The organism is Peribacillus sp. FSL H8-0477 (assembly GCF_038002765.1).
Lineage (GTDB): Bacteria > Bacillota > Bacilli > Bacillales > DSM-1321 > Peribacillus.
The window spans coordinates 1670142-1727812 of sequence record NZ_JBBODE010000002.1; the positions used below are offsets into that span (position 1 = coordinate 1670142).

Annotated in this window: 55 protein-coding genes, 1 other RNA gene and 2 riboswitches (2 of these 58 cut by a window edge); of the genes, 46 read left to right on the top strand and 10 right to left on the bottom strand. The window is 39.0% G+C overall.

All coding sequences use genetic code 11. From position 1 onward, the window contains the following. Positions 1-555, bottom strand: partial view of a phosphorylase family protein gene (locus tag MHI18_RS19895; RefSeq protein WP_340849997.1) — the 5' portion only. The gene continues 201 nt to the left of window position 1, outside the view; only the first 555 of its 756 coding nucleotides appear in the window; the start codon lies at positions 553-555; its stop codon lies beyond the left edge, outside the window. Between the two features lie 155 nt (positions 556-710). Between MHI18_RS19895 and MHI18_RS19900 the strand changes: the two genes are divergently transcribed. From MHI18_RS19900 to MHI18_RS19935, 8 genes are all read left to right on the top strand, one after another. Then, complete coding sequence (locus MHI18_RS19900; protein ID WP_340850000.1) at positions 711-1220, top strand: GNAT family N-acetyltransferase; 510 nt, start codon at positions 711-713, stop codon at positions 1218-1220. A gap of 466 nt (positions 1221-1686) precedes the next feature. Beyond that, positions 1687-4401: an aconitate hydratase AcnA gene (gene acnA, locus MHI18_RS19905; protein WP_340850002.1), complete on the top strand. Its 2715-nt coding sequence runs from the start codon at positions 1687-1689 to the stop codon at positions 4399-4401. 231 nt (positions 4402-4632) lie between these two features. Continuing rightward, a complete protein-coding gene (locus tag MHI18_RS19910; RefSeq protein ID WP_340850004.1) occupies positions 4633-5166 on the top strand; it encodes a peroxiredoxin family protein in 534 nt (177 codons plus the stop codon). 146 nt (positions 5167-5312) lie between these two features. Beyond that, positions 5313-5441 carry an FbpB family small basic protein gene (locus MHI18_RS19915; protein WP_152526410.1) on the top strand — a complete coding sequence of 43 codons (129 nt, stop codon included), beginning with the start codon at positions 5313-5315 and terminating at the stop codon, positions 5439-5441. Positions 5442-5498: 57 nt separating this feature from the next. Further along, positions 5499-5642 (top strand): acid-soluble spore protein N, encoded by a 144-nt coding sequence (locus tag MHI18_RS19920; protein WP_040373499.1) that lies wholly within the window; start codon positions 5499-5501, stop codon positions 5640-5642. A 146-nt stretch (positions 5643-5788) separates the two neighbouring features. Next, on the top strand, positions 5789-8113 hold the full coding sequence (locus tag MHI18_RS19925) for an AAA family ATPase (protein WP_340850008.1): 2325 nt from the start codon (positions 5789-5791) through the stop codon (positions 8111-8113). Continuing rightward, entirely contained in the window at positions 8113-8541 is a 429-nt protein-coding gene (locus MHI18_RS19930; RefSeq protein ID WP_340850011.1) for an acyl-CoA thioesterase, read from the top strand. Before MHI18_RS19925 ends, MHI18_RS19930 begins: the two co-directional genes overlap by 1 nt. Before the next feature lie 23 nt (positions 8542-8564). Further along, positions 8565-8858 carry a hypothetical protein gene (locus MHI18_RS19935; protein ID WP_340850013.1) on the top strand — a complete coding sequence of 98 codons (294 nt, stop codon included), beginning with the start codon at positions 8565-8567 and terminating at the stop codon, positions 8856-8858. Between the two features lie 48 nt (positions 8859-8906). On the opposite strand, the gene MHI18_RS19940 is transcribed toward MHI18_RS19935, so the two are convergent. Then, positions 8907-9212 carry a HesB/YadR/YfhF family protein gene (locus tag MHI18_RS19940; protein WP_340850015.1) on the bottom strand — a complete coding sequence of 102 codons (306 nt, stop codon included), beginning with the start codon at positions 9210-9212 and terminating at the stop codon, positions 8907-8909. A 90-nt stretch (positions 9213-9302) separates the two neighbouring features. Here MHI18_RS19940 and MHI18_RS19945 point away from each other — a divergent pair, with 90 nt between their 5' ends. Beyond that, entirely contained in the window at positions 9303-9776 is a 474-nt protein-coding gene (locus MHI18_RS19945) for an NUDIX hydrolase (RefSeq protein WP_340850017.1), read from the top strand. A gap of 172 nt (positions 9777-9948) precedes the next feature. Here the strand turns inward: MHI18_RS19945 and MHI18_RS19950 are convergent, their stop codons facing one another. The 3 genes from MHI18_RS19950 to plsY form a co-directional block, all read right to left on the bottom strand. Then, positions 9949-10089: a YycC family protein gene (locus MHI18_RS19950; protein ID WP_340850019.1), complete on the bottom strand. Its 141-nt coding sequence runs from the start codon at positions 10087-10089 to the stop codon at positions 9949-9951. Between the two features lie 18 nt (positions 10090-10107). Next, positions 10108-10878, bottom strand: coding sequence for a CPBP family intramembrane glutamic endopeptidase (locus MHI18_RS19955; protein WP_340850020.1), 771 nt, complete (start codon positions 10876-10878; stop codon positions 10108-10110). Between the two features lie 68 nt (positions 10879-10946). Next, positions 10947-11537, bottom strand: a complete 591-nt coding sequence (gene plsY / locus MHI18_RS19960; RefSeq protein ID WP_340850022.1) for a glycerol-3-phosphate 1-O-acyltransferase PlsY — start codon at positions 11535-11537, stop codon at positions 10947-10949. Between the two features lie 250 nt (positions 11538-11787). Between plsY and MHI18_RS19965 the strand changes: the two genes are divergently transcribed. From MHI18_RS19965 to nadE, 18 genes are all read left to right on the top strand, one after another. Beyond that, positions 11788-13083, top strand: coding sequence for a purine/pyrimidine permease (locus MHI18_RS19965; protein WP_340850025.1), 1296 nt, complete (start codon positions 11788-11790; stop codon positions 13081-13083). Between the two features lie 212 nt (positions 13084-13295). Then, positions 13296-13709, top strand: a complete 414-nt coding sequence (locus MHI18_RS19970; protein ID WP_340850026.1) for a CoA-binding protein — start codon at positions 13296-13298, stop codon at positions 13707-13709. A 256-nt stretch (positions 13710-13965) separates the two neighbouring features. Further along, on the top strand, positions 13966-15939 hold the full coding sequence (gene parE, locus MHI18_RS19975; protein WP_340850029.1) for a DNA topoisomerase IV subunit B: 1974 nt from the start codon (positions 13966-13968) through the stop codon (positions 15937-15939). Further along, positions 15939-18368: a DNA topoisomerase IV subunit A gene (gene parC / locus MHI18_RS19980; protein WP_340850031.1), complete on the top strand. Its 2430-nt coding sequence runs from the start codon at positions 15939-15941 to the stop codon at positions 18366-18368. Before parE ends, parC begins: the two co-directional genes overlap by 1 nt. 144 nt (positions 18369-18512) lie before the next feature. Further along, on the top strand, positions 18513-19871 hold the full coding sequence (locus MHI18_RS19985; protein WP_340850034.1) for a cytochrome ubiquinol oxidase subunit I: 1359 nt from the start codon (positions 18513-18515) through the stop codon (positions 19869-19871). A 15-nt stretch (positions 19872-19886) separates the two neighbouring features. Then, positions 19887-20936, top strand: a complete 1050-nt coding sequence (locus MHI18_RS19990; protein ID WP_340850036.1) for a cytochrome d ubiquinol oxidase subunit II — start codon at positions 19887-19889, stop codon at positions 20934-20936. Between the two features lie 17 nt (positions 20937-20953). Next, the gene (locus MHI18_RS19995) at positions 20954-21730 is read left to right on the top strand and encodes an FG-GAP repeat protein (RefSeq protein ID WP_340850038.1); all 777 of its coding nucleotides are present in this window, start codon (positions 20954-20956) and stop codon (positions 21728-21730) included. A 64-nt stretch (positions 21731-21794) separates the two neighbouring features. Beyond that, a complete protein-coding gene (locus tag MHI18_RS20000) occupies positions 21795-22247 on the top strand; it encodes a staygreen family protein (RefSeq protein ID WP_340850040.1) in 453 nt (150 codons plus the stop codon). Between the two features lie 125 nt (positions 22248-22372). After that, positions 22373-23035 (top strand): TetR/AcrR family transcriptional regulator, encoded by a 663-nt coding sequence (locus MHI18_RS20005; protein WP_340850042.1) that lies wholly within the window; start codon positions 22373-22375, stop codon positions 23033-23035. 50 nt (positions 23036-23085) lie between these two features. After that, positions 23086-24228, top strand: coding sequence for an acyl-CoA dehydrogenase family protein (locus tag MHI18_RS20010; protein WP_340850044.1), 1143 nt, complete (start codon positions 23086-23088; stop codon positions 24226-24228). A 36-nt stretch (positions 24229-24264) separates the two neighbouring features. After that, positions 24265-25908 carry an AMP-binding protein gene (locus MHI18_RS20015; protein WP_340850045.1) on the top strand — a complete coding sequence of 548 codons (1644 nt, stop codon included), beginning with the start codon at positions 24265-24267 and terminating at the stop codon, positions 25906-25908. Between the two features lie 12 nt (positions 25909-25920). Next, a complete protein-coding gene (locus MHI18_RS20020) occupies positions 25921-27273 on the top strand; it encodes an acetyl-CoA carboxylase biotin carboxylase subunit (RefSeq protein ID WP_340850046.1) in 1353 nt (450 codons plus the stop codon). Between the two features lie 12 nt (positions 27274-27285). Next, positions 27286-27498 carry an acetyl-CoA carboxylase biotin carboxyl carrier protein subunit gene (locus MHI18_RS20025; RefSeq protein ID WP_340850048.1) on the top strand — a complete coding sequence of 71 codons (213 nt, stop codon included), beginning with the start codon at positions 27286-27288 and terminating at the stop codon, positions 27496-27498. 12 nt (positions 27499-27510) lie between these two features. Then, a complete protein-coding gene (locus MHI18_RS20030; RefSeq protein ID WP_340850050.1) occupies positions 27511-28419 on the top strand; it encodes a hydroxymethylglutaryl-CoA lyase in 909 nt (302 codons plus the stop codon). Positions 28420-28440: 21 nt separating this feature from the next. After that, entirely contained in the window at positions 28441-29217 is a 777-nt protein-coding gene (locus MHI18_RS20035) for an enoyl-CoA hydratase-related protein (RefSeq protein ID WP_445670025.1), read from the top strand. 18 nt (positions 29218-29235) lie between these two features. Then, positions 29236-30762, top strand: a complete 1527-nt coding sequence (locus tag MHI18_RS20040; protein ID WP_340850052.1) for an acyl-CoA carboxylase subunit beta — start codon at positions 29236-29238, stop codon at positions 30760-30762. Positions 30763-31005: 243 nt separating this feature from the next. Next, complete coding sequence (locus MHI18_RS20045) at positions 31006-32478, top strand: nicotinate phosphoribosyltransferase (protein WP_340850053.1); 1473 nt, start codon at positions 31006-31008, stop codon at positions 32476-32478. Positions 32479-32510: 32 nt separating this feature from the next. After that, entirely contained in the window at positions 32511-33338 is an 828-nt protein-coding gene (gene nadE / locus MHI18_RS20050; protein ID WP_340850054.1) for an ammonia-dependent NAD(+) synthetase, read from the top strand. 52 nt (positions 33339-33390) lie between these two features. Here the strand turns inward: nadE and MHI18_RS20055 are convergent, their stop codons facing one another. Further along, positions 33391-35346 carry an AMP-binding protein gene (locus MHI18_RS20055; protein ID WP_340850055.1) on the bottom strand — a complete coding sequence of 652 codons (1956 nt, stop codon included), beginning with the start codon at positions 35344-35346 and terminating at the stop codon, positions 33391-33393. 116 nt (positions 35347-35462) lie between these two features. Between MHI18_RS20055 and MHI18_RS20060 the strand changes: the two genes are divergently transcribed. Continuing rightward, a complete protein-coding gene (locus MHI18_RS20060; RefSeq protein WP_340850056.1) occupies positions 35463-36086 on the top strand; it encodes a VC0807 family protein in 624 nt (207 codons plus the stop codon). Between the two features lie 52 nt (positions 36087-36138). Here MHI18_RS20060 and MHI18_RS20065 read toward each other — a convergent pair whose 3' ends face one another. Next, entirely contained in the window at positions 36139-37356 is a 1218-nt protein-coding gene (locus tag MHI18_RS20065; protein WP_340850058.1) for an ATP-binding protein, read from the bottom strand. 351 nt (positions 37357-37707) lie between these two features. On the opposite strand from MHI18_RS20065, the gene MHI18_RS20070 reads away from it, so the two are divergent. Together MHI18_RS20070 and MHI18_RS20075 are read left to right on the top strand one after the other, a co-directional pair. After that, a complete protein-coding gene (locus MHI18_RS20070) occupies positions 37708-38796 on the top strand; it encodes a DUF1611 domain-containing protein (protein ID WP_340850059.1) in 1089 nt (362 codons plus the stop codon). Beyond that, positions 38793-39869, top strand: a complete 1077-nt coding sequence (locus MHI18_RS20075; RefSeq protein ID WP_340850060.1) for an alanine/ornithine racemase family PLP-dependent enzyme — start codon at positions 38793-38795, stop codon at positions 39867-39869. Before MHI18_RS20070 ends, MHI18_RS20075 begins: the two co-directional genes overlap by 4 nt. A gap of 54 nt (positions 39870-39923) precedes the next feature. On the opposite strand, the gene MHI18_RS20080 is transcribed toward MHI18_RS20075, so the two are convergent. Then, complete coding sequence (locus tag MHI18_RS20080; protein WP_340850062.1) at positions 39924-40172, bottom strand: hypothetical protein; 249 nt, start codon at positions 40170-40172, stop codon at positions 39924-39926. A 227-nt stretch (positions 40173-40399) separates the two neighbouring features. On the opposite strand from MHI18_RS20080, the gene MHI18_RS20085 reads away from it, so the two are divergent. After that, positions 40400-41455 (top strand): Ig-like domain-containing protein, encoded by a 1056-nt coding sequence (locus tag MHI18_RS20085; protein ID WP_340850064.1) that lies wholly within the window; start codon positions 40400-40402, stop codon positions 41453-41455. Positions 41456-41904: 449 nt separating this feature from the next. Continuing rightward, complete coding sequence (locus MHI18_RS20090; protein WP_340850066.1) at positions 41905-43152, top strand: TerD family protein; 1248 nt, start codon at positions 41905-41907, stop codon at positions 43150-43152. Between the two features lie 315 nt (positions 43153-43467). Here the strand turns inward: MHI18_RS20090 and MHI18_RS20095 are convergent, their stop codons facing one another. Next, complete coding sequence (locus tag MHI18_RS20095; RefSeq protein WP_340850067.1) at positions 43468-44538, bottom strand: DUF3900 domain-containing protein; 1071 nt, start codon at positions 44536-44538, stop codon at positions 43468-43470. Between the two features lie 106 nt (positions 44539-44644). On the opposite strand from MHI18_RS20095, the gene MHI18_RS20100 reads away from it, so the two are divergent. The 8 genes from MHI18_RS20100 (at position 44645) to MHI18_RS20135 (ending at position 52616) form a co-directional block, all read left to right on the top strand. Then, a complete protein-coding gene (locus MHI18_RS20100; RefSeq protein ID WP_340850069.1) occupies positions 44645-45133 on the top strand; it encodes a metallophosphoesterase family protein in 489 nt (162 codons plus the stop codon). 143 nt (positions 45134-45276) lie between these two features. Continuing rightward, positions 45277-46572 (top strand): globin-coupled sensor protein, encoded by a 1296-nt coding sequence (locus MHI18_RS20105; RefSeq protein WP_340850070.1) that lies wholly within the window; start codon positions 45277-45279, stop codon positions 46570-46572. Between the two features lie 41 nt (positions 46573-46613). Further along, entirely contained in the window at positions 46614-46964 is a 351-nt protein-coding gene (locus MHI18_RS20110) for a potassium channel family protein (RefSeq protein WP_340850072.1), read from the top strand. 806 nt (positions 46965-47770) lie between these two features. Further along, positions 47771-49057: a kynureninase gene (gene kynU, locus MHI18_RS20115; protein WP_445670049.1), complete on the top strand. Its 1287-nt coding sequence runs from the start codon at positions 47771-47773 to the stop codon at positions 49055-49057. 23 nt (positions 49058-49080) lie between these two features. Beyond that, entirely contained in the window at positions 49081-50469 is a 1389-nt protein-coding gene (locus tag MHI18_RS20120) for an amino acid permease (protein WP_340850074.1), read from the top strand. Positions 50470-50485: 16 nt separating this feature from the next. Then, positions 50486-51325: a tryptophan 2,3-dioxygenase gene (gene kynA, locus MHI18_RS20125; RefSeq protein ID WP_340850341.1), complete on the top strand. Its 840-nt coding sequence runs from the start codon at positions 50486-50488 to the stop codon at positions 51323-51325. A gap of 15 nt (positions 51326-51340) precedes the next feature. After that, positions 51341-51970 carry an arylformamidase gene (gene kynB, locus MHI18_RS20130; RefSeq protein WP_340850075.1) on the top strand — a complete coding sequence of 210 codons (630 nt, stop codon included), beginning with the start codon at positions 51341-51343 and terminating at the stop codon, positions 51968-51970. A 460-nt stretch (positions 51971-52430) separates the two neighbouring features. After that, positions 52431-52616 carry a DUF6440 family protein gene (locus MHI18_RS20135; protein WP_340850076.1) on the top strand — a complete coding sequence of 62 codons (186 nt, stop codon included), beginning with the start codon at positions 52431-52433 and terminating at the stop codon, positions 52614-52616. A 74-nt stretch (positions 52617-52690) separates the two neighbouring features. Here MHI18_RS20135 and tatA read toward each other — a convergent pair whose 3' ends face one another. Beyond that, on the bottom strand, positions 52691-52900 hold the full coding sequence (tatA, locus tag MHI18_RS20140) for a twin-arginine translocase TatA/TatE family subunit (protein WP_040373892.1): 210 nt from the start codon (positions 52898-52900) through the stop codon (positions 52691-52693). A gap of 191 nt (positions 52901-53091) precedes the next feature. Here tatA and ssrS point away from each other — a divergent pair. From ssrS to MHI18_RS20170, 6 genes are all read left to right on the top strand, one after another. Then, positions 53092-53288, top strand: a non-coding RNA gene (gene ssrS, locus MHI18_RS20145) — 6S RNA. A 144-nt stretch (positions 53289-53432) separates the two neighbouring features. Then, positions 53433-53514, top strand: a riboswitch (cyclic di-GMP riboswitch). 12 nt (positions 53515-53526) lie between these two features. Beyond that, a complete protein-coding gene (locus MHI18_RS20150) occupies positions 53527-54825 on the top strand; it encodes a globin-coupled sensor protein (protein ID WP_340850077.1) in 1299 nt (432 codons plus the stop codon). 301 nt (positions 54826-55126) lie between these two features. Next, a complete protein-coding gene (wrbA, locus tag MHI18_RS20155; RefSeq protein WP_340850078.1) occupies positions 55127-55735 on the top strand; it encodes an NAD(P)H:quinone oxidoreductase in 609 nt (202 codons plus the stop codon). A gap of 82 nt (positions 55736-55817) precedes the next feature. Next, positions 55818-56552 (top strand): type II toxin-antitoxin system SpoIISA family toxin, encoded by a 735-nt coding sequence (locus MHI18_RS20160; protein WP_340850079.1) that lies wholly within the window; start codon positions 55818-55820, stop codon positions 56550-56552. A gap of 17 nt (positions 56553-56569) precedes the next feature. Further along, positions 56570-56743, top strand: a complete 174-nt coding sequence (locus tag MHI18_RS20165) for a hypothetical protein (protein ID WP_340850080.1) — start codon at positions 56570-56572, stop codon at positions 56741-56743. A 332-nt stretch (positions 56744-57075) separates the two neighbouring features. Then, positions 57076-57191, top strand: a riboswitch (TPP riboswitch). 124 nt (positions 57192-57315) lie between these two features. Continuing rightward, positions 57316-57671, top strand: partial view of a 3-oxoacyl-ACP reductase gene (locus MHI18_RS20170; protein WP_340850081.1) — the 5' end (the start) only. 409 nt of this gene lie beyond the right edge of the window; 356 of the gene's 765 nt are visible here — the first part of the coding sequence; the start codon lies at positions 57316-57318; its stop codon lies beyond the right edge, outside the window.

Here is a 57671-nt window from a genome sequence, read left to right on the forward strand (position 1 = left end):
ATCAATCCCTAAATGACCTTTACGTGCTGAAACAGCTATTTGTTCATTTGTTTCATGTAGTAGTGTATTGGTCGTAACGATGCTTCCGGCTTTGTATGCATAGTTTTTCTTTTCACAATAGTCAATTGCTGCATTTAAAATTCTTTCATCGGACTTTATGGTTTTTGCATCCGGAAAGTACCAATTGGATACTCCGTCTTGCATTTCAGCCTCAGTGACAATTAATAGGTCTCCATAGTTCACTTCCAGGGAAAGCCCGCCGAAGTAACCAGTCTGAACGAATAAATCTGTACCAACAGCTGCAAATGGGTGGGTACTATTAATAGCTGTAGGACTGCCATATGCATTAGCATATCCAATAGTAGTTCCTTGATAGAGTCCAATTAAGGTGTTCCATTTTGGGGATTTAGTTTTACTTAATATAGTCCGCCAATTCTTTAAATTCTCTTCATGTTCCCATTCACCATGAATGATAAAGGCAGAAGGGATGTTTGATTCATTAATAGTTAATGTTCTAAGCCACTCTTCTTTCGAAAAATTACCGTATAAGTTCATAATACAACACCTTCCTTATGTAAATTTATTTCATCATCTGCTCAAGCGCAGTAATGGTATTGTTTCGCTAGAAAGTTACTAGTTCCTTTAATGTCTAACTACATTTCTTGAGATTTTACCGTTACTCAAGCGCTAATAATATTTGGGGGATTAGTATGCTAGGAACTAAGAGTGATGACTTTCAGTTCAAAATACGACCATTACTCATTACTGATTATGAAAGTGTTTTGAATTGGAGCAAAGATGAGTCTTTTTGTTTAGCCAATGGATGGGAGATAAATAAAAGTCCAGAAGAACTATATAAATGGTGGCTCCAGTGTGTAAACAATTCGGCAGTGGATTTTATTCGAATGGGGATAGCGTATAACGAAAAATTAATTGGTTACGTTGATTTATCATATACAAACGAGGCTACTGCAGAATTAGGTATCGCAATTGGTGAAAGCAGGTTGTGGGGAAAAGGGATAGGAGTTAACTCAGCTCTATGGATGATGGATTATGCCTCTACAACCTTAGGCATTACAACGATTAATGCAGAAACATACAAAGGAAATATTCGTTCAAGAAAAATGCTTGAGAAAATAGGGTTCAAAGAAATAAGTAGAGTGGGGTGTGGGGAATACTTTAGAAGGAGTGATCAGCTGATACAGTACCAAAAAAGCTGAAATAATTTTTTATATTATTTCTATATATAAAGGATAAATCTATATGGGAAATTAGAACGGAGTTGCTCAAAGGGATTTTAGTTTTTTATTTATAAAATGTTTAAGTAAACGACACTTTTCTAAAAAAGTCCTTGAATTTATTTTAGGAATTGTTCTTTCACCATAATAAAAGCTTGATCCGCACTCTTTTTTGTTTCCTCCATAATTATGAATTATAAACTTTAATTAGCAACAGTATAAGAAAAACTTATCAGGAACGATAACTTTCTCGTATTTTACTTATCAACGATTCTATATTACTATTGAAATGTAAGAAAAGTGAGATTGGGAGAAAGTTCAAACTTTTCGACAAAACAGGGGAATTTTTATATAGTTAGAAGGAAGCATGGTTTGGCGTCTATTCTCAAACCACGTTTTCGTTTTATGTTCAGATGTAGTCTGACAGTCACACAGGGGGTAATATATGATGTCAAAAAACGATGTATATCAATCGCGTTCTTTCTTTGAAATCGAAGGAAAGCGCTACAACTACTTTAATTTAAACGCTATTGAAAAAGCAGGAGACGGTAACGTTTCTAAATTGCCGTACTCGATCAAAGTTCTTCTTGAAGCTGTTCTTCGTCAAGTGGATGGAAGGGTTATCACAAAAGAACATGTCCAGAATCTCGCTCAGTGGGGGACTAGCGAGCAGAAGGATATCGATGTTCCATTTAAGCCTTCACGTGTTATCCTTCAGGATTTCACAGGGGTTCCAGCTGTCGTAGATTTAGCATCATTACGTAATGCTATGGCTTCTTTAGGCGAAGATCCAGATAAAATCAACCCAGAAATTCCAGTAGACTTAGTTATTGATCACTCTGTTCAAGTTGATAAAGCAGGAACACTTGATTCATTAGAAGTGAACATGGATCTTGAATTCCAGCGTAATACAGAGCGTTACCAATTCTTAAGCTGGGCCCAAAAATCGTTTGATAATTATCGTGCAGTTCCGCCGGCAACAGGAATTGTTCACCAAGTTAACCTTGAGTATCTTGCAAATGTTGTTCAAGCAGTTCCAACACCTACTGGTGAATTTGAAGTATACCCTGACTCTGTATTTGGTACAGATTCACATACAACAATGATCAATGGTATTGGTGTTCTTGGATGGGGTGTTGGTGGTATTGAAGCAGAAGCAGGTATGCTTGGACAGCCTTCATATTTCCCAGTTCCTAAAGTAGTAGGTGTGAAACTTACTGGCCAACTTCCTAAAGGAACAACAGCAACTGACCTTGCCTTAAAAGTTACACAAGTACTTCGTAAACATGGTGTAGTTGGGAAATTCGTTGAATTCTTCGGACCAGGTGTTGCCTATCTTCCGCTTGCAGATCGTGCAACAATCGCAAATATGGCTCCTGAATATGGTGCTACATGTGGATTCTTCCCGGTTGATTCAGAAGCAATCGACTATCTACGTTTAACTGGCCGTGATGAAACACTTATTAAGGTAGTAGAAACATATACGAAAGCAAATGGTTTATACTACACACCGGATAATGAAGATCCAATTTACACGGATGTAGTTGAAATCGATCTTGCTGAAATTGAACCAAACCTTTCTGGTCCTAAACGCCCTCAAGATTTGATTCCACTTTCAGAAATGAAAAAGTCATTCCATGAAGCGATTAATGCTCCAATGGGGAACCAAGGTTTCGGTCTTACGGAAGCTGAATTAGATAAAGAAGTAGTGGTTAAGTTTGCCGATGGCCACGAAACAACGATGAAAACAGGTGCCATTGCAATTGCTGCTATTACAAGCTGTACGAACACTTCCAACCCATATGTTATGCTTGGAGCTGGTCTGATAGCTAAAAAAGCAATTGAAAAAGGTCTTTCTGTACCGGATTATGTTAAAACTTCATTAGCTCCAGGTTCAAAGGTTGTAACAGGTTATCTTCGTGATGCTGGTTTGCAGCCATACTTGGATCAATTAGGATTTAACATTGTTGGTTACGGCTGTACGACATGTATCGGTAACTCAGGTCCGTTAGCAGAAGAAATCGAAGCTGCAGTTTCTCAAGCAGATTTATTAGTGACTTCTGTACTTTCTGGTAACCGTAACTTTGAGGGGCGTATCCATCCATTAGTTAAAGCTAACTATCTTGCATCACCAACGCTTGTCGTAGCTTATGCACTTGCAGGAACAGTTGACTTTGATCTGCAAAACGACTCGCTTGGAAAAGATAAAGATGGTAATGACGTATACTTGGCAGATATCTGGCCTTCACAAGAGGAAGTAAATGCAGCTGTTAAAGCTACAGTTACACCTGAACTATTCCGTAAAGAATATGAAACTGTATTCAGTGATAATAAGCGCTGGAATGAAATTCAAACAAGTAATGAAGCACTCTATTCATTTGATAATACGTCTACGTATATTCAAAATCCGCCTTTCTTTGAAGGGCTGTCAACAGAACCAGGTACAGTTGATGCCTTAAATGGTCTCCGTATTGTCGGTAAATTTGGTGATTCAGTGACAACTGACCATATTTCTCCTGCTGGAGCAATTGGTAAAGACACACCTGCGGGTATCTATCTACGCGAAAATGGTGTTACACCTCGTGACTTTAACTCATATGGTTCACGTCGTGGTAACCATGAAGTCATGATGCGTGGAACATTTGCAAATATCCGTATTCGTAACCAAGTGGCTCCAGGCACAGAAGGCGGTTATACAACATACTGGCCGACTGGCGATGTAATGGCTATCTATGATGCTTGTATGAAATATAAAGCTGATGGTACGGGTCTTGCTGTTCTTGCGGGTAAAGATTACGGCATGGGCAGCTCACGTGACTGGGCAGCTAAAGGAACAAATCTTTTAGGAATCAAAACGGTAATTGCCGAAAGCTTTGAACGTATTCACCGTTCTAACCTTGTTTTAATGGGTGTACTGCCGCTTCAATTTAAAGAAGGCGAAAATGCTGAAGTACTTGGTTTAACAGGTAAAGAAGCAATCGATGTTCAAATTGATGAAACAGTTAGACCACGGGATATCGTGAAAGTAACAGCTACTGATGAAGCTGGAAACAAAAAAGAATTTGAAGTGCTTGTCCGTTTCGACTCTGAAATTGAAATTGATTACTACCGTCACGGCGGCATCCTTCAAATGGTATTACGTAATAAATTGCAAGAAAAATAACATGCTTTTACCAAGGGCGGCAAATCCTTTTTAGGGTCTGCCGCCTTTATTTTGTCCAAAAAGTGAACGTTAACTAAGAGAATTTGCTGTTTCATGTTGAGCTCTTTATTTGGATGTATGTAGCTGGTATGATGAAGGGTGTACAAGTTGTTCTAGCTTCCGGATATAAACAATAATAGTATATATAGGGGTAGCCAAGGGTGTATGGATTGCAAGCTAGGGGGGATACATATGTGGAAGAAAATAATCGGCTCAGCGGTTCTTCTCGTTCTAATTGGAATTGCTATTTTTCAAGCAATGGACAGACAAGGGCCGACATCAGCCAGTAACGAACAATTGGGCGGATTAAAGATAGGGGTCAAAGCTCCAGATTTTGAATTGAAGTCTTTAACAGGGGAAAGTGTTAAGCTTTCTGATTATGAAGGAAAAAAAGTGATTTTAAATTTCTGGGCTACTTGGTGTCCACCGTGTCGGGAAGAAATGCCGGACATGGAGAAATTTTCACAGGTTATGGAAGATGATGTGGTGATTCTTGCAGTAAATATTGATCCAGAAAATGATGTTCAAGCATTTGTAAAAGAATATGGAGTTACTTTTACCATTTTGCTCGATAGTCAGAGTTCAAAGAATCCAGTAAATGATCAGTATCAAGTCCTTAGTATTCCAACCACTTACTTTATTGATTCTAAAGGGATTATTCAGGATGTATACCGAACGGCTATGAGTGAAAGCTATATCAAAGATACCACCAATCAAATGGAGTAACGGACAATAGTCTGTTACTTTTTTTGTTGAAAAATAGTTCGTCTATTATTTACTGCATAGGTCATTATCTAAATTTTTAATAATTTCAGGCTAGGACTAGCAATAATTGGAGATAATAAGAGGAAATCAAGTAGAGGTGGTTCATAATGAAAAAAAGAAAACGTACATTTGAAGAGCTTGTAATGGAAAATCGTTTAGAGTTATTGAAGAACTCAAAACAATTGGAACTTATCGAAGACCGTTTAGAAAAAAGACATTTACAAAAAGCAGAATAAAATATGGCAGGCATTACTTTCTTTCCGTAGTAAACACTATGGAAAGGAGGCGATAACATGAGTAATCCAAAAAAACATCCCCAAGCATTTGTACCCTCTCATCTTGGAACTCAACCGAGAACAGGGCATGGAAATAAAGGAAAGAAAATGGCAGATAAATCGGGTGAGCATGCTCAGGTGATTCAAACAAAGGGCGAGTAACTCAAAAGCGGTAAAGGGAATCAGTATTCCTTTGCCGCTTTTTCTTGGTATAAACACTTTGTTTTTTTGCTTGGGGCGTCAACAGAGGAGATTCACAGCTATTTATGATAAGATGAAAAGGAATTTTCGGGAATGGATGAGTGAAAATGACCTCTAATCATAAGAACAAATTATCTGATTTACCACAACATACATATATGGATGAAACGGATCCTGCATCCATTGTCCAGGCATTAAAAAATATACACGAAACGACTAAGGAAGCCGATATAGAACGATCCAGGCTGTATAGTCTGCTGGCAAAAATACAAAAAGCGGGGAGAGGCGAAGGATCACTATATGCTGCCTGGGTCCAGGAAGCTCTGAGACTTAATCCAGCTAACCAGCTTGCGAATCAATTATTAGCTGACTCTGAATGGAGAAAATATCTTGGGATATTTGATGATTATGTTTTTCCTCAAATGAGAGAAACCGATAATCGAACAGCTAAGAAGAATATCGCCGAACAGTATATCAAAAACTGTAAGAATTATTTGGAAAATACGGAGAAAACAAAGGACAGACTTCATAAAGGCTTGTGGGCTGCCCAAGCAATAGAAGATCCAAAACTTTTGGAAAGATACCGAAAAGCAGAAGTTTTATTGACTGATATAAAGGAAATTCTTGACTTGTTACTTCAGGCGTCTATTGACTATGAAGAATCCATTACAGGTGTTTTTCATACGGCGACACATTATACTGTCATAAAACAGGCTCTTGAAAAACTCCAAAGAAGGAAAGACGAATGGAATGCCTTATTCGAACAAACAGAAGAGACGCTTCCTACAGAAGGTCCGCTTGAAGAACTTGAAGCGATGGTCGGTTTGTCCGGTGTCAAAAATAGAGTTCGTGATTTTTATCGTTTCCTGCAGTACCAAAATCGACGCACTGAAATGGGATTACGAATTAAATCCGAACAAAGTTTAAATATGGTTTTAACCGGAAATCCAGGTACAGGGAAGACAACCATTGCCAGGCTGCTTGCCAAAATTTACTATGAGCTGGGTGTACTTCCTCGTGAAGAAGTTTTAGAAGTCGAGCGCTCTCAATTAGTAGGGGCATATGTTGGACAAACAGAGGAAAAAGTTCAAGCCATCGTCGAAAAATCAGTAGGAGGCGTCCTATTTATAGATGAAGCTTATAGTTTAAAGCGAGATGGAAAATCAGGCGATGATTATGGACAAACCGTAATTGATACGTTGGTGTCCTTAATGACAAATCAAAAATACAGCGGGAAATTCGCGGTTATTTTGGCAGGTTATCCAGATGAAATGAGACAGTTTTTACAAGCAAACCCTGGACTAAGAAGCAGATTTCCACAGTCAAATCATTTTCATCTGTCAGATTATACGACCGAAGAACTGCTTGAAATTGCTAATCAGGCAGCCTTGGAAAATGATTATTTGTTAACAAAAGAAGCAATGATTGAACTCGAAGAGAAGCTTGAACAAGAGCAAGTCGACGAAACATTTGGAAATGCTCGAACGGCACGCACGCTGGTCACAGACGCCATTTTTACAAAAGGTTCACGGGCGAAGGTTGATACTGAGCAAGTTCTCGAATTCACCATTTTAACACCGGAAGATTTTCAAATGGACGATTCTGCTACAGGGCATTCACCATGGAAAACATTTGATAAATTGGTTGGTCTAAAAGATATTAAACGAGAAGTTGAAGCATTGGCATCATATGCCCGTATACAGCACATTCGAAGACGACAAGGAATGAAGGCTGTCCCTGTACAGTTTCACGCAGTCTTTACTGGCAATCCAGGGACGGGTAAAACGACGGTTGCAGAAATTTATTCAGAGTTATTAAAAGAAAACGGAATGCTCAAAAGAGGGCATTTAGTCGTTGCAAGCCGAGCAGACTTTATCGCTGGGTATGTTGGACAAACGGCTCTTAAAACAAAGAAAAAAATAAAGGAAGCGCTTGGGGGCGTGTTGTTTATTGATGAAGCCTATTCACTGTTAAGTCAAGGTGAAAATGATTTTGGAAAAGAGGCAATTGATACACTCGTGGCAGAAATGACTCGTCATAATGAAAATTTAGTCGTCATTCTCGCTGGTTATACAAACGAAATCGATCGTCTTCTTTCAAGCAATCCCGGCCTGCGTTCTCGTTTCAAAAAGTTTATTCATTTTCCTGATTACAGCACAGACGAATTAATTGAAATTATGCAGAGGTATAGTGAAGAATATCAATATACTCTTTCAGAAGAAGCGTTAGCATGGATAAAGACTTATTTAACACATTATCATGCACCAGGAAATGGACGATATGCGGCTAATTTAATCAATGAAGCGATTCAAATGCAGGCCCTTCGTCTAATGCCCAAATCGACAGATGAATGGGAAGATTCGGATTTAATGGTCATTACAGAAAATGACTTGAAGCAAGCCGCAGAAAAACTTAAAAAAGGGGAAAAATAATGCTTATTTCAGAAAATAATATTGAAGTCCGTTACGCAGAAACAGATCAAATGGGAATTGTTTACCATGCTAATTATCTGGTATGGATGGAAATTGGGCGAACAAAGCTGATTAAAGATATGGGCTTTAATTATGCTGAATTAGAAGCAGAAGGGATTCTTTCACCTGTGTTAGATATCCAAGCTTCATATAAAAAACCACTTAAATATGGACAAACCGCAACGGTATATACATGGATTGAAAAGTATGATGGGCTTCGTGTTACGTACGGGTATAAAATCTTAACTGAAACGGGGGAACTTGCAGTAAGTGGTTCTTCGATTCATGTTTGTGTAAAAAAAGATTCCTTCCGTCCTATCTCGATCAAGAAATTATATCCAACCTGGCATCAAGCATATGAAAAAAATAAAAAAGAAGAAGCAGAATGAGCAGAGAGTGAGGGGAGGTACAGGTGGCATTTGGCATTAAAAGAAAAGAGTTAGAAGCATGGAAGCAAAAAATCGATAAAGGTGAAATTGCTTTTTTAACACATTACTGGCTTGATGACCGTTTTCCTGATTGTAACACGGTCACAAAAGCAGGTTGTCAAGATCTCTCTAAACTTGAACGGTGGGGACAACAATACGGACTTCGCAAAGAATGGATTCACCATCGCCGCGACGGGTATTCACATTTTGATTTGCTTGGTGCTAAACAAAGGGAAATCCTAAAGGCTGAAGGCATTGTTGAAAAACTGGTCAAATAACAGGTTGATTTATGCTGTTTATACTAAAAAACACCGGTTAGCCGGTGTTTAACTATTTGCAGTTATTTTTTCGTACCGAAATGCCGGTTCGGCTGTTTTATCATTAAAGTCGATATATAGGTCATGATTATCAAAGTACCATTCGTCGTTTTTTTCAATAAAATAGGTTATTCCTTCGTGCTTAATTGATGCTGCCGGGTCAACAGGATGATCAAGATTGACTCCTAATGAAAAACCGCTTTGAATGGGGCTGTGTCCGCCATATCTGACAAAAAATCGTACACTGCTTCCTTCTTGCAGTTCCATTTCTTCTACATACCATTGAGATGCAGGACCAGAGATGTTTATTTTCATGTAGTTCTCCTTTCGCGTTTCACGATATGTTTAGTATAAAGGAAAGCTAACTTAGAAGCGAATATCAGGCTTAAGGAAGGGGGATAAACCATGGATATTATTTATACTATCTGTTTTATTAAAAGACATAGAAATAATATAGAAGAATACTTGTTGCTGTTTCGAAATAATGAACCGAATCAACATAAATGGAATGGAGTAGGCGGTAAAATAGAACCAGGGGAAACACCACTGAATTCCATTCAAAGGGAAATTATTGAAGAAACAGGGCTATCTGTTACTTCATTAACAGCACATGGGGTCGTTACATGGCAGACGGGCGGCATGTATCTTTTTACTGCTGAAAGTAACGAAGAAGTGGCTATTGATTGTGACGAAGGAATTTTAGAGTGGAAGCCGCTGGAATGGATCATGTCAAGCAGCGAAGAAGAGGTAGTTAGTAATATTTTATATTATCTGCCACATTTATCAAAAGATGCTAAGCAAAAGGAATATGCATGTACATATGGAGAAAATGGCTGGCTGCTGTCTGTAGATATAAAAGATTTAGCACTGAGTTACTAGAGTGAAGTGGGAATCTCCCCTTTCGCTCTTTTTGCTGTTTTAGAGGATATGGAAGCGGGATGGATATTCAATGAAATTTTAAAAGGATTAACTTTAACTTTCGAAGAAGTATTGAGAGAAATCACCCAGCATTCGATAGAAATAGAAGCTGGGTGATGCAATAAACATGTCTTTATTTTTTTTCGATTCGTTCAGCTTCCGCCATTTTAGCTACTAAAATGTGCGCTGGCATATGCATGATTTGCTCTAACGGAAGATTCAGCGTTTCCGCCAATTTGACAGCTGTTTCCGCCGATATTTGTAAGGGTCTCATAAAATAACCTCCATTATATTAAAATCCAATAAAAATAACGCCTGAGAGGACGAGTAAAAAGCTGAGATAAAAGAAAAGTAAAAACGATGGAACTAAATTGCCTGTTTTAATGGTTAGCCAAGCCAAGAAACTGCCAAGAATGCAGAAAAGGATGCATGAGTAAAATTGGAAACCGACTGTACTCTGGGTGATGCCAAAGCCTATACCTGAAGTAAAAATAGCAATTTTTTTTGTCGTTTGAACGGTAAAGGCGCGAAGAAGGATCCCTCTCCAAATCAACTCTTGCAAGGCGGCATGTGTGAAGCAGAATAGCAGCCCATAGGTTAGCAGCTGCAGCGTAATCGGTTTGTTTACTAGGATGATGAGAACGGGCAGAGAAAACAGCAAAACCAACACAAGCTTAACCCGTTTATTGATTTTTACAGGTCGATCATACATGAGCTTAATAGGTTTTTCTTTGATGAAAGAATAGTAAATGATACTAATGGGAATGAGAATACAAATTAGTAAAAGCCTATTTAAGAGGATCTTAGCTGGTAATGAAACATCAGCTACATCGACGAATTTATTTGCATACATATAGAAAAGATGTCCAAATAGAAAAGCAATCGAAATCCAGAGGACTATCCGGTTCTTTTCACTAAAAAAAACAAGGGTTAACATAAGACTGCCTGCTAGATAGAAGCTGATTTGAAGATTCTGCTGATGGATAAAGATTACAAGAGCAATAAATAGACATGGAATCAGGTACTGCGGCCAAGTTTTTTCTTTTGTATAAGAATCATTCATCTTGTCACTTCTCTTTTTCCATAATTTAAAATGAACAAGTCTGTCCAATTATTGGACAGACTTACAGGTTAAAGCCAGGTGATTTTCGGTTCCGTTTTATTCTTAATCCGTTTAATGTTTGCGCGGTGTTTATAAAAAATGAAGACCACAAACACAGCAAGTACGATGAGCAGGGGTTTATCTTCATTTGCAAAAAACAGCGCATAAGTTAAAGATGCCACAGCTGCAATCATTGAAGAAAGTGATACATATTTGCTCAGGTATAAAGAAATAAAGAAGACCACTACCAATATTAGAAATAAAATTGGGTGGGTTCCAAGAACTACGCCTGCTGATGTGGCAACTGCTTTTCCTCCACGAAAACCTGCGAATACAGGAAACATATGACCTATAACCGCAAATACCCCGGCAAGAAGCAAATGAATATCTGTATCAAGAAGAAGCGGGAGAGTAGTTGCAAGTGTGCCTTTTAAAATATCCATACTGGTTACGACGATCCCAGCCTTTACCCCGAGTGTTCGAAAGGTATTGGTACCACCTAGATTTTTGCTGCCATGTTCACGAATATCTGTATGATAAAAGGTTTTTCCAATGATCAATCCAGAAGGAATTGACCCAATTAAGTAGGCAAGCAGTAAACATAATATAATTGATAACATATAATAGCCCTTTCCTGTTAGGTAATCAAATGAGGATTGATATGTAGGTATCCTGCACATGTATTTTATCATGTCTCTTCTAAATTTCCATTAGTATTGTTTGATTTCCTCTTTCAAACGTAAAAAAAATATTTAAAATGAAGGCAGGAAATACATAAAATTGCTGGAAAAACATGTTCGTATCCCGATAATTATAGTGTATGCTAATTAAATAGAGAAATTGATTTTAAGGAATTAGGAGATTGAGAATATGAAAAATCTAGTTTCAGCCTTCCAGTGGGTAGCTTTTGTGATGGCATCATCCATTGTAGCACCTATTGCGGTAGCTGATTTATTTGGTTTGAGCGGTGCTGATGCTGCTGAATTCGTACAGCGGACTATATTCGTTCTAGGAGTGGCAGGTCTGCTCCAAGTGACTCTAGGGCACAAGCTCCCGATTAATGAAGGTCCTGCTGGTTTGTGGTGGGGAGTATTTGCACTCTATGCAGGAATGAGTACAACGTTGTTTGCCACTGCAACAGAGACACTTCAAGCTCTTCAGGGAGCTATGCTGATGAGCGGAGTATTGTTTATTATCCTGAGTTTAGCGGGATTAATAGATAAAATCAGTAAACTTTTTACACCGGTGGTAACCGGTATCTACATATTGCTGCTGGTCATGCAGCTCAGTAAATCATTTTTGAATGGGATGCTGGGTGTCGGCTATAATAGTTCAGGAGTAGACTTAAAAATCGCAGCCTTAAGTCTCGTGACAGTTCTATTTACTTTTTATGTGACAAGGCATAAAGTGGACGCAATCAGGCAATATGGAGTTTTAATCGCTCTTATGTTTGGGTGGGCACTATTTGCACTATTTGGTGCGGCCAAACCAATTACATCTTCTCACCAGTCAATGATTTCTTTACCGAAAATGTTTGTATTTGGGGAACCTCATTTTGATTTTGGTATGATTATGACATCAATATTTGTCACATTGCTGTTATTAACGAACATGATTGCTAGTGTACGCGTTGTTGAAAATTTAATGAAATCTCTCGGAATTATCCAAACTAAAGTCAGCTTAAAAAAAGGCGGCTTTGTTACCGGAGTCAATCAGCTGATCGGCGGAGTGTTCAGTGCCATTGGACCTGTCCCAATTTCAGGTGCAGCAGGATTTATTGCCACAACCCGTATTACCTCAAGACTGCCGTTTATTTTAGGTGCTGTCTTAATTATAGGTTTTAGCTTATTTCCTAGCATTATGAATATATTTTCATCTTTACCTGTTCCTGTGGGATATTCTGTTACCTTCGTTGTCTTTGCGAGTATGATCGGAATGGCTTTTTCGGACTTCGATAAAGAAGCAGATTCAGCTAGAGTAAGGAGTGTGATCGGTGTCTCTTTATTATGTGGTGTGGGTGTGATGTTCGTACCTTCCGAAGCGTTTAAAGGTATTTCACCGATTGTGACTTCATTATTAAGTAATGGACTGATATTTGGAACCATTGTAGCGATAATGACTGATCAGTGGTTATTATTTATTTCTAAAAAGCGTGTCTCGCGATGAGCATATTTACTTGTTTATAGGCAATTATTAAATTTATTTCAACTAAAAATAGTTTATTAATATTTCTTACGACGCAATTTCTGTTATGCTAAATAGGGAAAACTTAAGCTAAAATGATATTTAGAGAATAAACTTACGTTAAAAAACTTACATGAACTTTAAAAAAACTTGATTGTAACGATTGAAAAACTTACCTAAAGGAGCTGTTTAGCATGACCATTGAAAATCCAACCCGGTCTGAAATGGGTGCTATGTTAAAAAAAGCTAAACGAATTGCTGTTATCGGATTATCTGATAAACCAGACAGAACCTCTTACATGGTCTCTGAAGCCATGCAAAAGAGCGGATATGAAATTATTCCAGTAAATCCAAGCGTGGAGGAAGTACTAGGGGTAAAGGCCGTTTCATCGCTTAAAGAAATTGATGGACATATTGATATTGTAAATGTATTCAGGCGATCGGAGTTCCTTCCCGAAATTGCCAGAGAGTTTGCTGAGATTGACGCTGATATCTTTTGGGCACAGCTCGGTGTGGTTAATGAGGAAGCATATGAATACCTGAAGGACAAAGGTTATACAGTCATCATGGATCGTTGTATTAAAGTCGAACATGCCCTTACGAAGTAAGACTTGAGAAGGAGCGGGCCGCCGCTCCTTTTTTTCGCCTAATAAATGACCGATAGCTAAAGGTACATAACCTAATTACGGATCTCGAATAAAAGGAACGTTTGTTCTTTTGTGCAAAATTCATTATACTTATAATATAAAAGAGAAATAAATGATAGCAGAGAACATCTGCAATTCACTAGACACATGATTTTCAGTCAATTCACACAGATGATTTGGCCCGGAAATTGCGGAAGAGTATGAAAGGGGAATTTCTGTGGCAAAAAATAGTAAAGAGTTTGCGTACGATGAAGATGCCATACAGGTATTAGAAGGACTCGAGGCTGTAAGAAAGCGCCCGGGTATGTATATTGGAAGCACAGATGCGAGAGGACTCCACCATTTAGTATATGAAATTGTCGATAATGCCGTGGATGAAGCACTTGCGGGACACGGAGATCAAATTATCGTAAAAATACATAAAGATAACAGCATTAGTGTCACGGACAAAGGACGCGGAATGCCAACAGGGATGCATAAGCTTGGCAAGCCGACACCTGAAGTAATTCTTACCATTCTTCATGCTGGCGGTAAATTTGGTCAAGGCGGATATAAAACAAGCGGGGGACTGCATGGAGTAGGGGCTTCTGTTGTTAATGCGCTTTCTGAATGGCTGGTTGTGAAAATTAAACGTGATGGTTTTGTTTATGAACAACGTTTTATTAATGGAGGAAAGCCGGAAACTACACTTGAGAAGGTCGGGAAAACGAACCAATCGGGAACCCTGATTCATTTCAAGCCTGATCCGACTATCTTTTCTGTGACGAGTTATAACTATGACACCTTATCTGAACGATTACGTGAATCTGCGTTTTTGTTAAAAGGCTTTAAAATTGAATTAATCGATGAACGTCATGATAAACAAGATATTTTTTATTATGAAAATGGAATTGAAGCATTTGTTGAGTATTTGAATGAAGAAAAAGATACCCTTCATAGTATCGTTAGTTTAGAGGGCAATCAGAATGGCATAGAATTAGATTTTGCGTTTCAATTTAATGACGGTTACTCAGAAAATATTTTAAGCTTTGTTAATAATGTTCGGACAAAAGATGGCGGTACGCATGAAATCGGTGCGAAAACAGCTCTGACTCGTGCTTTCAATGACTATGCGAGAAAAAGCGGTATGTTAAAAGAAAAAGATAAGAATCTTGAAGGTACAGATATCCGGGAGGGCCTCTCAGCGATTATCTCCGTTCGAATTCCAGAAGAATTGCTGCAATTTGAAGGACAAACAAAAAGCAAACTGGGCTCAAGTGAAGCACGATCAGCAGTTGATTCAATTGTGTCCGAGCATTTGGCTTATTTCTTTGAGGAAGACCCGAATACGAGTACACTCTTGGTTAAAAAATCTGTCAAAGCTTTTCAGGCTCGTGAAGCAGCAAGAAAAGCACGGGAAGACGCTAGAAGCGGGAAAAAGCGGAAGAAATCAGATACCATGCTGTCTGGTAAATTAACACCAGCACAATCGAAAAATCCTGACAAAAATGAACTTTATCTTGTAGAAGGAGACTCTGCAGGAGGTTCAGCTAAACAAGGGAGAGACAGGAGATTTCAAGCAGTCCTGCCGCTTCGTGGAAAGGTCTTAAATACAGAAAAGGCTAAGCTGCAGGATATCATGAAGAATGAAGAAATCAACACGATTATTCATGCCATTGGTGCTGGCGTGGGACCTGAATTTACTGTGGCAGATACAAACTACGACAAAATTGTCATCATGACTGATGCAGATACAGATGGAGCTCATATCCAAGTATTGCTCTTGACATTCTTTTATAAGTACATGAGACCATTGTTTGAAGCAGGAAAGATTTTTATCGCGTTGCCTCCTCTTTATAAAGTTAGTAAAGGAAACGGAAAAAAAGCGGTACTCGAATATGCCTGGAACGATGAAGAATTGCAAGGTGCCATTGATAAAGTTGGGAAAGGCTATATGATCCAACGGTATAAAGGTCTTGGAGAAATGAATGCAGATCAGCTTTGGGATACTACGATGAATCCAGAGACTAGAACCTTAATTCGAGTGAAATTAGAAGATGTTGCCCGAGCGGAAAGAAGGATTACGACCTTAATGGGAGATAAAGTAGAACCACGACGTAAATGGATTGAATCAAATGTTAAATTTGGTCTCGAAGAAGAATCGAATATTTTAGATAATGAAAATATATCGGTAGCAGAGGAGGGCAAATAATGGCCAGTGAAGAGGTATATAGGGATTTGCCCCTAGAAGAGGTAATCGGAGATCGTTTTGGACGTTATAGTAAGTATATTATTCAAGACCGTGCGCTGCCGGATGCTAGAGATGGCTTGAAGCCGGTACAGCGTCGTATTTTATACGCTATGCATGTAGAAGGAAATACTCATGAGAAGGCTTACCGGAAATCTGCCAAAACCGTGGGTAATGTTATTGGTAATTATCACCCCCATGGTGATTCTTCTGTGTACGAAGCGATGGTACGGATGAGTCAAGACTGGAAACTGCGAAAAGAATTAATTCAAATGCATGGAAACAATGGTAGTATTGACGGCGATCCTCCAGCAGCAATGAGATATACAGAGGCACGTCTTTCAGCTATCGCTTCTGAATTACTCCGAGATATTGATAAACGGACAGTAGAGTTTGTATCCAACTTTGATGATACTTCCGTAGAACCTATCGTTCTGCCTGCGATGTTCCCGACGCTGCTTGCCAATGGCTCAACCGGTATTTCAGCGGGGTATGCAACTGAAATCCCTCCGCATCAATTGGGCGAGGTTATTGATGCAGCAATCATGCGAATCGATAAACCGGACGCCAGTGTAGATGAATTGATGACCGTCATTAAGGGACCTGATTTCCCGACTGGAGGGATTATCCAAGGGGTAGAAGGAATTAAAAAAGCTTATGAAACCGGTAAAGGAAAAATTATCATTCGGTCTAAGGCTGAAATTGAAGACATTCGCGGCGGTAAACAGCAGATAGTCATTACCGAAATACCTTATGAAGTGAATAAAGCTAATTTAGTCAAGAAGATGGACGAGTTTAGACTGGATCGTAAGGTTGAGGGAATGAATGAAGTCCGTGATGAAACGGATCGTACCGGATTGAGAATTGTCATTGAGCTTAAAAAAGACGCCAATGCAAACGGTGTTTTAAATTATTTATATAAAAACTCTGATTTGCAAGTTGCCTATAACTTTAATATGGTGGCTATTTATAAAAAGCACCCAACTTTAATGAGCCTGCCTATGTTGTTGGATGCGTATATTAACCATCGTAAAGAAGTTATTAGTAACCGTTCACGTTATGAATTACAAAAAGCACATGATCGTGCGCATATTGTAGATGGTCTAATTAAAGCGCTGTCCATTCTCGACGAAGTTATTTCTATCATCCGTTCGTCTAAGGATAAGCGAGATGCAAAAAATAACTTGATGGAAAAATTTGATTTCAGCGAGCCTCAATCTGAAGCGATTGTTTCTTTACAATTATATAGACTGACCAATACTGATATCACGGCCTTGCAAGCGGAAGGTGCGGAGCTTAAACAAAAAATTGAAGAGCTCTCAAAAATTCTTGATAGCGAAAAGCTTTTACAACAAGTCATTAAAAAGGAACTAAGATCTGTTAAAAAAGGATTTAATGATACACGCAGATCCAAAATAGAAGATAAAATAGAAGAACTGAAAATTAATCTTGAAGTGCTGATAGCGAGTGAAGATGTAATTGTGACAGTCACAAAGCAGGGGTATGTGAAACGAACCTCACTCCGTTCCTATACTGCATCCGGAGGTCTTGACTTTGGGATGAAAGACACGGATAGAATGCTTCAAAAGATAGATGCAAATACAACGGATGTTCTTTTGTTGTTTACGAATAAAGGGAACTTCCTCTATTGTCCCGTCCATCAGCTCCCAGATGTCCGTTGGAAGGAAACAGGGCAGCATATTGCCAATATCATTCCGATTGATCGTGATGAACAGATCTTAAAGGTTATCCCAATTAAAGACTTTGAACAGCCGCAGTATTTGCTGTTTATTACGAAGAATGGGATGGTCAAAAAAACAGACTTAATTTGTTATAAGGCTCAACGTCATTCTAAGCCGCTTGTAGCCGTTAATTTAAAAGGCGATGACGAACTAATTGATGTTCACTTAACCGATGGAACAGCAGATATATTCTTGGCTACTCACTTTGGGTACTCGCTCTGGTTTGATGAAGAAGAAATTACCCCAGTAGGTATTCGTGCTGCAGGGGTTAAAGGAATTAATCTAAAAGAAGATGACTTTGTTGCGGGTGGTAAAGTCATTAGTAAACAAACTGCTGGCACCATCTTTATTGCTACGCAGCGAGGTGCAGTGAAAAAAATGAAGCTTTCTGAATTTGAAAAAGCTTCGCGGGCGAAACGTGGAGTTCTGCTTCTTCGGGAGCTTAAATCGCATCCGCATCGCGTGGTTGGGCTGGACATTGTTATTCAAAGTGATTCGGTATTCCTGTTAACCGATAAACAGTATGTCGAAAACATTCACATTAGCAGCCTGCGCCCGGCAGACCGATATTCAAACGGTTCATTTATTATTGATGAAACAGAAAATGGTAAAGTTTGTGAATTGTGGAAAGTCAGTGTTGAAGAGAATTAATAGCTCGAGCCCGGCCGAATGGATTCCATTCTGGCCGGGTTTTTTTTGCGTGAAATGAAATTTTCCTTTTAACCCATCTTTTCAAATATTTTCATGATTGTTGGAAATAATAACAAACAGTTAAATGGGAAGGGATGAGTACAAGTGGATGATTTGGTTATAGCAAGGTCATTATTTGGCACGACGATGGGCTTTCACATAATTTTTGCTACCCTTGGTGTTGGATTACCATTGATGATGATTATTGCCGAATTGATGTATCAAAAAACGAAGGACTATCATTACGTCATTATGGCCAAGCGCTGGACGAAGACTTTTGCCATTTTGCTTGGCGTAGGGATTCCAACGGGTACAATTGCCGGCACGCAGTTGTCCTTGTTATGGCCTGGTTTTATGGAGGTCATCGGAAAAGTAATGGTTCTCCCGTTTCAAATTGAGATTTATGCGTTCTTTTTAGAAGCACTGTTTATGTCTATTTATGTCTATGCAGCTGAAAGACTACCACCTTGGGCTCGTACGCTCAGTTTAGTATTAGTGGCGTTTGGAGCGATGGCCTCGGCTGTATTAATTTCAAATGTTCATTCCTTTGAAGGAACCCCTGCAGGGTTTAAGATGGAAAATGGTGTGATTTCAGATGTGCAGCCGTGGGTGGCCTTCTTCAATCCGAGTTTTATCGTAACCGCTATTCATGTTGTATTGACGGCGTATACAACAGGGGCATTTGTTATTGCTGCAGTGGCTGCCTTTAAAATGCTGAGAATAGGTCCTAAAAGTGTAGACTACTTATTTCATAAAAAAGCGTTGAAGATTTGTGTTATTACTGGAGGTATTTTCGCTTTATTTACAGCACTGAATGGACATGTCGTTACGCAAAAACTTCATGAATACCAGCCGGAAAAGCTTGCGGCTGCAGAAGGACTCTTTGAAACGCAGACCCATGCACCACTCACTATGCTTGGGTATACGGACCGAGAAACACAGGAAGTGAAATATGGAATTGAGATACCTTGGGCTCTCAGCTTTTTGTCAGGGAACAGTTTTGATACCGAAGTGATTGGTTTAAATGATTTTCCTGAGGAAGAATGGCCGCCGCTATTTGTTCATACGTTGTTTAATTTCATGGTAATAACGGGCAGTATGCTGATCGTCATTGCCTTGTTTATTTATCTTTGGAACTTCCGTAGAAAACGAGAAATTCCTAAGTGGATGCTGGTGATTCTTGTTTTGTCAGGTCCAATGGCCATGATGTCTATCGAAGCAGGCTGGATATTTGCTTGTACTGGTCGTCAGCCGTGGACCATCTATCGTATGTTATCTACAGCAGATTCTGTTACCACTTCGACCAATCTTGGACCCTTATTTGCATCGTTTGCCGTTGTCTATGCGATTCTTGGCATAGCCGTTGTATCCGTCCTGCTTTATTATTTCAAACGAAATACTATACAGGATGATATCTATCGAGCTGAGCAAAAAGGTCTCCCATTATATGGATCAAACTCATAAAAAGGGGGAACGAACATGACTGATACTATACTCGCAATTACCACGCTCTGGTTATTTGTGTTTTTCTACTCTATTTTGGGAACTATGGACTTCGGAGCGGGGTTTTGGTCCTTTCTCTACTTTAATAAAGAGAAAACAAAGGTGACAAATGTTGCGAATCGTTATCTTTCGCCTACATGGGAAGTTACGAATACGTTCATTGTCCTTTTGGTGATTAGTTTATATGCACTGTTTCCAGGTGCGGCTTATACGCTGGGTACGGTTTTATTAATTCCAGGAAGTCTTATTCTTTTGCTGCTTGCCATTCGAAGCGCATTTTTAGTCTTTTCGCATATTGCAACAAAATACAGCAAAGTTTTAACCTATATCTCTGGGATAACAGGTATCATCATTCCTGCGCTTTTAATAAGCGTTTTACCGATCTCTCATGGGAATTTTGTAGAGGGAGAGAAGGGACAGGAAGTATTGAACCTGTCTGCTCTGTTTACAAGTCCCCATGAATATGCCTTTGTTGGTTTTGGGGTATTCAGTACATTATTTCTATCCGCCCTGCTGCTTTCCGATTACTCAAAAGAATCAAATGAAGTAGAGGCCTTTAAAATTTATCGAAAAAACGCCATGATTACAGGTCCAATATCGTTAGTCTTTGCATTTTTGGTCATGTGGACCATGAAAAGCGAGGCTCCATGGTTGTATGAAAATATGATGGAGCATTCCTGGATGCTGCTGCTATCGGTCCTGTTTTTTGTCATAGGTGGAATTGGACTTTATCTGCCGTATTTCTCTAAAAGAGATGTTAAAGGAATGCCTAGGCTAGCGGTTATTGCGATTGTTATCCAATATTTTATTGCGAGCTTTGCATATGGAAGAGCACATCTTCCGTATATTGTTTATCCAATTGTTACACTGGAGAATAGCTTTACAGATCCAGCAACATTTCGTGCTGTGTTTATCGTAATTATTATTTGCAGCGCCATCTTGCTTCCAGGCTTTTACTTGTTTTGGCGTTTGTTTATGAAGGATAAGCGATATTTATCGCAACAAAAGCAGGAAAGTAAAAAATAGGGAGTAGGTGGGGGGTGATGAACAAAAAAGCTGAGATTTTCAAATACCTGGTTTTTATTGTAGCTGTTCTGTTTGCCTGCCAAGCAGTAGCTGCTCAGGGGAAAAGCAGTCAAGATGAAAAGATTCTTTATCATGAAAAAAAAGAGCTTACCGGTGATAAAAAGAAAGATGCCATTATTGTAAAAGGAATTCAATATGAAAATGGTAGTGATTTTTACAAAGAAATTATTTTAATGGTTACTAGTAAAGGCGTACTCAGAGAGGTTCCTCTCAGCAGCGGCTGCTCCCCAACCGTATCCTTTGCGGATCTTAATCATGATGGAGTGAAGGATGTCCTCGTTACGGTTCCAGCTTTCAACCATGAGGAGGGTGACTCCACTCCAATAGAAGCTTTTGCCTTTACATTCAAAGATGATAAGCTTCTTGATTTGTCAGTTCCACCAGCTGTACAAGTTACTTCTCAGTATTTAAATGACTATAAGGCTGTTTTGAAGGTGGATAACCACAAACCCATTGTACTTGATGTAAAGAACCGTCGGAAAGAGTATGAGGAGCTCGGCCTGTATCAGGAAGGAATTCTTAATGAAGAAACGGAGCTGATGATTGATTCTTATTATTCATTAAAAACGTATCAAATCCTTGGAAGAGGAAAAAACTTGGAAGGCAGACAAAGAATAAATGGTATTCATCAACAAGATAGCTTGGCTGACCTTGTTTCTAAATGGCATTACGAGAAGGATGGTTGGAGATTAGTGGATGTTAAAATAAAACCTGTTCAAATGAAAAAAAAGTAGCAAATACTGGGCGCTATTCATAGGATATGGCAAGTAAGCAGAAAGTAGAGGAGAGGTACTTGCCATGTCGATATTAGATTTGGAAAAGTTAGTGATTACCTATATGCCGCCTGTAACCTTTTCTCATCCGGCAGAGGGCAGGAAATACACAGTTACTCATGATGATCAAAGTGGAATCATTACAGTGGCAATAGGGTGTCATTATGACCAATCTCAAATTAATCCGACGATGAGAGATGAAGTGTTGGCTGAGTGGAAACCTGATCGGGGACAATACATTCTTTTGGTAACTGTTCATGTCAGCGATGGGGAATTTGATGCAAATCATGCGAAAATCCGTTATATGATTTTTCAGCGGGAACTTCCGCTTGCCCTCCAAGCTATTATGCATGCTGATATCCCATTTTTAGGATACTACCCGTGGCTCTTGGATAGTCCGATCTATGTAGAATTCACCTCTATCTATCCTGAATCTAATCAAACCCTTGACTATGGTACCCCTAGGCAATATTTATAGCGGCACTAATAGCACTCTAATTAAGCATATATAGAGTGCTATTTATATGGTTTGAAAAATTCAGAATTGACAACATATTTATAATTAGATAAAATCAACTTGTGTTTCCAATAAAAGTAATGTAAGTGGTTTATTTACAGTGTGAAAGGAGCTGGGGTCATACGGATCTGAAAAATCGGATTATTGATACCTCTTTACAGCTTTTCGAAAAACATGGTTTTCATGGCGTCTCTGTTAATCAAATTGTCCAAGAAAGCGGTACAAGCAAAGGCGGATTTTATCACCATTTTCATTCCAAGGATGAATTGCTTTTTGTGATTCATGATTATTTTATTTCCTACGTTTTAAATAAGGCAACAGAAGCCATTTCAACTAGTACTCACCCCACAGAAAAAATGCAGAAAATGATTACTTCATTTGTCAAAGTGTTTGACCTCTATAAACCTCATATATCAGTATTTTATCAAGAAAGTGGTTATCTAAAACCGTTATATGCACGTTCAATTAAGGAAAAAAGAGAAAAGTACAAAACGCTCTTATTTACTTTAATTGAGGAAGGCGTAGCTGCCGGAGAGTTTCGTCCTGAACTAGACCGTACGATTATCGGGATGTCTATCTTGGGAATGGTGAATTGGTCGTATAAATGGTACAAACGGGAAGGCGAAAAATCAATTGAAGAAATTGCTGAGATTTATGTTGACTTCATTCTTCTGGGACTCCTAACACCAGAAGCTAAACAAAATCCCCGCTATGCAAGATATTTTTTAAGTAATAAAGCGCTTACATAAAGACTTGACCGACCAACTAGTCGGTCTCAATAAAAAGATGGAGGTTCACTATGAATTTTGAGTTAACAAAGGAACAGCTGATGATAAAAGAAATGACTCGAGGGTTCGCAGAGAAAGAGATTAAGCCGATTGCGATTGAACTAGACCGTGAATCTAAGTTTCCTGAAGAAGTTTTCAAGAAAATGGGGGAGTTAGGTCTGCTAGGAATTCCATTTCCTGAAACATATGGCGGTTCAGGAGGAGATACCATTTCCTATGCGATTGCCGTAGAGGAAATTGGTAAAGCATGCGGTGGTACTGGGTTAAGCTATGCTGCAGCGGTATCACTGGGCTCAAGTCCTATCTATTATTTCGGTACTGAAGAGCAAAAGCAAACGTATCTCGTTCCGCTGGCAAAAGGAGAAACGTTAGCGGCATTTGGACTAACGGAACCGAATGCAGGATCTGATGCAGGGGGAACTCGGACGCGGGCTGATCTTGAAGGAGATGAATACGTCATTACTGGCGAAAAGTGCTGGATTACGAATGCTGGGTATTCAAGGACGATTACCGTTACAGCCGTAACAGGGAAAGACAGCCGCGGTAAGAATATTATTTCAGCTTTCATTGTCCCGACTGACTCAAAAGGACTTTCAATCTCTAGTAATTACGACAAGATGGGGGTCAGGGCCTCAAATACATGTGAAATCATTTTGGATCACGTCAGAGTGCCAAAGGAAAATCTTCTTGGTGATGCAGAAGCCGGATTTAAACAATTTTTATATACGCTGGACGGCGGGAGAATTTCAATTGCAGCACTTGCTGTGGGTATTGCACAGGCAGCTTTTGAAAGATCGTTGGCTTTTGCAAAAGAACGTGTCCAATTCGGACAATCGATTTCTAAATTCCAAGCCATTCAATTTAAACTTGCTGATATGGCAATGGAAATCGAATTGGCAAGAAATATGGTATACAAAGCGGCTTGGTTGAAGGATCATAAAAAACCATTCACAAAGGAAAGTGCCTATGCCAAGCTTTTTGCATCAGAAATGGCTTTTAGGGCTAGTAACCAAGCCATTCAAATTCATGGAGGCTCAGGTTATATGCGTGAGTATGAAGTGGAGCGTTTTCTAAGAGATGCCAAGCTTCTTGAGATTGGTGAAGGAACTTCTGAGATTCAGAGATTAGTCATTGCTAGACAGCTAGGCTGTTAATCTTTCAGAGATTTTATTAATTTATGGGAGGTTTCTATGACGGAATTAGTGAACAGTACTGTCGGAAAGCTGCTCGAAACAACTGCAACGGTTTATGGAGAAAGGGAAGCAGTTGTTTACCCAGAATTAAATTTGCGCTATACGTATAAAGAATTTGAGAAACTTTGTCGTGATGCTGCTAAAGGATTCATGTCACTCGGAATCGATAAGGGAGAGCATGTGGCAATCTGGGCATCCAATAAGCCGGAGTGGCTGATCAGTCAATTTGCCACTGCGAAAATGGGAGCGGTACTTGTCACAGTCAATACGAGTTACCGGACTAATGAGCTTGAGTATCTCCTCAGTCAATCAGATGCCTCAACCATCATCTTAATGGATCATTTTAAGGACCATTCCTTTATTGATACGTTATATGAAATCGTACCGGAATTAACCGACGCCGCCCCAGGGCAGTTGAAATCTAGCAAGCTGCCGCATTTAAGAAATATCATTGTCCTTGGAGATTCAACATATCCGGGTACAGTTTCTTGGAAGGAGTTGCTTGCAGCTAAGGATCAAGTAACAGATGAACAACTAGATTTTCGGATGCAACAATTACATCATCAGGATGTAATTAATATGCAATATACCTCTGGAACAACTGGTTTTCCTAAAGGGGTCATGCTGACTCATTCCAACTTGGTTAATAACGGTGTAAATATTGCAGCCTGTATGAAGCTATCAAACAATGACCGGCTGTGTATTCCAGTTCCGTTTTTTCATTGCTTTGGTTGTGTACTGGCAAATATGGCATGTGTATCAGTCGGAGCCGCAATGGTTCCGTTAGAAGAGTTCAACCCGAGAAAGGTGCTGAACACGGTAGAACAAGAAAAATGTACCGCCCTCCATGGTGTACCTACTATGTTCATCGCGGAGCTAAATGTAGATGATTTCCCTCAGTATAATCTAACAAGCTTGCGAACGGGAATCATGGCTGGTTCCAATTGCCCGATAGAAGTGATGAAAAACGTTGTAGAGAAAATGGGAATCTCTGAAATTACGATTACCTATGGTCAAACGGAAGCCTCGCCTGGTATTACGATGACACGGACAAATGATCCTATTGAACTTAGGGTTTCCTCTGTTGGGCGAGCCTTGCCCAATGTAGAAGTGAAAATTGTTAACCCGGGCACAGGGGAAGAAGTACCCTTTGGCAGCCAAGGAGAGCTTTGTACCCGAGGATATCATGTGATGAAGGGATATTATAAAAATCCCGAAGCAACAAGGGAGGCCATCGATACGGGAAATTGGCTGCATACAGGTGATCTCGCCGTGATGGACGAAAATGGTTACTGTAAAATCACCGGACGCCTGAAGGATTTAATCATACGAGCCGGAGAGAACATTTATCCAAGAGAAATAGAAGAATTTCTATACCAGCACCCGGAAGTTAATGATGTCCAGGTAATTGGTGTTCCAGATGTAAAATACGGTGAAGAGGTCATGGCCTGGATTATTCCTAAACCTGGTGCTCAAGTTTCAGAACAGGATATTCGTGAATACTGTACAGGGAAAATCTCCCGCCATAAAATTCCACGGTACTTTCAATTTACCGAGGATTATCCGATGACAGCATCTGGAAAAATCCAGAAATATAAATTAAGAGAACAGTCGCTAGACTTACTCCGGACATCCAGATAAGGAGGAAATGTAATGGTTACTAAACTATTGATTGCAAATCGGGGTGAAATTGCTGCTCGAATTATTCGCACATGTAAAAAGATGAACATCCCCTGTGTGGCAGTTTATTCAGAAGCAGATCAAAACGCCCCATATGTTTCGATGGCTGATGAAGCATACTTGCTCGGCGGACCAAAGGTAAATGAGAGTTATTTACATGTAGAAAAAATTTTAGAAATTGCCAAAAAAGCAAATTGTGACAGTATTCATCCAGGGTATGGATTTTTGAGCGAAAATGCGGATTTTGCCAGAAGCTGTGCTCGGGCGGGTCTTACTTTTATCGGACCAAACCCGGATATAATTGAAAAAATGGGAAACAAGGTTGAAGCTAGAAAACTGATGGAGGCCGCTGGTTTGCCGCTTGTGAAAGGCTTGTCTCGTCCCCTAATTAATCTCGAGGATGCTAGTAAGTCAGCAGCTGAAATCGGGTATCCTGTCATGCTTAAGGCTGCGGCGGGCGGGGGAGGCATTGGTATGCAGGCTGTCTGGAATGAGGAAGAGCTGATTGCTGCATTTTCTGGGAACCAGAAACGTGCTGAAATGTTTTTTGGCAATGGGGATATGTTCATAGAAAAACTAATTGAAAAACCAAGGCATATTGAAATTCAAATCCTTGCTGACCAATTTGGAGAGGCTGTTTATTTATGGGAACGCGAGTGTTCCATCCAAAGACGTAATCAGAAAGTCGTTGAGGAAGCACCATCTCCTTTTCTTGATGAAGATACGAGAATCAACATGGGGCAGTCTGCTGTTCGTGCCATAAAAGAAATCGGTTATCAAAACGCGGGAACAATTGAATTCCTAGTTGATGAACAACAACAATTTTATTTTTTAGAAATGAATACAAGGCTTCAAGTAGAGCACCCCATTACGGAGGAGATTACTGGTCTTGATTTGGTTGAACTACAAATTAGAGTTGCTTCGGGTGAAAAGTTAACGCTTACACAAGCTGATATTAAACGAGAGGGGCATGCCATAGAAGTTCGCATATATGCAGAAGATCCGGTCACTTTTTTCCCGTCGCCCGGGACCATTACCTCTTTGATCCTGCCTGAAAATGAGTATATCCGTCATGAACTTGGTGTTCATGGAGCATCTATCGTGTCGCCTTACTATGATCCAATGATTGCCAAGATGATTGTTAAAGGCGATACACGAAATGAAGCGATTGATAACCTGAGTTCCGCACTAGAAGAGTATCAGATAAACGGGATTAAGACTAATATTCCGCTGCTGCAAGACATTAGTAAGCACCCCGCTTTTCGTGAGGGAGATACGACAACAGATTTTATCGATAAACATCTAAAAAAATTGAACAGCAAATAGGAGGCGGTAAGGATGGAAGAAATGAAAGCAAGTATGGCAGGTAGTGTATGGAAAATCAATGTATCGGTTGGTGATGAGGTTGTCGAAGGCCAAGATGTTGTCATCCTTGAATCAATGAAGATGGAAATTCCTATTTCAGCAGTGGGAAATGGAGTAGTAACAGCACTAAAAGTTAAGGAAGGCGACTTCGTTAACGAAGGGGACATATTGGTCATTATTGAATAAGGAGGGGATGCAATGAGAAAACAAAAAATACAGATAAAAGAAGTCGGCCCCCGCGATGGCCTGCAAAATGAAGATAAAATCATTGAAACGGCAGATAAAATTGAATGGATTGACCGCCTGTCTAATACGGGATTAACCTATATTGAAATAACATCGTTTGTTCATCCTAAATGGATTCCACAACTGAGTGATGCACGTGAAGTGGCAAAAGCCATCAAACGGTATCAAGGAATTACGTATGCAGCACTGGTGCCCAATATGAAAGGGTTAGTTACTGCGTTAGAAGCAGATATTGATGAAGTATCCGTGTTCATGTCAGCAAGTGAATCGCATAATCAAGCAAATATTAATAAATCCATCGTCGACACGTATCCAATTTTAGAAGAGGTTGTTCAAGGGGCCCTTCAAGGCGGTAAAACGGCTCGAGGCTATATATCTACTGCTTTTGGTTGTCCGTATGAAGGGGAAGTTCCGGTTGAACAGGTTTTTCGAATCTGTGACAAACTGCTTGAAATGGGCGTTCGTGAAGTATCGCTTGGCGACACGATTGGTGCGGCCTCACCGAATCAAATAGAAGACTTTCTGGAATTGGCGCTTAAACGCTACAAATCCACCAATCTAGCTCTGCACTTTCATGATACGCGGGGAATGGCACTCGCCAATGTTCTTGCTGCTCTTGATTACGGAATTGAGACCTTTGATGCAGCACTTGGAGGCCTTGGCGGCTGTCCGTATGCACCGGGAGCAAGTGGGAATGCTGCAACTGAAGACCTGGTTCAAATGTTGAATCAAATGAATATTAACACTGGAATCGATATCCAAAAATTATTGCAAGCTGGTGTATTTATGAGGGATAAACTACAAAAAAATCTACCTAGCCACATGCTTGCTGCCTATACTGCACAAATCAATGAAAACTAAGCCAATATGGGAGGCGAAAGGGTGTTCAATATAATTGAGCTTGAAATTGTCGAGAACGTCGGAATATTGACACTGAATCGTCCAGAAGCGGCTAATGCCTTATCGCTTACTATGCTAAATAGACTAAATGAAACGTTGGAAGAGATTGATAATCTTCAACTGCGCTGTCTAATCATCACTGGCGCTGGTGGACGGGTTTTCTGTGCTGGAGCTGACTTAAAAGAGCGTGCAGGAATGAATGAAATAGAAGTAAAACAAACGGTCTCTCTCATCAGTAAAACGATGACAGCCATTGAACAATTTCCAATGCCGGTGATTGCTGCAATGAATGGTGCAGCTTTTGGCGGAGGCTTGGAACTTGCTCTTGCCTGTGATATCCGTTTGGCAGGAGAGGACTGTAGAATGGGGTTAACAGAAACGTCGCTTGGAATTATCCCTGGGGGCGGCGGTACGCAAAGATTACCTAGAATTGCGGGTGCTGCTGCAGCAAAGGAACTGATCTTTACAGCAAGAAAAATTACGGCTAAGGAGGCTTTGACACTAGGTATCCTTAATAAAGTAGTGCCGTCTGATCAACTTCAACAAACCGCCTTGAATCTAGCGAAAGAAATTGCCCAAAATGCCCCGCTTGCTTTAAAAGCAGCAAAACAAGCTATAAACAGTGGGCTGCAAAGTGATATCACATCAGGATTACAAATGGAAGCAGCATCCTATGAACAGACGATTGCAAGCTATGATCGTACAGAAGGATTACTGGCATTCAGCGAAAAGCGAAAGCCGATTTTTGAGGGCAGATAAATCGAGGAGGAATGCATCATGGCCATTAGTGAAATGAAGACGACCGTCGAAAAGATAAAAAAAGGCGGCGCGGAAAAATATCATCAAAGTAATGCTGAAAAAGGAAAATTATTTGTTAGAGACAGGCTGCAGTTATTATTTGATGAGGGATTGGATATCGAAGATGCTTTCTTTGCTAATTGTTTAAGCAATGGTTTGCCAGCTGACGGAGTAGTCACAGGTGTGGGAACCATAAACGGACAAAGAGTTTGTGTGATGGCCAATGATTCAACAGTAAAAGCGGGATCTTGGGGAGCTAAGACCGTAGAAAAAATCATCCGTATCCAGGAAACGGCTGAAAAACTTCAACTTCCATTGCTTTACCTGGTTGACTCCGCCGGAGCTCGAATTACCGATCAAGTGGAAATGTTCCCAGGACGTCGAGGGGCAGGGCGTATTTTTTATAATCAAGTGAAATTATCGGGTCAAGTCCCGCAAATTTGCTTGTTATTTGGTCCCTCAGCTGCTGGCGGTGCTTACATACCGGCGTTTTGTGACATTGTTGTTATGGTAGAAGGCAATGCCTCTATGTACCTTGGCTCACCTCGTATGGCCGAAATGGTCATTGGTGAAAAAGTCAGTGAAGAAGAGATGGGCGGCGCTAAGATGCATTGTTCGGTTTCTGGATGCGGCGATGTACTTGCTAAAACGGAAGAAGAAGCGATTAGTTTTGCCCGGCGCTATTTATCCTATTTTCCTGCCAATTATCAGCAAAAGCCGATTTGTAAGGAGCCACGTCAGCCTGAAAAGCCGGAGTCGTCAATCGCTGGTTTAATCCCTGCTAATCAAAATGCTGCATTTAATATGAAAGATCTCCTAGCCTGTTTAATTGATGAAGGCAGCTTTTGTGAAATTAAAGAATTGTTCGCAGCAGAACTGATTACGGGTTTGGCACGATTGAACGGGCAATCGATTGGAATTATAGCCAATCAGCCTAGGGTAAAAGGGGGAACACTTTTCCATGATTCTGCCGACAAGGCGGCTAAATTCATTCAGCTTTGTGATGCCTTCCATATACCATTGCTGTTTTTAGCTGATATTCCTGGTTTTATGATTGGGACAAAGGTTGAACAAGCTGGAATTATCCGCCATGGGGCAAAAATGATATCAGCGGTAAGTGAAGCAACTGTTCCCAAGATATCAGTAGTTGTTCGTAAAGCATATGGAGCCGGACTTTATGCCATGGCAGGACCAGCATTTGAACCGGATTGCTGCCTTGCATTGCCTACTGCATCCATTGCAGTTATGGGACCAGAGGCTGCTGTAAATGCTGTGTATGCAAAGAAAATCCAAGAGCTGCCTGTGGAAGAACGAGCTTCGTTCATTGAACTTAAACGTAATGAATACAAAGAAGACATAGACATTTATCGTTTAGCGTCGGAAATGGTGATTGATGGGATTGTTCAACCAGAGGACCTGCGTCAAGAGTTAATCACTCGTTTTGCCGCTTATGGATCCAAAGAACTAAGGTTTACACATCGCAAGCATGGTGTAAATCCAGTCTGAATAGTATCAAAAAAGTCCGGTCATAGAACCGGACTTTTTTGACCCCTTTACGGCGTAGTAGAATCACTCCAATAAGGATAGGATAGTTATTAATAGATTAATGAAGCTAAATGGTTTCCAAGTAATCGTAATAAAGGTACAATGTGAGGAGATTAATCTAGTCGAAATGATACCGAAATTACCGATAATTGTTAAATTACGGTCCGCAAATGGGTAGCAGCTTCTTTGGGAGGATACTTTTTTATGTCAACGAATTACATAGACGACAGCTTAGGATTACACACAGATCTTTATCAAATCAACATGGCCCAAACGTATTGGGAGGATAACATCCACCAAAAAAATGCGGTGTTTGAGGTGTTTTTTAGAAAACTTCCTTTTCACAGCGGCTATGCCGTTTTTGCTGGACTCGAAAAAATTATTCAGTATATTGAGAATTTTTCATTCTCAGAAAGTGATATTGAGTATTTACGAAAGGAGTTAGGGTTTAAAGAGGAATTTTTAAACTTCCTTCGTGATTTAACCTTTACCGGAAATATCCGCTGTATGAAAGAAGGGGAATTGGTTTTCGCTAACGAACCTATACTTAGAGTGGAAGCACCACTGGCACAAGCACAGCTTATTGAAACGGCCCTTTTGAATATCATTAATTATCAAACACTGGTAGCTACAAAAGCATCAAGAATTAAACAAATCATAGGTGATGAATCTGCTCTGGAATTCGGATCGCGCCGCGCTCAGGAAATGGATGCAGCTATTTGGGGAGCACGTGCGGCCTTTGTTGCTGGTTTTGAGTCCACGAGTAATGTTCGGGCAGGGAAGCTATTCGGTATTCCTGTTTCAGGCACGCATTCTCATGCGATGATTCAGACATATAAAGACGAATACACAGCGTTCCATAAATATGCCAGTACTCACAAGGACTGCGTGTTTCTTGTTGATACTTATGATACACTGCGGTCGGGAATCCCGAATGCCATTCGGGTTGCGAAGGAACTGGGCGATAAGATTAATTTTATTGGAGTACGCCTTGATAGTGGAGACCTTGCTTATTTATCAAAAATTGCACGAGAAATGCTGGATAAGGCCGGCTTTACTCATGCAAAAGTGATTGCTTCAAATGATCTTGATGAGTACACGATTATCAATTTGAAACAACAGGGTGCCCGGATTGATGTATGGGGAATTGGTACGAAGCTTATTACTGCCTATGATCAGCCTGCACTTGGTGCCGTTTATAAAATGGTTTCAATTGAAGATGAAAAAGGGAATATGATTGATACCATCAAAATTTCTTCAAACCCAGAAAAGGTCAGTACACCAGGATTAAAAAGGGTATACCGCATTATAAATAAGATGAACGGACATTCAGAGGGTGATTACATTGCGATGGAAGATGAGTCGCCGCAGGATGAAGAGAAATTACGCCTGTTCCATCCGGTTCATACTTTTTTAAGTAAGTTTGTCACAGATTACGAAGCAGTTGATCTGCACGAAGATATCTATCAATCAGGAAAACGGATCTATCAACTTCCTGCAATCGAAGAAATCAGGGAATTTGCCAGCCGTAATTTAGAGCTGTTATGGCCAGAATATTTGAGAACCCTAAATCCTGAAGAATATCCAGTCGATTTAAGCCAAAAATGCTGGGATACGAAAATGCGAAATATTGATGAAGTTAAGTTGAATGTAGAAAGAGCACTTTTAAAGATATAGAAGTGTTACTAATACAGAAAAGAGGGTTTAGTATGCGTCCATTACAAAAAGAAATCGTAACAAAGCTGTTGGTACAGCCAACCATTGATCCCAAAGCAGAATTCAGAAAAAGTGTGGACTTTTTAAAAGACTATTTGAAGAAATATTCTTTTCTTAAAAGCCTAATTCTGGGCATATCTGGGGGTCAAGATTCAACACTAGCAGGCTATATGGCTCAAACGGCTGTTAATGAATTAAATGAAGAAACTGGCGGCGGCTATCAGTTTATTGCTGTAAGCTTGCCGTACGGAGTTCAAGCAGATGAAGCAGACCGCGCCTTGGCACTTAAGTTTATACAGCCAACTAAAACAGTGACGGTTAATATTAAGCCAAGTGTAGATGCTTCTGTAAATGCGGTTGAAGAAGCAACAGGAGAACAAATGTCGCATTTCCTCAAAGGAAATGTGAAAGCGCGTGAACGGATGAAGGTCCAATATGATTTAGCTGGTTTGTATCATGGGGTGGTATTAGGGACCGATCATGCAGCAGAAGCCATTACTGGATTTTTCACGAAACATGGTGATGGAGCAGCAGACTTGATTCCATTATATCGCTTAAACAAAAGACAAGGCCGGGCTATATTAAAATACCTTCAAGCTCCTGAAAGGCTGTATACAAAGATTCCTACAGCTGACCTTGAAGACGATAAGCCTCTTGTTCCCGATGAAGTCGCACTCGGCGTTTCATATGAAGACATTGACAATTATCTTGAAGGCAAAGAGATACGTACAGAAGCAGCTGAAATTATTGAAGGCTGGTATACAAAGACTGAACATAAACGTAATGAAGCAATCTCTGTTTTAGATACATGGTGGAAGTAAGAGAAAAGTAGTCCTGGAGATCTCTTGGAATGGGGATCTTCAGGACTTTTCTTTATTCTTTTACGGCAGGGTGTAACGTTTTTATTTGATGTAGGGCTGTTGGATTATCAATTGACGTTAAGTCGCCAGTATCTTTTTGAAGAAAGGCAGCTTTAATGACTCTACGTAGTATTTTCCCATTTTTTGTTTTTGGCAGCTCTGATACCTGATAAATCATCGATGGCAGTAAAGCTTTTCCTAGCTGCCTTTCAATCTGCTTCAATAATTCTTGTTTTAGTTCAGGTGTTAACAATAAGTTGTGCTGTAATACGACAAAACAAACAGCAGTTTCACCCTTAACTGGATCAGGAACACCGATTGTGGCAGATTCAAGAACGTCTTCGTGCGCAGCCAAAATGGATTCAAGCTCTGAAGGGCCTAGACGTTTTCCAGCAACATTCAAAATATCATCAGAACGACCTGTAATCGTCCAAAAACCTTGTTCATCCATAATCGCCCAATCTCCATGTACCCAAGTATCAGGCCATCGGCTCCAGTAAGTTTCTTCATATCTTTCGTTTTCATTCCAGAATCCGTTCGTCATCCCAACCCATGGCTTGCCTATCACCAATTCGCCAACCTGACTTATGACAGACTCTGCTTGCTCATTATATACGTGTGCATCCATACCTGGGAGCGGGGAGTTAAACGTAATGGGAGAAATTGGTTTCACTAATACATTTCCAAGAATACCTCCGGAAATTTCAGTTCCTCCAGAATAATTGACGATAGGAATCCTTTTTTTTCCGATTGTTTCAAATAACCACATCCAAGGTTCGAGATTCCAAGGTTCACCAGAGGACCCAATCACTCTAAGATTTTCTAAATTAAACGAATCAGCAGAGCTGGTGCTATCCTTCATTAAGCTTCGAACAAGTGTTGGAGAAATACCTAGATGTGTAACAGAGTGGTCAGCAGTAATGTTCCAAATCCTATCGGCATTTGGGTAATCAGGCGTTCCTTCGAATAATAGAATGGCTGAACCGTTAATCAATCCACCGAAGATTAGAAATGGACCCATCATCCAGCCCATATCCGTATACCAGAAAAGCGTGTCGCCAGGTTTAACATCCATACAGATCCCAGCGTCAAAAGCTGCCTTAATCGGGAAGCCTGCGTGTGTATGAACGGCTCCTTTAGGCTTTCCAGTGGTACCAGAGGTATAAATAAGCATCAGAGGATCGTCGCCATATGTATCAACTGTTTTGGAAGGGCTTACATTATTGCGCATATCGCTCCACTCTTGATCACGTCCCTGCGTCCAGGGTATCTCTTGACCTGTCCGCCGAATCACGATTACTTTTTCGATAGTCGGCGAGAGAGAAACTGCTCGGTCGCATTCTTTTTTCATATTGACAACTTTACCACGTCTGAAGAATCCGTCAGCGGTTATCAAAAATTTTGCCTGTGAAGCATCAATTCTAGCGGCAACCGCTTCTGCGCCATACCCAGAAAATACCGGTGAAAAAATAGCCCCAATTTTTGCAATCGCTAGGATGGATATGACTGTTTCAGAGATCATAGGTAAATAAATGGTGACGACATCCCCGCGCTTAATGCCTGTTGCTAAAAGACCAGCTGCAGTCCGTTCAACTTCATTCATCAGTTCCTCAAAGGTAAATGTCTGTTCACTCCCATCATCACCTACCCAAATTACCGCTTTATTTCCTTTTGTTTGCTCATTCTTTGCCCATTTCTCTACTGAATTTGTATAAATATTCATTTTTCCGCCAGTAAACCACCTAGGGTATTTAACTCCGTTTGTGAGATCAAGTGTTGTTTGATAGGGGGTATCCCAAAGTATTCCAAGCTCTTTAACCGCTTCATCCCAGAACCAGGAAGTGTCAACAATTGATCTTTGGAAAAATGCATCGTAATTCGTCAAACCAGCTTTGTTCATCCATTGATATAATCTTGTTTGTTGAATGTAATCTTCTTTTGGAAACCATACTGCTTCATTGGCGCACATGAGTAACCTCCTTATATTTTCTGAAAATTCTTTTCGTTCTGATAATTACATTATATAATAGATGGAAATGTAATGGTAATAAAAGCGATGTGGAAAAACCTAATAAAGGAGCTTTAATGAATAAATATATTCTATTTCTGGACTTGTTATTTTATCTCGCATTGCCGCTGCTTATCTGGAATTATGGAAGAGTATATATGGGTGATTATACGGCCATTCTTGTATCTTCTTCTGTTGGAATCCTCTATAGTATTTACCGTTTTTATACGATGAAAAAAGTAAGCTTTACTGGGATGTATATTTTGATTTCGTTGCTTATTAAAATTTTTATCGAGTTTTTTGCGGGATCAGCACTGCAGCTTCTCTGGAATCATATTTATTATGATTTCGTAACGGCGTTATTTTTTTTAGTAACAATAGTTATTAAAAAACCTGCCTCTTTATATCTCACACTTGATATTGTTGAGTTACAAGGGAATGATCGGGCCCTGATGAAAGATTTATTTTATAGAGGAAGAATCTTTAGCGTCTTTAACGTAATTACCCTCGTTTTTTGCTTTCGAGAATTAGTCCTAGCTGTTACAAGAATCATCCTAGTCGGCCGGTTCGGAGTAGACGCCTATGATGAAGGAATTATTTATCAACAAGTCATCAGTTGGATTTTTACGATTATTGCGGGGGTGGGGTTTATTTATGTTTATAAACTTCTAGGTCCCGAAACGAGAGAGAATCCGAAGTGAAGAAAAGAAAATAGCCTATCCATAACGAATAGATTCGATACGGATAGGCTATTTATCTAATAGGCAGTTCGATGTAAAAAGAGGTGCCATGTTGATTACTTCTTGCAGTCAGCAAACCAGAGTGGTTTTCAATAATTTTCTTTGAAACGGATAATCCAAGCCCAGTACCGTAGTCTTTAGTGGAGAAAAACGGTTCGAAAATGTTTGCGAAAACCTCTGGACTAATTCCTGTTCCATTATCGGCAAAAATAAACTGTAGATAATTTTCTTCTCCTTGAGCCTGAATCGTGATCTTTAATTTCTCATTATTTACTGCTTGGATTGAGTTTTGCATAAGGTTCATGAACACCTGTAAGAGTTCTTCACGATCACCCATAAAGAACAAATCATCAATGTTTTGATTAATTTCCAACTGTAAGTCGACGTTATAAAGCGTGGCCTGTGTCTGAAGAAAGGTGATTAAGTAATCGTTAAAAAAATAACCGGCATTCATCCATTCCATATTTGTCTGCGCGGGCTTAGCAATCGCCAAAAAGTCTGTGATAATCTTATTAGCACGATCGATTTCAGGAATTAATAACTCGGAAAATAAATTGGAAACCTTTGGATCGACCTTGCTTTGGAGCAATTGTAAATACCCTCTAACTGTGGTGAGCGGATTACGGATTTCATGGGCAATTCCGGCTGCAATTCTCCCGGCTACCGCTTGTTTTTCAGCTTCCTTAATTGATTTCAGGTAATAAAACACACCTATGACCCGGTTAATGGAACCATCAGAATTGTGAATGAGTTTGGTATTTACTTTATAATAATTTCGATCGAGAACTTCTCTATCGATAACTTCCTGATTCGTGCGCAGTGATTCAAGAATAATGATTTTCTCATCAGGAATTTTGATTAAATCTCTAATGTGCCGCCCAACCATGCTGCCTTTTGCTTCACCATGATCAATAGCCGCCTGATCATTACAGAAAGTCATAATCCCGTCACTATCCAGAAAAACGATATGATACGGAATTAAATTTAAAATCGGGGCTACGAATAATTCGATTTCCTTAAAAGGGATAATCTCAGGCATAATATTGAGCTTACTGTATTCAATTTCATTACTAGCTCCGATGCTCAAGGGGTGACCATCAACTTTATTAATCGTATATCCATCTTTATGCTGGAACGTAAAACTCACTGGGAGGTCAGTTAGTAACTCCTGCAGCATCTGATTTTCTTTTTTTAATTGTTCCAACTTATAATAGTCCGTGTTATTTTTCATTTGTATCTGTACACCTCTACGCTAAAAAATCCCCTGTCTCATCTATATAACGCGAATGTTTATAACTTCTTGGGGTAATTTCCTTTATTTTCTCTAACTATTCTTCTATTTTACTAGAAAACGAGAAAAATAAACAATAAAATACAAAATTCTTCCTTTAATAGAGGATTTATTTTAAAAGCAATCGCTCTCATACATCTTTTTAAAATGAGTGTTATAATAAAAAGGATAATGGAATATTTTTGAAACATCTTTCAGTTTTTAGAGTCATGGCCTATTGGTCTATATGTCTTCTATATAGGAAAGGTGTTTTTTTATGTTTTACAAGAGGAACATGGAAGGGAAAGTGAAATGAAAAAAACGGCGCTTATTTATTGTGAAAATCATTTTGGAACAATGGATGGAAAAACGGCAAACGGATTGATAAGAAGTTCAGGTAAATACCAAATTGTTGGTGTAATTGATCGTTCAAAGGCTGGAATGGATACAGGTGAAGTCCTTGAGGGAGTGAAAAATGGAATTCCATTTTTTTCAACACTTGAGGATGCTGTAGGAAGCTTGACTAGTATACCGAATCAATTCATCTATGGTATGGCTCCATCTGAAGGATTTTTAAAAGAAAATGAAAGAAATATTGTATTGAAGGCAATGGAGTATGGGATGAATGTCGTAAACCCTCTTCATGAATTTTTTACAGCAGATGAAGAATTTATAAATGCCTCTATAAAGTATGGCGTTGAAATAGTCGATGTTAGAAAGCCGCCGTTGAAAAAAGATATGCATCTTTTTTCAGGAAGAATTTTAGCCATTGATACTCCGGTTGTGGCAGTGCTCGGAACGGACAGTGCAGTTGGGAAAAGAACGACATCTGTGATCCTTGAAGCTGCACTCCTGAAAATGGGATTAAAGGTTGCTTTTGTAGCAACAGGACAGACCGGACTCATCCAAGGTGCAAAATATGGTGTGGCCATCGACGCAATACCTTCGCAATTTATGACAGGTGAAATTGAAAATGAAGTTATGAAAGCGTATACGAATGACCAACCTGACATTATTCTGGTTGAAGGACAAGGAGCACTAAGTCATCCGGCTTATATAAGTTCTTGTGGGATTATCAGGGGATCAAGACCAGGAGCCGTAATCATTCAGCATCCACCAAAGCGAGAAAACTTAGGTGACTTTAGCTTTATGAAAATGCCAACCATTAAAAGCGAGATTGAGCTGATTGAAAATTTTTCAAGCGCAAAAGTCATAGCTATTACGATCAACCATGAAAATATGTCAGATCAAGAAATTACGGATGTGATTGTTGAATATGAAGATCAACTTAATCTTCCAACGACGGATGTCCTCAAATATGGATGTGATAAACTGATAGCCAGCATCTTTGAGACCTTTCCATTATTAAAAAATAAAACAAAGAAACAACTAGTCACTTGAATCATTCTATTGCACCAAGGATTGAAATCAACACAGTTAAAATTGGCCATAATGTAGAAGCTCTTCTCAATCTGTATGGATCTAAAGGGATTGACATCATTGGCGTGACCAAAGGTGTCTGTGGATCCCCGGAAATTGCAAAGGTCTTCGTCGATAAGGGCATCCATCTTCTTGGAGACTCCAATATAAAAAATCTAAAGAAAATGCGTGAAGCGAATATAAAAGCAGAATTCGTTTTATTAAGAACACCAGCGTTAAGTGAAATCGATTCTGTCATTAAATATGCAGATATTAGCCTTAATACTGAGCTGGCTATTATAAAAAGCCTTTCCGCTGAAGCCAAGAAGGAAAACGTTGTTCATAAAATTATTCTCATGATAGAAATGGGTGATTTGAGAGAAGGGATTATGTCCGAAAATCTTGATGAATTCATAGCTGAAGTTCTGAAACTACCCCATATTAATCTGATAGGAATTGGGGCAAACTTTGCTTGCTTTGGAGGGGTGAAACCCACAAATGATAAAATGAAGGAATTATCATCATTAAGTCAAGAAATTGAAAAAAAGTTTTCTCTATCACTCACTTATATTTCTGGAGGAAACTCTGCTAATTATAGTTGGTTTAAGACGACTGAAAATATCGGACATATTAATAACTTGCGAGTTGGAGAGTCTATTTTATTAGGAAAAGAAACGCTACACCGAATGAACATCCCCGGATTATTTACAGATGCCTTTACCTTTATTTCAGAAGTGATAGAATCAAAAATCAAACCTTCTGTTCCTTATGGAGAAATTGCCCAAAACACATTAGGACAAACACCGCACTTTGAAGACAGAGGAAAAATTAGAAGAGCGATTCTTGGAGTAGGATTTCAAGATGTACAAGTGTCTGGACTAAGGCCTAAGGTAGATGTAGAGATTATTGGTTCAAGTAGTGATCATACGGTTGTAGATGCGAAGAAGATAGATTTACAAGTAGGAGATGAGGTTCCGTTCTCACTCAATTATTCGGCACTTCTGTCAGTCATGAGCTCACCTAATGTTTCTAAACAATATATTCATAGCCTATGAAAAGACCATCGGGCATTAGAAAAAGTACCTCATTCTAAAAATGAGGTACTTTTTTTACTCTTTTTTCAACATGCTTCTTCCTTGCATAAGAATTTCTCTATTTCTGCTAATAATATCGGCATTTTCCGACTTAATATGATCAATAATAAGTTCGTTATCTTCCATATAGTCGAGTAATAATTCAACAGCTTTTTCTGCTAATTGATCTGTAGATACATTTCGATCTTCAGCTAATCGAGAAAGCCTTTTGCTCAATTTAGATGGTATAGAAGCATTTATTGGTACACGGTTTTCAGCACTCATATGTAAGCTCCTTTGACATTATTAATACAGTATATGTTGGAAAATTATATAAGTCAAAATAAGTGGAAAAAGAAGAAAAGTCAATAGGATTTTGTGATCATTTAAGTATAAAGAGAATAGCCTTTCAATTATTTATTTTGTGTCGATAGCTGCGCTTTTATCTATGTAGGTATTCTTCTTGAGTCATGCTATAGTTGGTAAAAATAACCAATAATGGAGGATGAGTATTGAAAAAAGCCGCTTTTATAGTATTGACACTATTCTTATTATCATTTTCGTTTCAAGGGTATGCAGAGGCAACAGATGAACAAATCCTAAATAAAAGAAGTCAAATTCAGGAGACAATAAGTAAGGCTCCATCCGTCAAGTTAGCATTAGTAAATCAATCTAAGTTTAAACAATCCTTGAACGGCGATGATGTCCGTTATGAAAAAGAACCGAATGACAGCTTTGATACGGCTAATAATCATAATATAAAGTATTATCTTGCCGGCACATTAGATTATAACGATATTGATCTATTTAGAGTGAAAATACCCAAAGATGGAAACTATGTTTTGGCAGGAGCAAGTGCAGAAGATAGCCTGCTCGATTTGGGGTTTGGTTTGATCAATCCCAAAACAGAAGAGTTTATTGAACCTTTTGGGTACGATGAAGACGGAAAGGCGAGAGCACTAGGCTATACACTAGAAGCGGGGACATATTATCTAGCAGCACTGGATTTAGTAAATGCGGGATTCGGAGAAGCATACATCCTCAAATTATCAAGTATGAATGATTTAGATACAAAAGCTCCAGCAAGACCAAAAGTCAATAAGATAGATGACAATGATACAAGGGTTACTGGAACAGCTGAAGCTAATTCTTATATTTGGATACAAGCAGGCGAAGAGTGGATTAGTACAGAAGGTAAAACCAATTCACGTGGTAAGTTTTCTGTTAAAATACCTCGACAAAAAGCAGGGACGTTTATTGCTGTTTGTGCCTTTGATCAGACTGGGAATCAAAGTAAGTTCACTGAACAGTGGGTCATTGATAAAACAGCACCAAAGACATTAACCGTTACTAAAATCACTGCTAAAACGACGAATGTAAGAGGGAAGACAGAAGCAAAAGCTCGTGTGCAAATTAAATTAGGAACAAAAATCCTCGGGAAAACAACGGCTGATAAAAAAGGCAACTATAAGGTGAAAATTGCTAAACAGATAAAAGGAAAAAAACTAACGATCCAAGCAAGTGATAAAGCAAATAATACGAAAAAGATATCTGTTACTGTAAAATAACCTAACCCCAATAGCCTTCCTACACTAAAAATGTAGGAAGGCTATTGGACAATTAATACCTATGAAACCATCATATAAACAGACCTTTTGAGGATCTAGGTTATGTCTCTCAAAGGCTTTTTTAGCTTTGTTGTAGAAAATCTGCGGTGGGATTTTCGAAATCATATAGTGGAACCTACCACCTTTGGTTACATTATTTTTATCTGATTTGGATTTTTATGTTAAAATAAGAGTAAATTTGTGAAGGTTTACACGTAAAAGGATATTAATACTATATGTATCTATAAATTAATGATCGCATATCTAAATGATTGGCTGAAAAAATATTAATAGAGATACCGACGTTTCATAGCAGTTGCGTTGAAATGTTCTGAAAAAAACTAATCTGAAAAGAATTTAAGAGGATCCTGTAGGGATTTAAAAATATAGAAGAGTAGGGTGTGGTTTAAATGAATCAATTACTTCAGATGGGAGCAAATACAGTTTTAAGTTCTTCAAAAGGTAATGTTACTGTTAGCTACGAAATTTCTAATTCAATAGATATTTCTTTAACAGCTTTCCTTTTAACTGATTCTGACAAGGTACAAGGAGATAGTGGAATTATTTTTTATAATCAACCAAAGAGCGCTTCTGGTGTAGCTACCCTTATATCACCTGAGAACGTAGGTAATACAAAAGTACATAAAATGAATTTTGACATGAGTAAAGTCCCTGCGGGTATTACTAAAGTAGCGATAACTCTTACAGAGGATAATAGCACGGGATTTTCTAATGTAAAGAATTTAAAGGCCGAGATATATACCAATAATACTATTATTAAATTAACTCCATCTGGATTCACAAATGAGAATGGAATTGTAGTATTAGAACTATATCTAAGGAATGGTCAGACAAAGGCAAAGTCAATCTGGCGCGGATTTGATTCTGGACTTTCGGGGTTATGTGAAAATTACGGAGTTGAGGTTGAGTCTGAGGAGAAAAACATGTCTTCTGATCCCAAAACTATTCAAAAACAAACCCCAAAAGAACCTGATAAGAATCTAGCTGTTACTGAAAATAAAAATAGACAAAACACGTTGGCAGCAATAAGCCTTGAAAAAGTAAAGGGTAACATAAGTCTCGTCAAAGGCCAAAAGGCAGTTATCATTGAAAAGACACCAGTAATCACTGCAACGGTATCTTGGAAGACTGGAACAGATTATGATATATATGCCTTAGTCTATACAAAGAATGGTAAGCAGGTAGATGTAGCTATGTTTGGGGCAAAAGGGACACCTCCCCTCAGGAGTTATGGAAATGGAGCAGTGGAACATCAGGGGGATATTAGGAGAAATAATCAACCAACTAAGACGGAAGAAATTAAATTAAGATTAAATAATGATATCCTCGCAGTTGTTCCTGTGGTGTATTCTGCTCAGTCAAATGGAACAGGCTCATTCTACAGATACAAAGTATCCATGAGTATAGATAATCACAATGGAACATCCGTTACGATAGTCGCTAAGAATGCAAATAATAATGATAGAATTTATTCCTGCGTACCCGGGATTCTTCATAATACCCAGGATGGAGTTATTATAAATCCATTGGAGTATTATAGCGCACCGAACTCAGAGAGTAGACCTAAACTTATAATGGGGTCTTCAAATATGGTAGAAGTTTTAATGGATAAAGGACCAATAAATGATTACAAGTAAACTAGAATAGTTAGAGTTAGCACTAAGTATAATTTAGATGAAAAGATGTCGGAAAAAGAAACTAACCATCAATGTAATACTATGAGTGTTTTAAAATAGGCTAGTGAACTCCTAAAATTCGGAGTTCACCAGCCTGAAAATAGTTTTATGTTTATCTAAAATCAAAGGGCGTTCCTAGCTGTTTTTCTAAATATCATGGAAAACACAAAATAGTTACTAAGTTTTACGTGTTTATGGTTACTAATGATTTCAACAATGTATATGATTTATATTGGATATTAAACTGAAAATCCTTACTTCCATTACCTTCAGAACTTATTCCACATTACCTTTTTTTCGTATCTTCTCCAATACATCCTCAAGCTCATCAGGCTTTAGAAACTCAATGGGCGAGACGCTTTTTTCGAAAGAAACAGTGTCAGATTCAATGATGGTTACATATTTTCCATTTAGTTTGGCAATGTGTACGGCGTCGCCAAAGTCGGCGAGAAGTCCGTTCACCGCAATATGGTCCAGTTTTAATTTTAATGGAATTTCTGGTGTGTGTTCAATGATTTGAGCAGCCGCTTCAACAATTTCTGTGTGGGAGAAGTGTTCTTGAATCTCTCTCTTTTCACTGGCTGCCCAAACCTCCATGGCTTGATCGAGTTTTTGGCGTTCCTCGGTTTGCTCTGGGTAAATGGTATTGATTTGTTCGTATACCATTTCCATGACCTGATTTTTGACGATCTCAGGCATAGATTCCCCATATTCAACAAACTTTAAGAAGTCCTCAAAATAACGAGCATGAGATGATTGGTGGATCTTAATTTCTCCAGACTCTACAATTCCCTCTTCCGGCATGAAAGGGTACTGAATGGATTTCATATTTTTGGTTGTAATCGCCATTTCGACATTGCGAATTAAAGTCTGTTCATCAGAAATAGAGGCAACTTTCGGTTCAAAATCACATTTTAATAGGAAGATAAAGTTTTCATCTAGATAGCTGCTTAGCTTTGCGGAGGCAACGAGAAAGACTCCGCCTCGAACAGCACTTGTATCAAGATAGGAAATGACAAATTGTTCATTTTCTTGATAAAACATATCTTTTGTATCTGCATTGCGGACGCGGTTAAATAAATTATAGTTAGGGTTTGAATCCAGTTCATGTCCTTCTTCAACAATAAAGTGACCGACTTTGGTTGGTACCTGTTCTGCTTTTGGGTGACGATCGACTTTGCGTTTGCTGATTTTCATCAGCTCTCCATCTAGGAAACCTTTTAACGGACTATTTTCATATTCTTCATGATCAAGGGTTTGAAAATGCTTGTAGCGTTTATCCGCTTGTTCTCCCTTACCATCTACTGTAACGACGTAAAAGGACAGGTATTGTATAGTAAAATCCATTTAATTCACCTTTTTTCTAAAAAGTAGCTCACACTAGTATAAAAAGGTTATTGAAATCCGTCAAACGAATTTAGCTGGAATGAAGTATTAAAGCGGGGGTGTTTTTATGAGGGTGATTGTTTTATCTGACACACATATACCAAAACGTGCCAAGGAGCTTCCATCTGAATTAGTCCAAGAATTAAAGCAGGCAGATTTGATTATTCATGCAGGTGATTGGCAGACGATAGAAGTGCTGGATATGCTCAGGCCATACGGACCTATTGAAGGAGTATACGGGAATGTTGATTCCGAACATATTAAACAGCAATTCCCAGATAAGAAGTTACTCGAAATAAAAGGGTTTAAAATTGGAGTTGTTCATGGTCATGGACAAAAACAAACGACAGAAAAACGAGCCCTCGCTGCTTTTTCAGAGGAATCTTTAGATTTGCTCATATTTGGCCATTCTCATATACCAGTAAAAAAACAGATAGGCGGGATGTGGGTGTTTAATCCGGGTTCGCCTACTGATAAACGGAGACAGCCATCCTTTTCTTTTGGGATATTGGAAATCACAGATACATTAGAAATTAATCACCTATATTTTAAATAATTACTTTCCTTTAAATCCAGATTAAAATAAGTGTTGTTTTGGTTAAATTGTAAGTTTTATACTATTATTCTAGAATATTCTCTTCATAATCTGTATACTATAACAGTTACTGTGATTAGGCTATATCAAGGAGAGAAGTATCTATGAGAAATTTACTAACTAGACCTAAGTTAGAGCAAAGAAACTATGATCAATATGAAAAGGATGTTTATATTGATGTCGATGGTCATCAGGATGTTAGTCAGCAAATCCACATGATTCATCTAACTACAAAGGATTTATGTATGATTCGTTCTCTACAGCCTGTTATTGAAGACCATCTACAAGACATGGTGACAAATTTTTATAAAAACCTTTCGAATCGAGCGGCATTAATGGATATTATTAACCAACAGAGTAGTGTCGATCGTTTAAAGAAAACACTCATTAAGCATATTTATGAAATGTTTTCAGGAAAGATTAATCATGATTATATCAAACAGCGTACAATCATTGCCCATGTTCATGTGCGAATCGGTCTTGAGCCAACATGGTATATGTGTGCTTTTCAGGATTTACTGCTGTCTGTAAATACTATAATTACACCCAATATGCAAACAATTAAGGAATATTCGGAGGTCATGGCAGCTATTACGAAAATCTTCAACCTAGAGCAGCAGATTGTTTTAGAGGCCTACGAGCAGGAAAATAAACGGATTAGGCAAGGGATTGAAGATAAACAATTAAATCTCAAAGTAAATGTAAATAGTTCTGCACAGGAATTAGCCGCTATCAGCGAGGAGACGAGCTCATCTTCTATTGAAATTAACCATAAATTAACGGATATTCGTTCTCTAACCTCAACTGGGTTGGATATAGCTATTGAAACCGAGAGAAAATCGAAGGAAGGGGCAGCTCGGTTAAAACAGGTAGAGCAAATTATGAATCAATCACAGCTTCATATGCAGAAAATATCTGCTGATATGAGCAACTTAACGGAGACTTCGAAGCAAATTAACAGTATTGTCACCGTGGTAACCTCTATCGCAGAACAAACCAATTTACTTGCATTAAATGCAGCAATAGAAGCAGCTAGAGCAGGTGAGAATGGGCGAGGGTTTGCGGTAGTAGCTGATGAAGTTCGTAAGCTGGCTGAGTCAACTAAGAAATCCGTTTCGGAGGTATCAACCTTAATAAAAGCCATTCAAACTTATACGGAAACCATACATGAATCGATATTATCGGTAAATGGCGATATTAAGCACGGTACAGAAGAATCTATTGAAACGAACTTATTTTTCGCTCAAATACTAGATTCTATGTTTCAAATGAAAGACCAGAATGTAAGAATAGCAGATGAAATGGTTGATTTGACTTCAATTTTTGAGGGGATTAACCAGGCGTTTGAACAGGTAGCCACGTCTTCTGACCAATTGACACAACTTACTTCTTCATTATAAAATACACGCTTAACCTTTTAATTTTAGTAAGGAGTTAGTTGATGATCTCATTTATACTTACCTTAAAACGGCTTGTAACGGCGCTTATACATGCCTTCAAGGAAAAAGAGTTTCAAGTCTTGTTTTTTCTTATTTTGCTAACATTGGTATCAGGTTCCATCTTCTACTCAACGGTTGAAAATCTTGCTGTACTTGATGCCCTATATTTCAGTGTGATGACCTTAACAACGGTTGGGGACGACAGTTTTACTCCAAGCACCACATTTGGAAAACTATTTACGATGGTGTATGCCATTGCAGGAATAGGGCTTATGTTTGGGTTCATTAGTAAGATTGCCTTCAGCATGCAAAGCGGCTACCTAAACAAAGATAAAAAAGAAGACCAAAAGTAAACCCACTATTTATAAGGGTTTGCTTTTTTTGGTTTTGTAAAAGAATGGGCCGAATAATCCCCATTTTATAGAAAGATGATGTTACTTGATCAGCCGTTTATATAAAAAAAGAGCTATTTTAAATAGATTTCTCTTTTTTGGGGTTTAAAAGTGAGTAACTAACCAGAGTTGGAAGTCCAATCAAGTGGTAATGGGTAAGGGCCGAATAAAATCGAAAATGGGCCGAATAACCCCCATCTTACAGAAAGATGATGTTACTCGAGAAGCCGTTTATATGAAAAAACAGCTTTTTTAATAGGTTTCTCTCGTTTTTGGGGTTTAAAAGTGAGTAACTATCCAGAGTTGGAGTAGAAAGGGGAAGGGCCGAATACATAGCAGAATGGGCCGAATAAAAGGCTGGAAGGGCCGAATATATTAAAGAATGGGCCGAATAAAATTGAAAACGGGCCGAATAACTTCCGACTGACAGAAAAATGATGTTACTCGAGAAGCCGTTTATATGAAAAAGACCTTTTTTAATGGATTTATCCCTTTTTTGATTTAAAAGTGAGTAACTATCCAGAGTTGGAAGTCCTATCAAGCGGTAATGGCCGAATAACCCCCATCTGACAAAAAATGATGTTACTCGAGAAGCCATTTATATGAAAAAGAGCTTTAATCTTTTCTTTTGCATTGATGTAGATTGCGGAATTTGAATAGAGGGTAAACAGGAATTATTCCTCCTCTGTCGAATGTTAGTTATAATCGGCTGGCATTATAAATTTGTGACGCAATCATATAGATGGCTTTTATGAAAACGGAGGGATATCATGAATAGGCAGTTTGAAGCTTCAAAGGAATATGCAATACATTTAGATTTAATTGATCCACTGGCATCCTTTAGGGATGAATTTTATCTTGATTCAGAGACAATTTATCTGGATGGGAATTCTTTAGGGCTCCTTTCAAAGCGAGCTGAAGCAAGTCTACTCTCGTCACTGGATGATTGGAAACAATATGGAATTGATGGCTGGACAAAAGGGGAAAATCCGTGGTTTACTTTTTCCGAAAGGCTCGGTGCTTTGATGGCTCCATTGATTGGAGCAGAAGCTAATGAAGTAATAGTCACTGGGTCGACAACGATGAATTTACATCAATTGACAGCCACGTTTTATCACCCGTCAGGACGCAGGACTAAAATTCTTGCCGATGAGTTAACGTTTCCAAGTGATATTTACGCTTTGCAGAGCCAGTTGAAGCTGCGTGGATACGATTCAGAACAGCATCTCATTCAAGTGAAGAGCCGGGATGGTCGTATATTGGAGGAAGAGGACATTATCGCATCAATGACGGATGAAGTTGCCTTAATTATTCTTCCAACCGTTCTTTATCGCAGCGGACAAATTCTTGATATCGCTCGTTTAACAAAGGAAGCACATGATAGAGGTATTTTGATAGGGTTTGATGGCTGCCATTCCGTAGGGGCCGTCCCTCACTACTTTGATCGTTGGGACGTTGATTTTGCATTTTGGTGCAACTATAAGCACCTGAATGCTGGGCCTGGCAGTGTTGCAGGATTATATGTGAATAAGAGACATTTTGGTGTTTTACCTGGTCTTACAGGCTGGTTTGGATCAAAGAAAGACAAACAATTTGATATGGAACATATTTTTTCACCAGCAAAAGATGCTGGAGCGTTTCAGATTGGGACTCCGCATATCTTAAGTATGGCGCCTTTAAAAGGATCACTTGAAATGTTTGCGGAAGCAGGTATAGAAAATGTACGTGAAAAATCCCTGAACTGCACACAATATTTTAGTGATTTAATAAAGTCAGAGCTGTCTGGGCTGGGCTTTGAAATGGGGCATCCACTAGAAGATCAGCGGAGAGGCGGTCATATTTGTTTGGAACATATTGAGGCTGCGAGAATCTGTAAATGTCTTAAAGAAGAAAAAATTATCCCCGATTACCGTGAACCTAATATTATTCGGCTGGCTCCTGTTGCCCTTTATACTACATATCTGGAGATGTGGGAGACGGTTCAAGCTTTGAAAAGCATTGTGAAAGACAAGCAATATGAAAAATTTGAAAATAAGCGTGAAGTGATCGCTTAAGAGGTTAGAAAAGGTGATGAAACATGGAAAAAAAACAAGGCGGTTCACTTAAACGTGAACTAAAAACAAATCAATTGACAATGATCGCGATGGGCTGCGCTATTGGAACAGGATTATTTCTTGGCAGCGGTCTGGCCATATCAACGGCTGGTCCAAGTGTACTTATAAGCTATGCAATAGGAGCGTTCATTGTATTGCTTCTGATGGGATGTTTAGCTGAGATGACCGTGGCCTACCCAACCTCCGGATCCTTTGGAACCATTGCTGAGAAATATATCAGTCCCATGGCTGGTTTTCTGGTTCGTTATTCGTATTGGATTGCGAATGTCTTAGCGGTAGGCGTGGAAGTTAGTGCGATTGCGGTATATATGAAATATTGGTTCTCAACGGTTCCTGGAGTCATCTGGATTGTGCTGTTTGCAGCGATTCTTATTTATGTAAATATCACTAGTGTTCATACGTTCGCTTCATTTGAATATTGGTTTTCTATGATTAAAATCAGTGCAATTGTCTTGTTTGTCTTATTAGGAGCGTACGTTCTGCTTGGATCAGATACTCCATCTACAGGGTTCAGTAATTATGTGAATGATGGAGGCTTCATGCCATTTGGTTTGTGGGGATTATGGGTGGCGGTCTTTATCTCGTTATTCAGTTTCCTTGGTACGGAGATGATTGCGGTCACAGCCGGTGAGGCAAAAGATCCGGATGTCGCCGTTCCAAAGGCACTGAAAGCGACTGTTTTCCGCTTATCGACTTTTTATGTTCTTACGATTGGTATTATGCTGCTGATTGTACCTTGGCAGTCAGCCGGGATTGAAGTAAGTCCATTTGTGAAGGTCATGGAAATATTGAATATTCCCGGAGCATCGGGCGTTATGAATTTTATTATCTTAACAGCGGCTCTTTCAGCAATGAACAGTCAGCTTTATGCATCCACTCGAATGATTTTCGCACTTGCACAGGAAAAACAAGCACCGTCTTGGTTTAATCAGGTGAATAGAAAAGGGGTGCCATCTAGAGCTGTCGCTGTTTCTACTTTAGGTGTAATTCTAGCCGCTCTCGTTAAGGTGCTTTCACCCGATACTTCTTACGCCTTCATGATGGGAATTTCAATGTTTGGAGCCATTTTCACTTGGTTTATGATCTTTGTTTCCCATTTGTATTTCCGAAAAAACTGGGGTAAAAAAGGCGGCAGGCAGTTGCCGGTTCGGATGATCGGTTTTCCTTATTTAACAATCTTAGGCGGCTTATTGCTGGCAGCCTTAATGATTTCGACTTGGTTCACACCATCATTTAAAATTGTGCTTCAATTCGGAGTACCATGGCTGATTTTCCTATGTATTGTGTTTAAGATAATGAACTGGACAAAGAAATCATCGCCAACCGACACGAAAAATAAACGAGTGAGCTGACTCACTAGGAGGCTATATCGTGAACCAAGATGATAAGAAATTAGATTCAGGCATTCGGACTGATTTTAAAAAAGAGATGTCATATGGTGATTATTTGCATTTGGACAGCATTCTCTCAAGTCAGCACAGACTGTCTGATCATCACGATGAAATGCTATTTATCATTATCCATCAAACAAGTGAATTATGGATGAAGTTAATTCTCCATGAATTAAAAACCGCAATTGAAAGCATTCAAAAAGATAACTTAGAGCCTTCTTTTAAAATGCTGTCACGGGTTTCGCGAATTCAGCAGCAGCTTATACAATCATGGAGTGTCTTAGCAACCTTGACTCCTGCTGAATATATGGAATTTCGGGATAAACTAGGGTCTAGCTCAGGGTTTCAATCTCATCAAAATCGGCTAATTGAATTTTCCCTTGGACAAAAGAATCCGCAACTGCTAGCGGTATTCCGTCATCAACCAGAACTCGCTGAAACTATGGAAAAAGCACTTGAAGCGCCCAGTATCTATGATGCAGCCATTACGGCACTGGCTGCTAGAGGTCTGCCAATCGATGAAAGTGTGCTGAATCGAGATTTTTCACAAACTTATGAAGTGAATGAAAGTGTTGAAAAGGCTTGGCTGATGGTTTATCAAGACGTTGAACAATATTGGGACTTATATGAGTTGGCAGAAAAACTGATCGATATTGGCAGCCAACAGCAATCTTGGCGATTTAATCATATGACGACAGTGGAAAGAATTATCGGCCATAAAATGGGAACTGGCGGTTCAGCAGGGGTTTCTTATTTAAAACGGGTGCTGGATCAGCAGTTTTTCCCGGAATTATGGACATTGAGAACCAAATTATAAAGGAGGAAATGAAGGATGTCACATTGGATTGATATTTCTCAAGCGTTAAATACCCAAACTGTAGAGTGGCCGGGTGATACCAAATTTGTCTATAAAATTAGTTGTACAAAGGCCGAAAGCGGCTCAGTAAATGTAGGACAATTTACTATGAGTACCCATTTTGGTACGCACATCGATGCACCATTCCACTTTGATGACCACGGCAAAAAAGTTCATGAGCTAGATTTGGATCTTTATATTGGTCCTGCCTTACTCATCGAATGGAATGGAAACGATACACTTAAAGCATCTGACTTTAAAGAAGTCGAATTTGGAGAGGTATCTAGGGTGCTGATTCGAACAAATAGCTGGACAGATCGTTCCGTTTTTCCGCAATCCATTCCGACTATTGATCTTGATTTGCCAAAATTCTTGGCAGAAAAGGGGGTTCGGTTAATCGGTCTAGATTTACCGACAGTTGATCAATTAGACAGCAAAGACCTCCCATCTCATCATGAACTGGCAAAAAACGGTATTCATATTTTAGAAGGTCTTGTTCTGGAGAACATCGAACTCGGCTGGTACGAGTTATCAGCACTCCCGCTTTCATTAACAGGTGCTGATGGGAGCCCAGTCCGAGCCGTGATTCGGAAACTAATTAAATAAAATACTATAAAACCCAATGATGTATGGATTCATTGGGTTTTAATTTAGATTAAGTATTGCAATAATAATCTCGTTAGAATATACACTACAGCTCAGCGATGGCTGCTGAGTGAGAAAAACATATCAATTTATCCTTTAAACGAAGGCACAAATAAAAATATAAAAAAGAAGGTTGTATCTCCAAGGACTAGGTGTTATACTAACATAGCGATGAGCTAATTTGCGTAAGACGCGAGACACTAAGCTTCGGCTTAACGTAGGGATGTGGCCCAACGGTCTTTCGCCGCAAACGCATCAGACGCCTGCATTTATGCAGGCGTCTTTCTTTTTGTTTTAAAAAACAGACCCTACGAGGTCTGTTTTTTTTTGTGTACACATAGGTTGAAAAAGGAATTATTTTACATATAGTGGTAATATCAAAAGAAGCTGTTTCAACAAACCGAAAAGGAAGTGGGTTTTAGTGGCAGATAAACGGTTTGAGGATGTTTATACTCAAGGGAAAATGGAGGTTACCAAAATCATTCGTGATAATGAGACAGGAGTCCTATATATGTTTCATAATGACGGCCTAACTTCTGGGTTAACTGTTAGGGTTGATAAAGATGGAAAACCTTTAGTTGATAAAGATTTTATACCGGTTGAATAATACGACGGCTGCTTCTCTATGTCCTAAAAAATAGAAAGACACAAAATAAAAAACAGACCCAGTGGGATCTGCTTTTATTTTGTTGACACGTCTTTTTTAGCAAGTTCAATATCTTGTTGGACATCGCTTTTTATATCACTAGTAATATCATTCGTGGCTTTTTTGAATTCACGTAATGAGTTTCCAACAGCACGGCCAATTTCAGGGAGTTTATTTGGTCCAAAGATGATTAATGCTAGGACTAAGATAATAATCAGTCCGGGTACCCCAATGTTTGATAACATTATTTAGTTCAACTCCTACATGTTTTAAATCTATGTCCATTATAGCTCTTTGGTAAAAGATTGCAAATAGAAATGGTTTAAAGGCGGAGGAATATACATTTATAAAATCTGCGTGAAAAATATATTAAAAAAAGTTCTGAGTTGGAAGTTTTTGTACTTGTATTTTTCTTTCAGATTGGATATTATACATATACAAGCTGCGTTGTACGTAACGATAATTAAGTTTTAACCTTTAAGTTGTAACAGGGAGTTTTATTATCAAAGCAGGAATGTCAGGCCTCTGCAGTAAATGCACTGAGGACATACAGGATTGCTTTTGCGAGCACCCACTTTTTGACAAAGTGGTCTAAAACTTTCTTACACTATTTACGGCAAAGGCGGCTTCTACTTTAAACACGCAAACCAGTTCCTTTTGGAACTGGTTTTTTTGTGCATTCTAAAGAATGTGTTCAATTTGTTGAGGTCTGGGAAATTTTTCTTTTCATTTGTCTTTCTGCAAAGTAAAATGATAATACTATATAAAAATAACAGACTAAGAAAAGGAAACGTGGATTATTCTTTCGCTAACTGGGCGCTTGAAAGAATAGGAGTGAGTAGCGCAACCGGCCAATAAGGGGATAAATGGAATGTTAGGATTACTAAAGAAGAAATCAGTTAATACCCATTGGTTAGTACAAGGCAATAAAACAGATATCTCTATCAGCGTTACCGATCCAGCTATACTACAGAAATTGAAGATGATCCGCCTTTCTGAATCAGATTTGCACGTAATAAAATGCCTGCAGCCTGTAGTTGAGGAACATATTGACCAATTGGTTGATGACTTTTATTCCACTATTATTGAAGTTCCTGCTTTGAAACATATAATTGAATCGTATAGTATGCTCGAAAAACTAAGGTCAACATTGAAAGTACATGTGATTGAGTTGTTTTCCGGTCATATTGATGAAAAATTTTTAGAAATAAGGGATAGAGTTGCGAAAGCACATTATAAAATTGGATTGCAGCCAGCATGGTATATGGGTGCCTTTCAAAATTTACAAAATTCACTTTTGACAATTATCTGTAATAAAACTGAGGATATTGGAGAACTTCAGCAACTCTTATCGGCTGTTACCAAAATACTTAGTCTGGAACAGCAAATTGTTTTAGAAGCCTATGAACGTCAAAATGCTGAAATGATCCATAATACATATACGCAAGGCAGGCAGGCAATCCAAGGAGAAATTACTGCTGTAAGCAAAGATCTGGTTTCATTGGCAGAGAAGACCATTACATCGGTTGAAACCTTGGTAAACAGTAGTATAGGAGTAAAGAATCAAATGGCAGCTAGCATCGAGCAATCGAATACTGTCCAAGAAATGTCAGTTGAAGGACAGGAAAAGCTAAATGAATTATTGACAAAGATCTATTTGATTAACAATGATACACAAGCCATGACAGACCGTACTCTACAATTAGTCACATCGACTCAACGAATTACAGAGATTGTCCGTATCGTTGAAGAAATCGCGGAAAAAACAAATATGCTTGCCATTAATGCAGCGATTGAAGCTGCTCGAGCGGGCGAACATGGCAGAGGATTTGCCGTAGTATCACAAGAGGTCAGGAAGCTTTCTGAGCAAACAAAGGATTCTGTTTCGGAAATCCGTACACTTATTACTGCTTCAGACGTAAATACGGAGAAAGTGATGGAATCACTTGAACATGTTAAATCGGCCGTACAATCAGGTGTATCGACTTCTAAAGAGACAAAACAGGTTTTTACTCATATAGCTGAATCAATTATTGAAAGTGCTCAAACTTTATCTACCATTGATAGAAAAATGAACGGACTTGTCTACGTGATTGAAGAAATCGGAGAAGCAACAGCAAGCGTTTCAGCTTCAGCGGAACAGTTGGATGGAATAGCTAACAACGGTTAATGTTGCTTGTACAGATGATGGGATCCTGTTGTGATCCTTTTTCTTTTAGTCAAAATTCTTACTAGTGATTTTTGGGGGAGGGTTAACATTGACTACTACCTATGTAAAATGGGGGCAATCAAGAATTAAAATACTTGGGAAAAAATAGCATACTTCCCCAAAAGCACTTAATCATGCGTAAAGACCTTCGTAATAGAAGGTCTTTTTTTTAATTCGTTTAAACTTTTTGAAAAGTGATTACAAATTGCATGGTTTTGGGTAGAAGAAGTGTAACGATACATTCTCTGGAGGTAAAAATTACATGTCTGTAAAATTAGCGATTATCTACTATAGCTCTACCGGAACGAATTATCAGTTAGCCTCTTGGGCCGCAGAAGCAGCGAAAGAAGCGGGTGCAGAGGTAAAGATTCTGAAAGTGAAGGAAACAACACCAGCAGAAGTCATTGAAGGAAATGAAATTTGGCAAAGGACCATTGAGAGAACGAAGGAAATAGCAGAAGTGGCACTAGAAGATTTGGAATGGGCAGATGCGTTTATTTTCAGTACCCCAACTCGCTATGGGAATGTACCCTCACAGTTCCAACAGTTTTTAGATACAACTGGCGGACTTTGGGCAGAAGGGAAACTTGCTAATAAAGTTGTGAGTGCCATGGCTTCTGCTCAGAATCCACATGGAGGTCAGGAAGCGACGATTCTTTCGCTTTACACATCGATGTATCATTGGGGGGCCATTGTGGCAGCTCCGGGCTATACGGATCCAGTGACGGTTACTGCCGGAGGCAATCCGTATGGAACCAGTGTTACTGTCGACCAAGAGGGAAAAATGAAGGAAGACGTGGAGGAAGCAGTGAAATATCAAGCAAAACGAACGGTATCAGTTGCAGAATGGGTGAAAAAAGGCTTGGAATAAGAAAAGATTTTAATAAATTGGAAAAATAAAGGGAAATGAAAGAGCGAACTCGAACCTTTCTTTTAAAGGGGGATCGAGTTCTATGCTTTTGTTTTTCAGGGTTTTTGTTTGGGTTATATTTACCGCACTTCTGGCATATGTTTTTCTATCATGGAGAAATAAGGAAGCGGTAAGTAAAAAAATCGAAGTAATCCGGAAAACGTGGTATCTTATTTTTATTTTAGGTGCTTTAATTTTTTGGACAGTTCAGCCGATGAGCATCTTTGACAGCTGGAAGAATTATATAATCGTTGCAGTGATTATTGTTTTAATTGATATGTTTGTTTTTCTGAGTATGTATATATCTAAGGTTGGCGATCATGAGCTTACAGCTGCAACGAAAGCAGTAGCCGAAAATGATAAAGTATTAACAGACAACAGAGAAAAAATAAAAAACATGTTTTCTTTATTGAAAAAAGAGGGGATTCCTGAGTACTACCAAACCAATCAGGAGTATCTTGACTATTTAAGTATCCTCTTACAGGCTTATGTGGAGAAAGATGGAATGAATGTTCATATCTTGCCTTTTAAAACGGACCAAGATAAGCAATTGGCACTTTCTGGGTTGAACGACTTGAATACAAGTGCTATCCGTGCTACATTAGAACGAGAGGATACGTATTACAACGATGAAGAGAAGATGGCGCTAAATCCTGTTAGTATATTAACTGACCCATATATCATAAAAGTCAAATCACGTTCCTTTGTATCTGAAGTAGATTGTTTACTTATAGCTCTTCTGATTATGATCTTTGATATGGTGATAAAGCAGCGATAAAGGCGGTGATGGATAAAATGAGTATCTACGATAAGGGCAGTGAACATGCTTCTGTAGCAGTAAGAAAACCAAAGGTAAAAACACCGGAAGTCGGTTTAAGTCCCCATACAAAAAAACTAATGGCTCAAAATGAGCAAATTATCCATAAACAAAAACGAACGGTATTCAGCCGTTTGCGGGCAATTTTTTAAAAAAGAGCAAGGAAACTAATTTCCTTGTTCTTTTTCATGTTTTTTTACATACTGCATATACTACAGAAAATCACTAGCATTGAAAAAGGACGGATCTCATGAATCGAAAACCGAGCAGAGTAAACATACCGGAACCATCACCAGCACCATCGGATCAAAAAATGCATGAAAATAACGTGAATCTCCTAAAGTACTTGCAAAAACTAAAGAAAAAACGATGGAGATTATTATAGAAGATTATTTAAGAGCTGCCTTTCTTTAATCTCGGACAAATCAAAACCCATACTAATCCTACATGTGAAGCTACTATACAATATTAAAAGAATTGAATAAAATATAACTAGGGGAGTCCAATTAAGTAGGGCTGAGAGAGAAGTACGTTGAAAATTCTTGACTCTTGGGACCTGATCTGGCTCATACCAGCGTGGGGAAGTTAGCATTATTTAAAACAATACTTCTAATCATAAGCCGGGTCCAACTTATATGTTGGGTGCGGTTTTTTTATGCTGTTTAGTCCTTTGGAATCGTCTAGGTGAGAATGAAATATTCTTTTATTGAAGGAGTTGGATGTTATGGAATTAAAAGATCAAGTTGTATTAGTGACGGGTAGTAGTAGAGGACTAGGTGCAGCAATTGCTAAAGCATTTGGACGTGAAGGATCTCGCGTCATTGTTAATTATTTTCAGAATGAAGAAAAAGCTCAACAAGTAGTAGACAGTATCGGTAAGGATCATGCTATAGCCATTAAAGCGGATGTTAGGAATCAATCTGACATAGAGACCCTATTCAAGTTGGCTAAAAATCATTTTGGTGAGAACATAACTACAGTCGTAAACAATGCATTAGTAAATTTCCAATTTGATGCCACCAACAGGCATACAGCAGAAACAATCACATGGGATGAGTATCAAGTACAATTAGAAGGAAG

Excerpts from the sequence above, each read along its gene's own strand:
- MHI18_RS19900 (WP_340850000.1), top strand. The coding sequence starts at position 711 with ATGCTAGGAACTAAGAGTGATGACTTTCAGTTCAAAATACGACCATTA.
- acnA (WP_340850002.1), top strand. The coding sequence starts at position 1,687 with ATGTCAAAAAACGATGTATATCAATCGCGTTCTTTCTTTGAAATCGAA.
- MHI18_RS19910 (WP_340850004.1), top strand. The coding sequence starts at position 4,633 with ATGTGGAAGAAAATAATCGGCTCAGCGGTTCTTCTCGTTCTAATTGGA.
- MHI18_RS19915 (WP_152526410.1), top strand. The coding sequence starts at position 5,313 with ATGAAAAAAAGAAAACGTACATTTGAAGAGCTTGTAATGGAAAATCGT.
- MHI18_RS19920 (WP_040373499.1), top strand. The coding sequence starts at position 5,499 with ATGAGTAATCCAAAAAAACATCCCCAAGCATTTGTACCCTCTCATCTT.
- MHI18_RS19925 (WP_340850008.1), top strand. The coding sequence starts at position 5,789 with ATGACCTCTAATCATAAGAACAAATTATCTGATTTACCACAACATACA.
- MHI18_RS19930 (WP_340850011.1), top strand. The coding sequence starts at position 8,113 with ATGCTTATTTCAGAAAATAATATTGAAGTCCGTTACGCAGAAACAGAT.
- MHI18_RS19940 (WP_340850015.1), bottom strand. The coding sequence starts at position 9,212 with ATGAAAATAAACATCTCTGGTCCTGCATCTCAATGGTATGTAGAAGAA.
- MHI18_RS19945 (WP_340850017.1), top strand. The coding sequence starts at position 9,303 with ATGGATATTATTTATACTATCTGTTTTATTAAAAGACATAGAAATAAT.
- MHI18_RS19950 (WP_340850019.1), bottom strand. The coding sequence starts at position 10,089 with ATGAGACCCTTACAAATATCGGCGGAAACAGCTGTCAAATTGGCGGAA.
- MHI18_RS19955 (WP_340850020.1), bottom strand. The coding sequence starts at position 10,878 with ATGAATGATTCTTATACAAAAGAAAAAACTTGGCCGCAGTACCTGATT.
- plsY (WP_340850022.1), bottom strand. The coding sequence starts at position 11,537 with ATGTTATCAATTATATTATGTTTACTGCTTGCCTACTTAATTGGGTCA.
- MHI18_RS19965 (WP_340850025.1), top strand. The coding sequence starts at position 11,788 with ATGAAAAATCTAGTTTCAGCCTTCCAGTGGGTAGCTTTTGTGATGGCA.
- MHI18_RS19970 (WP_340850026.1), top strand. The coding sequence starts at position 13,296 with ATGACCATTGAAAATCCAACCCGGTCTGAAATGGGTGCTATGTTAAAA.
- parC (WP_340850031.1), top strand. The coding sequence starts at position 15,939 with ATGGCCAGTGAAGAGGTATATAGGGATTTGCCCCTAGAAGAGGTAATC.
- MHI18_RS19990 (WP_340850036.1), top strand. The coding sequence starts at position 19,887 with ATGACTGATACTATACTCGCAATTACCACGCTCTGGTTATTTGTGTTT.
- MHI18_RS19995 (WP_340850038.1), top strand. The coding sequence starts at position 20,954 with ATGAACAAAAAAGCTGAGATTTTCAAATACCTGGTTTTTATTGTAGCT.
- MHI18_RS20000 (WP_340850040.1), top strand. The coding sequence starts at position 21,795 with ATGTCGATATTAGATTTGGAAAAGTTAGTGATTACCTATATGCCGCCT.
- MHI18_RS20010 (WP_340850044.1), top strand. The coding sequence starts at position 23,086 with ATGAATTTTGAGTTAACAAAGGAACAGCTGATGATAAAAGAAATGACT.
- MHI18_RS20015 (WP_340850045.1), top strand. The coding sequence starts at position 24,265 with ATGACGGAATTAGTGAACAGTACTGTCGGAAAGCTGCTCGAAACAACT.
- MHI18_RS20020 (WP_340850046.1), top strand. The coding sequence starts at position 25,921 with ATGGTTACTAAACTATTGATTGCAAATCGGGGTGAAATTGCTGCTCGA.
- MHI18_RS20025 (WP_340850048.1), top strand. The coding sequence starts at position 27,286 with ATGGAAGAAATGAAAGCAAGTATGGCAGGTAGTGTATGGAAAATCAAT.
- MHI18_RS20030 (WP_340850050.1), top strand. The coding sequence starts at position 27,511 with ATGAGAAAACAAAAAATACAGATAAAAGAAGTCGGCCCCCGCGATGGC.
- MHI18_RS20040 (WP_340850052.1), top strand. The coding sequence starts at position 29,236 with ATGGCCATTAGTGAAATGAAGACGACCGTCGAAAAGATAAAAAAAGGC.
- MHI18_RS20045 (WP_340850053.1), top strand. The coding sequence starts at position 31,006 with ATGTCAACGAATTACATAGACGACAGCTTAGGATTACACACAGATCTT.
- nadE (WP_340850054.1), top strand. The coding sequence starts at position 32,511 with ATGCGTCCATTACAAAAAGAAATCGTAACAAAGCTGTTGGTACAGCCA.
- MHI18_RS20055 (WP_340850055.1), bottom strand. The coding sequence starts at position 35,346 with ATGTGCGCCAATGAAGCAGTATGGTTTCCAAAAGAAGATTACATTCAA.
- MHI18_RS20060 (WP_340850056.1), top strand. The coding sequence starts at position 35,463 with ATGAATAAATATATTCTATTTCTGGACTTGTTATTTTATCTCGCATTG.
- MHI18_RS20065 (WP_340850058.1), bottom strand. The coding sequence starts at position 37,356 with ATGAAAAATAACACGGACTATTATAAGTTGGAACAATTAAAAAAAGAA.
- MHI18_RS20070 (WP_340850059.1), top strand. The coding sequence starts at position 37,708 with ATGAAAAAAACGGCGCTTATTTATTGTGAAAATCATTTTGGAACAATG.
- MHI18_RS20080 (WP_340850062.1), bottom strand. The coding sequence starts at position 40,172 with ATGAGTGCTGAAAACCGTGTACCAATAAATGCTTCTATACCATCTAAA.
- MHI18_RS20090 (WP_340850066.1), top strand. The coding sequence starts at position 41,905 with ATGAATCAATTACTTCAGATGGGAGCAAATACAGTTTTAAGTTCTTCA.
- MHI18_RS20095 (WP_340850067.1), bottom strand. The coding sequence starts at position 44,538 with ATGGATTTTACTATACAATACCTGTCCTTTTACGTCGTTACAGTAGAT.
- MHI18_RS20100 (WP_340850069.1), top strand. The coding sequence starts at position 44,645 with ATGAGGGTGATTGTTTTATCTGACACACATATACCAAAACGTGCCAAG.
- MHI18_RS20105 (WP_340850070.1), top strand. The coding sequence starts at position 45,277 with ATGAGAAATTTACTAACTAGACCTAAGTTAGAGCAAAGAAACTATGAT.
- MHI18_RS20110 (WP_340850072.1), top strand. The coding sequence starts at position 46,614 with ATGATCTCATTTATACTTACCTTAAAACGGCTTGTAACGGCGCTTATA.
- MHI18_RS20120 (WP_340850074.1), top strand. The coding sequence starts at position 49,081 with ATGGAAAAAAAACAAGGCGGTTCACTTAAACGTGAACTAAAAACAAAT.
- kynB (WP_340850075.1), top strand. The coding sequence starts at position 51,341 with ATGTCACATTGGATTGATATTTCTCAAGCGTTAAATACCCAAACTGTA.
- tatA (WP_040373892.1), bottom strand. The coding sequence starts at position 52,900 with ATGTTATCAAACATTGGGGTACCCGGACTGATTATTATCTTAGTCCTA.
- MHI18_RS20150 (WP_340850077.1), top strand. The coding sequence starts at position 53,527 with ATGTTAGGATTACTAAAGAAGAAATCAGTTAATACCCATTGGTTAGTA.
- wrbA (WP_340850078.1), top strand. The coding sequence starts at position 55,127 with ATGTCTGTAAAATTAGCGATTATCTACTATAGCTCTACCGGAACGAAT.
- MHI18_RS20160 (WP_340850079.1), top strand. The coding sequence starts at position 55,818 with ATGCTTTTGTTTTTCAGGGTTTTTGTTTGGGTTATATTTACCGCACTT.
- MHI18_RS20165 (WP_340850080.1), top strand. The coding sequence starts at position 56,570 with ATGAGTATCTACGATAAGGGCAGTGAACATGCTTCTGTAGCAGTAAGA.